The 57,671-nt window shown below is 28.8% G+C and carries 53 protein-coding genes (2 of these 53 only partly in view); 47 read left to right on the top strand and 6 right to left on the bottom strand.

Going from position 1 to position 57,671, the window contains the following annotated elements:
- The 6 genes from alaS to IC175_RS13500 form a co-directional block, all read left to right on the top strand.
- Positions 1-1,413, top strand: the 3' portion of a protein-coding gene (alaS, locus tag IC175_RS13475) for an alanine--tRNA ligase (protein ID WP_227851618.1). It extends 1,227 nt beyond the left edge of the window; 1,413 of the gene's 2,640 nt are visible here — the last part of the coding sequence; the start codon falls outside the window, past its left edge; it ends in the stop codon at positions 1,411-1,413.
- Between the two features lie 24 nt (positions 1,414-1,437).
- Positions 1,438-1,695 carry an IreB family regulatory phosphoprotein gene (locus IC175_RS13480; protein WP_003419418.1) on the top strand — a complete coding sequence of 86 codons (258 nt, stop codon included), beginning with the start codon at positions 1,438-1,440 and terminating at the stop codon, positions 1,693-1,695.
- A 9-nt stretch (positions 1,696-1,704) separates the two neighbouring features.
- Positions 1,705-3,876: a hypothetical protein gene (locus tag IC175_RS13485; RefSeq protein ID WP_227434194.1), complete on the top strand. Its 2,172-nt coding sequence runs from the start codon at positions 1,705-1,707 to the stop codon at positions 3,874-3,876.
- A 151-nt stretch (positions 3,877-4,027) separates the two neighbouring features.
- Entirely contained in the window at positions 4,028-4,453 is a 426-nt protein-coding gene (gene ruvX / locus IC175_RS13490; RefSeq protein ID WP_227434195.1) for a Holliday junction resolvase RuvX, read from the top strand.
- Positions 4,454-4,530: 77 nt separating this feature from the next.
- The gene (locus IC175_RS13495; protein WP_227851619.1) at positions 4,531-4,818 is read left to right on the top strand and encodes a DUF1292 domain-containing protein; all 288 of its coding nucleotides are present in this window, start codon (positions 4,531-4,533) and stop codon (positions 4,816-4,818) included.
- Between the two features lie 275 nt (positions 4,819-5,093).
- On the top strand, positions 5,094-5,552 hold the full coding sequence (locus IC175_RS13500; protein ID WP_227434196.1) for a Fur family transcriptional regulator: 459 nt from the start codon (positions 5,094-5,096) through the stop codon (positions 5,550-5,552).
- Positions 5,553-5,672: 120 nt separating this feature from the next.
- Here the strand turns inward: IC175_RS13500 and IC175_RS13505 are convergent, their stop codons facing one another.
- Positions 5,673-6,410 (bottom strand): metal-dependent hydrolase, encoded by a 738-nt coding sequence (locus tag IC175_RS13505; RefSeq protein WP_227434197.1) that lies wholly within the window; start codon positions 6,408-6,410, stop codon positions 5,673-5,675.
- 216 nt (positions 6,411-6,626) lie between these two features.
- On the opposite strand from IC175_RS13505, the gene IC175_RS13510 reads away from it, so the two are divergent.
- The 3 genes from IC175_RS13510 to IC175_RS13520 all read left to right on the top strand — a co-directional run bounded on the left by IC175_RS13510 (position 6,627) and on the right by IC175_RS13520 (position 9,922).
- Positions 6,627-8,303, top strand: coding sequence for a ribonuclease J (locus IC175_RS13510; RefSeq protein ID WP_227434198.1), 1,677 nt, complete (start codon positions 6,627-6,629; stop codon positions 8,301-8,303).
- Positions 8,304-8,504: 201 nt separating this feature from the next.
- On the top strand, positions 8,505-8,705 hold the full coding sequence (locus IC175_RS13515) for a CD1290 family small acid-soluble spore protein (protein ID WP_227831215.1): 201 nt from the start codon (positions 8,505-8,507) through the stop codon (positions 8,703-8,705).
- Between the two features lie 53 nt (positions 8,706-8,758).
- The gene (locus IC175_RS13520) at positions 8,759-9,922 is read left to right on the top strand and encodes a D-alanyl-D-alanine carboxypeptidase family protein (protein WP_227434200.1); all 1,164 of its coding nucleotides are present in this window, start codon (positions 8,759-8,761) and stop codon (positions 9,920-9,922) included.
- Between the two features lie 114 nt (positions 9,923-10,036).
- On the opposite strand, the gene IC175_RS13525 is transcribed toward IC175_RS13520, so the two are convergent.
- From IC175_RS13525 to IC175_RS13535, 3 genes are all read right to left on the bottom strand, one after another.
- Positions 10,037-10,459: a DUF2000 domain-containing protein gene (locus IC175_RS13525; RefSeq protein ID WP_227434201.1), complete on the bottom strand. Its 423-nt coding sequence runs from the start codon at positions 10,457-10,459 to the stop codon at positions 10,037-10,039.
- 3 nt (positions 10,460-10,462) lie between these two features.
- Entirely contained in the window at positions 10,463-11,317 is an 855-nt protein-coding gene (locus IC175_RS13530) for an AraC family transcriptional regulator (RefSeq protein WP_227831214.1), read from the bottom strand.
- A 192-nt stretch (positions 11,318-11,509) separates the two neighbouring features.
- Entirely contained in the window at positions 11,510-11,659 is a 150-nt protein-coding gene (locus IC175_RS13535) for a hypothetical protein (RefSeq protein WP_227831213.1), read from the bottom strand.
- A gap of 258 nt (positions 11,660-11,917) precedes the next feature.
- Between IC175_RS13535 and IC175_RS13540 the strand changes: the two genes are divergently transcribed.
- The 8 genes from IC175_RS13540 to IC175_RS13580 all read left to right on the top strand — a co-directional run bounded on the left by IC175_RS13540 (position 11,918) and on the right by IC175_RS13580 (position 18,402).
- Positions 11,918-12,514: a site-2 protease family protein gene (locus IC175_RS13540; protein ID WP_227434204.1), complete on the top strand. Its 597-nt coding sequence runs from the start codon at positions 11,918-11,920 to the stop codon at positions 12,512-12,514.
- Positions 12,515-12,543: 29 nt separating this feature from the next.
- Positions 12,544-13,263: a segregation/condensation protein A gene (locus IC175_RS13545; RefSeq protein ID WP_227851620.1), complete on the top strand. Its 720-nt coding sequence runs from the start codon at positions 12,544-12,546 to the stop codon at positions 13,261-13,263.
- Between the two features lies 1 nt (position 13,264).
- Positions 13,265-13,804, top strand: a complete 540-nt coding sequence (gene scpB / locus IC175_RS13550; RefSeq protein WP_227434206.1) for an SMC-Scp complex subunit ScpB — start codon at positions 13,265-13,267, stop codon at positions 13,802-13,804.
- Between the two features lie 219 nt (positions 13,805-14,023).
- Positions 14,024-14,656, top strand: coding sequence for a DUF2953 domain-containing protein (locus tag IC175_RS13555; RefSeq protein WP_227434207.1), 633 nt, complete (start codon positions 14,024-14,026; stop codon positions 14,654-14,656).
- Positions 14,610-15,038 (top strand): GerW family sporulation protein, encoded by a 429-nt coding sequence (gene ytfJ, locus IC175_RS13560; RefSeq protein WP_227434208.1) that lies wholly within the window; start codon positions 14,610-14,612, stop codon positions 15,036-15,038. Before IC175_RS13555 ends, ytfJ begins: the two co-directional genes overlap by 47 nt.
- A 260-nt stretch (positions 15,039-15,298) precedes the next feature.
- The gene (locus IC175_RS13565; protein WP_227434209.1) at positions 15,299-15,739 is read left to right on the top strand and encodes a MarR family winged helix-turn-helix transcriptional regulator; all 441 of its coding nucleotides are present in this window, start codon (positions 15,299-15,301) and stop codon (positions 15,737-15,739) included.
- Between the two features lie 15 nt (positions 15,740-15,754).
- Entirely contained in the window at positions 15,755-17,206 is a 1,452-nt protein-coding gene (locus IC175_RS13570) for a leucyl aminopeptidase (protein ID WP_227434210.1), read from the top strand.
- 1,046 nt (positions 17,207-18,252) lie between these two features.
- The gene (locus IC175_RS13580) at positions 18,253-18,402 is read left to right on the top strand and encodes a hypothetical protein (protein ID WP_227434212.1); all 150 of its coding nucleotides are present in this window, start codon (positions 18,253-18,255) and stop codon (positions 18,400-18,402) included.
- Positions 18,403-18,614: 212 nt separating this feature from the next.
- On the opposite strand, the gene IC175_RS13585 is transcribed toward IC175_RS13580, so the two are convergent.
- Positions 18,615-18,935 (bottom strand): MazG-like family protein, encoded by a 321-nt coding sequence (locus IC175_RS13585; RefSeq protein ID WP_009905401.1) that lies wholly within the window; start codon positions 18,933-18,935, stop codon positions 18,615-18,617.
- Positions 18,936-19,053: 118 nt separating this feature from the next.
- Positions 19,054-19,791, bottom strand: coding sequence for an NAD-dependent protein deacylase (locus IC175_RS13590; RefSeq protein WP_227851621.1), 738 nt, complete (start codon positions 19,789-19,791; stop codon positions 19,054-19,056).
- A 314-nt stretch (positions 19,792-20,105) separates the two neighbouring features.
- Here IC175_RS13590 and IC175_RS13595 point away from each other — a divergent pair, with 314 nt between their 5' ends.
- The 30 genes from IC175_RS13595 to IC175_RS13740 form a co-directional block, all read left to right on the top strand.
- The gene (locus IC175_RS13595) at positions 20,106-21,935 is read left to right on the top strand and encodes an SH3 domain-containing protein (RefSeq protein WP_227482247.1); all 1,830 of its coding nucleotides are present in this window, start codon (positions 20,106-20,108) and stop codon (positions 21,933-21,935) included.
- Between the two features lie 210 nt (positions 21,936-22,145).
- Complete coding sequence (locus IC175_RS13600) at positions 22,146-26,444, top strand: PolC-type DNA polymerase III (RefSeq protein WP_227834641.1); 4,299 nt, start codon at positions 22,146-22,148, stop codon at positions 26,442-26,444.
- A gap of 212 nt (positions 26,445-26,656) precedes the next feature.
- Positions 26,657-27,118, top strand: a complete 462-nt coding sequence (gene rimP / locus IC175_RS13605) for a ribosome maturation factor RimP (protein ID WP_227434216.1) — start codon at positions 26,657-26,659, stop codon at positions 27,116-27,118.
- A gap of 29 nt (positions 27,119-27,147) precedes the next feature.
- Positions 27,148-28,302: a transcription termination factor NusA gene (gene nusA, locus IC175_RS13610; protein ID WP_227434217.1), complete on the top strand. Its 1,155-nt coding sequence runs from the start codon at positions 27,148-27,150 to the stop codon at positions 28,300-28,302.
- A 6-nt stretch (positions 28,303-28,308) separates the two neighbouring features.
- Positions 28,309-28,590: an RNase P modulator RnpM gene (rnpM, locus tag IC175_RS13615; RefSeq protein WP_227434218.1), complete on the top strand. Its 282-nt coding sequence runs from the start codon at positions 28,309-28,311 to the stop codon at positions 28,588-28,590.
- Positions 28,580-28,891, top strand: coding sequence for a L7Ae/L30e/S12e/Gadd45 family ribosomal protein (locus IC175_RS13620; RefSeq protein WP_227434219.1), 312 nt, complete (start codon positions 28,580-28,582; stop codon positions 28,889-28,891). The genes rnpM and IC175_RS13620 overlap by 11 nt, the downstream gene beginning before the upstream one ends.
- A gap of 21 nt (positions 28,892-28,912) precedes the next feature.
- Positions 28,913-30,853: a translation initiation factor IF-2 gene (infB, locus tag IC175_RS13625; protein ID WP_227434220.1), complete on the top strand. Its 1,941-nt coding sequence runs from the start codon at positions 28,913-28,915 to the stop codon at positions 30,851-30,853.
- A 42-nt stretch (positions 30,854-30,895) separates the two neighbouring features.
- Positions 30,896-31,276, top strand: coding sequence for a 30S ribosome-binding factor RbfA (gene rbfA / locus IC175_RS13630; protein ID WP_227434221.1), 381 nt, complete (start codon positions 30,896-30,898; stop codon positions 31,274-31,276).
- Entirely contained in the window at positions 31,257-32,240 is a 984-nt protein-coding gene (locus tag IC175_RS13635; RefSeq protein ID WP_227482249.1) for a DHH family phosphoesterase, read from the top strand. The genes rbfA and IC175_RS13635 overlap by 20 nt, the downstream gene beginning before the upstream one ends.
- A gap of 12 nt (positions 32,241-32,252) precedes the next feature.
- The gene (truB, locus tag IC175_RS13640; protein WP_227434223.1) at positions 32,253-33,158 is read left to right on the top strand and encodes a tRNA pseudouridine(55) synthase TruB; all 906 of its coding nucleotides are present in this window, start codon (positions 32,253-32,255) and stop codon (positions 33,156-33,158) included.
- Positions 33,159-33,289: 131 nt separating this feature from the next.
- Positions 33,290-34,219 (top strand): bifunctional riboflavin kinase/FAD synthetase, encoded by a 930-nt coding sequence (locus IC175_RS13645; protein ID WP_227434224.1) that lies wholly within the window; start codon positions 33,290-33,292, stop codon positions 34,217-34,219.
- A gap of 103 nt (positions 34,220-34,322) precedes the next feature.
- Complete coding sequence (gene rpsO / locus IC175_RS13650) at positions 34,323-34,580, top strand: 30S ribosomal protein S15 (protein WP_227434225.1); 258 nt, start codon at positions 34,323-34,325, stop codon at positions 34,578-34,580.
- A 238-nt stretch (positions 34,581-34,818) separates the two neighbouring features.
- Positions 34,819-35,664 carry a DegV family protein gene (locus tag IC175_RS13655; protein WP_227434226.1) on the top strand — a complete coding sequence of 282 codons (846 nt, stop codon included), beginning with the start codon at positions 34,819-34,821 and terminating at the stop codon, positions 35,662-35,664.
- A gap of 124 nt (positions 35,665-35,788) precedes the next feature.
- Positions 35,789-37,900 (top strand): polyribonucleotide nucleotidyltransferase, encoded by a 2,112-nt coding sequence (gene pnp, locus IC175_RS13660; protein WP_227823662.1) that lies wholly within the window; start codon positions 35,789-35,791, stop codon positions 37,898-37,900.
- Positions 37,901-38,057: 157 nt separating this feature from the next.
- A complete protein-coding gene (locus tag IC175_RS13665; RefSeq protein WP_227434330.1) occupies positions 38,058-38,474 on the top strand; it encodes a MarR family transcriptional regulator in 417 nt (138 codons plus the stop codon).
- 47 nt (positions 38,475-38,521) lie between these two features.
- Positions 38,522-39,922 (top strand): MDR family MFS transporter, encoded by a 1,401-nt coding sequence (locus tag IC175_RS13670; protein WP_227482251.1) that lies wholly within the window; start codon positions 38,522-38,524, stop codon positions 39,920-39,922.
- Between the two features lie 384 nt (positions 39,923-40,306).
- The gene (locus IC175_RS13675) at positions 40,307-41,050 is read left to right on the top strand and encodes a polysaccharide deacetylase family protein (RefSeq protein ID WP_227434229.1); all 744 of its coding nucleotides are present in this window, start codon (positions 40,307-40,309) and stop codon (positions 41,048-41,050) included.
- 156 nt (positions 41,051-41,206) lie between these two features.
- Positions 41,207-42,454, top strand: coding sequence for a M16 family metallopeptidase (locus tag IC175_RS13680; protein ID WP_227851622.1), 1,248 nt, complete (start codon positions 41,207-41,209; stop codon positions 42,452-42,454).
- A 34-nt stretch (positions 42,455-42,488) separates the two neighbouring features.
- Complete coding sequence (locus IC175_RS13685) at positions 42,489-42,734, top strand: YlmC/YmxH family sporulation protein (protein ID WP_003419503.1); 246 nt, start codon at positions 42,489-42,491, stop codon at positions 42,732-42,734.
- A gap of 9 nt (positions 42,735-42,743) precedes the next feature.
- Positions 42,744-43,967 carry an aspartate kinase gene (gene dapG / locus IC175_RS13690; protein ID WP_227434231.1) on the top strand — a complete coding sequence of 408 codons (1,224 nt, stop codon included), beginning with the start codon at positions 42,744-42,746 and terminating at the stop codon, positions 43,965-43,967.
- A gap of 111 nt (positions 43,968-44,078) precedes the next feature.
- The gene (locus tag IC175_RS13695; RefSeq protein ID WP_227434232.1) at positions 44,079-44,813 is read left to right on the top strand and encodes a ClpP family protease; all 735 of its coding nucleotides are present in this window, start codon (positions 44,079-44,081) and stop codon (positions 44,811-44,813) included.
- A 122-nt stretch (positions 44,814-44,935) separates the two neighbouring features.
- Positions 44,936-47,347 (top strand): FtsK/SpoIIIE family DNA translocase, encoded by a 2,412-nt coding sequence (locus IC175_RS13700; protein WP_227851623.1) that lies wholly within the window; start codon positions 44,936-44,938, stop codon positions 47,345-47,347.
- Between the two features lie 2 nt (positions 47,348-47,349).
- Positions 47,350-48,408, top strand: coding sequence for a tRNA 2-selenouridine(34) synthase MnmH (gene mnmH, locus IC175_RS13705; RefSeq protein WP_227434234.1), 1,059 nt, complete (start codon positions 47,350-47,352; stop codon positions 48,406-48,408).
- Positions 48,402-49,736 carry a 30S ribosomal protein S12 methylthiotransferase RimO gene (gene rimO / locus IC175_RS13710; protein WP_227851624.1) on the top strand — a complete coding sequence of 445 codons (1,335 nt, stop codon included), beginning with the start codon at positions 48,402-48,404 and terminating at the stop codon, positions 49,734-49,736. The genes mnmH and rimO overlap by 7 nt, the downstream gene beginning before the upstream one ends.
- Positions 49,723-50,265: a CDP-diacylglycerol--glycerol-3-phosphate 3-phosphatidyltransferase gene (gene pgsA, locus IC175_RS13715; protein ID WP_227434236.1), complete on the top strand. Its 543-nt coding sequence runs from the start codon at positions 49,723-49,725 to the stop codon at positions 50,263-50,265. Before rimO ends, pgsA begins: the two co-directional genes overlap by 14 nt.
- Positions 50,266-50,554: 289 nt before the next feature.
- Complete coding sequence (recA, locus tag IC175_RS13720; protein ID WP_227434237.1) at positions 50,555-51,601, top strand: recombinase RecA; 1,047 nt, start codon at positions 50,555-50,557, stop codon at positions 51,599-51,601.
- Positions 51,602-51,776: 175 nt separating this feature from the next.
- Positions 51,777-53,318 carry a ribonuclease Y gene (gene rny / locus IC175_RS13725; RefSeq protein WP_227434331.1) on the top strand — a complete coding sequence of 514 codons (1,542 nt, stop codon included), beginning with the start codon at positions 51,777-51,779 and terminating at the stop codon, positions 53,316-53,318.
- 325 nt (positions 53,319-53,643) lie between these two features.
- On the top strand, positions 53,644-55,437 hold the full coding sequence (locus IC175_RS19690) for a histidine kinase (protein ID WP_227434238.1): 1,794 nt from the start codon (positions 53,644-53,646) through the stop codon (positions 55,435-55,437).
- A gap of 4 nt (positions 55,438-55,441) precedes the next feature.
- A complete protein-coding gene (locus IC175_RS13735; RefSeq protein WP_227434239.1) occupies positions 55,442-56,248 on the top strand; it encodes a response regulator in 807 nt (268 codons plus the stop codon).
- Positions 56,249-56,594: 346 nt separating this feature from the next.
- Positions 56,595-57,671, top strand: the 5' portion of a protein-coding gene (locus IC175_RS13740) for a diguanylate cyclase (protein WP_227851625.1). Its footprint extends 1,257 nt past the window's final position; the window shows 1,077 of its 2,334 coding nt (coding positions 1-1,077); the start codon lies at positions 56,595-56,597; its stop codon lies beyond the right edge, outside the window.

Consider the following 57,671-nt stretch of genomic DNA (forward strand, 5'->3'; position numbering starts at 1 on the left):
GAAGAACATTTATCTGTAGATGAAGAGTCTTTCAATGAAGAAATGGAAAAACAAAAAGAAAGAGCTAGAAATGCTAGAGGAAATATGGATGGAGAAAGTTGGAAGGAAGACCCTCTATCAAAATTAGAGTCTACTATAGATAGTATGTTTAATGGATATAGTGAATTATATGGTGAAGGGATTATTGAAGCTATAGTTAAAGAGGATGAATTAGTTCAAAATGCAAAAGAAGGTGATAAAGTATCTATAGTACTAGACAATACTACTTTCTATCCTGAAGGTGGAGGACAAGTTGGTGATTGTGGATTAATAACCAACGAAAATTTAGTAGTGGAAGTATTAAATACTAAAAAAGGTGCTAATAATAGTATAAAACATATAGGTATAATAAAATCAGGAAAAATAAGTAATGGAGATAAAGTAAAGACATTAGTAGATAGAGATGTTAGAATGTCTGCTGCAAGAAACCATAGTGCTACACATTTACTTCATAAAGCACTAAAAGAAGTATTAGGAGAGCATGTTAATCAAGCTGGTTCTTTAGTTACTCCAGATAGATTAAGATTTGATATTACTCACTTTGAAGCTATATCAAATGAAGAATTAAAAGTTATAGAAGAAAAAGTAAATAATGTTATTTTATCATCTTTAGACATAAAATGTGATATTATGAATATAAAAGAAGCAAAAGAAAAAGGAGCTACAGCACTATTTGGTGAAAAATATGGTGATGAAGTAAGAGTAGTTTCTATGGGAGATTATTCTACAGAACTTTGTGGAGGAACTCACTTGACAAATACTTCTCAGATAGGAATGTTTAAAATATTGTCTGAAGGTGGAGTAGCAGCAGGAGTAAGAAGAATAGAAGCAATAACAGGAAAAGCTGTTTATGAATACTTAAAAGAAAAAGAAGGAATTATATCTGAAGTTTGTGTAAATTTAAAATCTAAAGAAGATAATTTAATTCAAAGAATAAGTTCTTTATTAGAAGAAAATAAAAATTTATCTAAAGAATTACATGATATAAAGACTAAAATGAGTTTACAATCAGCTGATTCTATTTTTGATTCTAAGCTTGAAGTAAATGGAGTTAACTTAATAACTAATAAATTTGAAGGTATGGATATGGATACACTAAGAGAAACAGCAGATAATTTAAGAGATAAGCTTGGCTCTGGTGTAGTAGTATTGGCAAATGTAGTAGATGATAAAGTTAACTTTGTAGTTACTGCTACTAAAGATGTGTTAGATAAAGGAATACATTCAGGGAATATAGTTAGAGAAGTTGCAAAAATAGCTGGAGGAAAAGGTGGAGGAAGACCTAATATGGCACAAGCAGGAGCTAGTGACATATCTAAGGTTGACCAAGCTCTAAGCTATGCAAGTGAGGTTATTAAGACACAAGTTAAATAACATTCACTTAAGGAGGTTTTTAGTTTGGAAAAAGATTTAGACTACACTATGAAATTTGAAGGAATACCAGAAGATAGAATGAGTGTGGGAGATACGATAGATTTTGTATATAAAGCACTAGTTGAAAAAGGATATAACCCTATAAATCAAATTATAGGGTATCTCCTTTCTGGCGATTCTAGTTATATAACTAGTCATAAAAATGCAAGAGCTATAATTAAAAAATTTGAAAGAGATGAGATACTTGAAGAAGTAATCACGCACTATCTGAATAGAAAGTAGGTCAAATAAATGAGAAAAAAGATTATGTCATTGTTGGCAGTAGTTATTATGATTTTTGTATCAACTGCTAGCTACAGTTCTGCTGAAGAAAAGGGCAAAGTCATATTTATTGATATGAATAGGACCAATCTTGGAAGTATGTTGAAGGTTCCAATCTTAAAGAGTGAGCTAGAAAAGAGAGGTCATATAGCTCTTATGAATATAAGAGGGGATCAAGGTACTGATGATAGAAGGTCTTATGCTAGTATGGGTGCAGGAGTAAGAGCTGATGTAACTACTGAAGACTATATCAATTTTCAAAAAGTAGACCAAGATACTGCTAAAACTTTTGAAGTTGCAACAGGTCAAAAAGCTAAAGAGATAAATAATTTAAGTATTAATAGGTCAATAAATGAAAATCTAGAGTATGGAGAATATGGAGCAACCTTAGGTTCATTGGGAAAAACTTTATCAGAAAATGGACTAAAAACATCCGTAATTGGAAATGCTGATATAATTGAAAATAACCAATTGGTTAAAAATAGAAATTTATGTTTAGTTGCTATGGATCAATATGGAAGAATTGATTCTGGGAATATTGATGATATTAACAAAAAAGATTCTAAGATGCCGTTTGGAATAGTTACAGACTACGATAAGTTATTAGATGAAACTAAAAAGTCTTATAAAAATAGTGATGCTATATTTGTAGAGCTTGGAGATACATATAGATTAGATATGTATAGATTGAATTTAAATGATAATACTTATGCTGCAATGAAGAAAAATATTGTAAAAAATATAGATAAATACCTTAAAGAAGTATTTTCTATGGTTGGAGAAAATGATACTGTTTATGTATCAAGTGCTTTTCCAAGTGATTTAGATTATAAAAATAAGAGAAGACTTTCTCCAATAATAAAATTTAGTGGAGAAGGAAAGGGTCTATTGGAATCTGCTACAACAAGAAAAGCTGGTATTGTTGCAAACTTAGATGTTGGAGTGGACATATTAAATGAGTTTGGTCTTAAAAATGATGAAATGGTGGGTAGAAGTTATACTTTGGTTGACAAAGAAGATAATGCTAGTTACCTAAAATCACTTTATAAAAAGATAGTATCTATATCATCTATAAGGTCAAGTATCATAAATGGATTTGTAGGTGTAATATCTGCTTCTTGGGTAATTGCAATGTTTGCAATATTCTTTAGAAATTACATGCCACATAAAGAGCGTGTATTCAAAGTACTTAAGGAGTTTATAAAATTGGGTATAATAATGCCTCTGTCATTTATGTTGGCTCCTTTGATGAATTTTAAGACCCCAATTACAATATCTTTGGGAATATTTGTAACTACACTAGTGTTATACTTATTAGGTCGAAAGTTATTTAAAGACAATGATATAAAACATATGGGATTTTTTGCAACACTGACTATTTTAATAATAGTCATAGATTCTGTATTTGGAACATACTTAATGCAAAATAATATAATGAGTTATGATGCTGTTATTGGTGCCAGATACTATGGTGTAGGAAATGAGTATGAAGGTGTAACCATAGCAAGTGCAGTATTTGGTTTAGCAGTTTTATTACATTACAAGAAGGTTTCTAAGCCACTTGTTGTAATATTTTCATTAATAATACTTATAACTAGCGCATATCCTTCTATGGGGGCAAATGTTGGTGGAGCAATATCAGAATGTGTAGCATATTTGTTGTTTATAATGCTTATATATGATGCTAAACTAGATATTAAAAAAGTTGCACTATTAGCTATTTCAGCTGTGGTTGTTGTTTGTGCATTTGCAGCTCTAGATATAATCTCAGGTAGTGAATCTCACTTAGGAATGTTTGTACAAAGAATTTTCTTAAATGGACCAGGAGAGATATTGCAGACATTTGGAAGAAAAATTCAAATGAATATGCAATTAGCACAGACAAGTGTATGGGTAAATATTTTACTTGTGGGAATTGCTGTGATTGCAGTACTTATATTTAAACCATCTAGACACTTTAGAAAGATAATGAATAATTTTCCAATTTTGTTTAAAGGATTCATTGCATCTATGGTTGGTTGTATAATTACTCTTTTAGTTAATGACTCTGGTATAGTTGCTGCATCTACAGCATCTATATATATACTTATACCACTTATAATAATAAGCATAAACATGATAATATTTGAAAAAAATAACTAAAAATTTTTTAATGTATATATGCTTTGAATAAAAAGTTGCAATATGATTATTAATGTAAACCAAACAGCTTACATCAAAAATTCATATTGCAATTTTTGTAATTAATGAAATGTATATGTTTTATAAAATAAGGTAAATAAAAGGAGAAAATATGTTAGATGGAAGAATAATGGGTCTTGATGTTGGAGATAAAACTATTGGAGTTGCTGTAAGTGATTTAATGGGATTAACTGCACAAGGGATAAAAACGGTAAGAAGAGTTGGCAAGAAGAAGGATATTGAAGAATTAAAAGCTATAATAAAAGAAAAACAAGTAAATAAAATTGTGTCAGGATTACCAAAAAATATGAATGGTACTTTAGGACCACAAGGAGAAAAGGTAATTAAGTTTTGTGAATTATTAAAAGAAGAAACAGGAATTGATGTAGAGTTTTGGGATGAGAGACTTTCTACAGTAGCAGCAGAGAGATCTTTGTTAGAAGCGGATGTTAGTAGACAAAAAAGAAAAAAGGTTATAGATATGTTGGCAGCAGTAATAATTTTACAAGGATATTTAGATTTTAAAATAAATTCATAAAAGAACTATAAAATTGAATACTTATGATATATAATATAAATAATAAAAATAAAAATAAATTTGAGGTGAATGACATTATGGAAGAAAATATAATAAATTTAATTGATGAAAATGGTGTAGAAAGCCAATTTGAAATAATATTAACATTAGAAGCAGAAGGAAAAGAATATGCAATATTAATGCCTTTAGATGATGAAGAGGCTGAAGAGGCTTTTATATTTAGAATTGAAGAGGATGAAGAAGGAGATGTATTAGTATCATTAGAAAGTGATGAAGAGTATGAAACTGTTGTAGCTGAATATACTGCTAGAATGGAAGAAGAAGGTTTAAATTACGACGAAGATGAATCAAGTGGACTTAACTAGGTAAATAATTAAGTTTGTATATAAAAAATCAGGTATTTTACTGTATTTACTTTAATTAAGAATTATTAATTGTAAAAAGTATTTATAGTATATATCTGTTTTTTTATTTTTTATTAAAAAATTTATAGATTTTGGTGAATAATATATCTTTTATGGGTATATATTTATATTATGAGAAGAAATTAAATTTTTTCAAATGTCTTGACAAAAAAAGAATTATCAATTACAATATTATTTAATAAAGATTATCAATTGAAAATAGTAAGGGTGATGTTATGGCAAACACAATGGATTTATTAAAAGACAAGTTAAAAGAAACTGGTTTTAAGATTACGCCACAAAGAAGAGCAATAGTTGAGATATTGCTTCAACATGACCATTCACATTTAAGTAGTGAAGAAATCTATGATTTAGTTAGGGTTGACTGTCCTGAAATAGGGCTAGCTACTGTATACAGAACAATGCAGTTATTAGACGAAATAGGATTAATATCAAAACTAAACTTAGATGATGGGTGTATAAGATATGAGATTAGTCTACATAAAGAAGACTGTCATAATCATCATCATCTTATTTGTAAAAATTGTGGAAAGATAATGGAAGCTAAAGAAGACCTTTTAGACAATATAGAAAAAGAAATACAATCATTGTACAAATTTAAAATACTTGATCATGATGTTAAATTTTATGGATTATGTGATGAGTGTAATAAAATAAGTGATTCAGAAGAATAATTCTTCTGTAATTTAATGTTGATGGAAGAATAGTATAGAACTTTTATATTCTATGCTATTCTTCCATTTTTTATTATAAATTTAAATATATAGTATAAATATAAATAGCTTTAAAGCTTTTTATAATTTTAATATTGAAAATATAATTAATCCTATAAGTATGAAAATAAATGATTTTTCTATAAAATTACTAAATGGTCCTCCAACTGTTAAAAATCCTAAGGAAATCTTTTTTTCACTTAGTGGATAAAAAAGTGGTATTCCTTGTTTTGTAAATAAATCCCCTAAAAACATATGGCTTGCATAGCCAAGTGTTCCATAAAAAGATAAATTATTAATACTAGTGATTAATTCTATTTGTTTTAGTAAAAAATATATTATGATGGTTGCAAATATACTATGAGAAAAGCTTCTGTGCTTTAGCCAGGGAAAAATTGACAACATTAGACAAAAAATTATAAAATATATTTCAACTTCTACGATGTATAAGCATATAGCTAATAGTATAAATATTAATGATAGAAAGATTTTTCTCAGAAATGTATGGGTTAGTTTTGCCTCAATAATTATAATTGCAACAAATGTAATTATTGCACTTAAATAAAAATTATCATTTATATTTATTGAAATAAAGAAAATAATAATATTAATAGCGTATATAAAAATTCTATATATGTATTTGGATATATTGTTTTTTAGAATGAAATTTGAGACCATAGAATTAGATTTATCCAAATCGGGCAGTACTGCAAAAGTAGCTGAAACTAAAATATCTACTAGAGATATAGGAATTGTAAAAATTAAAGATGTCTGGATAGCTGTTAAAATTCCTATTGCACAATGAGTTTTACCACGCATAAATCCTCCTAAAATATCAGATATTAAATCATATAATATTTAGAGGATATCAAAATAAAATAGGTTTGTCAAAATAATACGTTAAATGTATTTTAAATATAGCTTAAAATATGATACGAATTATGGTACAATAAGAATAACTGGTAGCGAGTGCGTGATTTGATATTATTTAAGATTGTAGAACGTGTTAAAAAATTAAATAGACAGAAGGAGATGATGCAATTGTTCAAAAAGAACACCAACAAGATAAAGGTAATGGCTTTAGGTGGACTTAACGAAGTTGGAAAAAATATGACTGTTGTTGAGTATAAAGATGAAATAATTGTTATAGATGCTGGACTTAGTTTTCCAGAAGATGAAATGTTAGGAGTAGATATAGTTATACCAGACATAACTTATTTAGTCAAAAACAGGGATAAAATAAAGGGTATATTTATTACACATGGACATGAAGACCATATAGGAGCTCTTCCATATATACTAAAAAAGATAAATGTTCCTGTATATGGAGCGAGACTTAGTATAGGTCTTATACAAGTAAAATTGAAAGAACATAAGATGAATAATGTTAAGTTAAATGTCATAACTCCAAGACAAGTTATAAAGCTTGATAATATGGAAGTAGAGTTTTTGAAAAATAACCATAGTATACCAGATGCTTACTCTATTGCAGTACACACAGACCAAGGGATAATATACCATACAGGAGACTTTAAGATTGACTTAACTCCAATTGATGGTGATGTTATGGATATGCATAGAATCTGTGAGTTGAGCAAAAAAGGAGTTCTTTTAATGTTGGCAGATAGTACTAATGCAGAAAAACCAGGATTTACTATGTCTGAAAAAACTGTTGGAGTAGGTCTTGATGAGTTATTTGCAAAGGGAAATGGTAGAAGAATTATAGTTGCTACGTTTGCATCTAACATACACAGATTACAACAAATAATAAATACAGCTGAAAAGTTTAATAGGAAGGTTGCTATATCAGGTCGTTCAATGGTAAATGTAGTTGGAGTTGCCAAGGAATTAGGATATTTAGATATTTCTGACGATATGCTAATAGATTTAAATGATATATACAAGCATGAAGATGGCGAGTTAGTGATAATAACGACTGGTTCACAAGGTGAGCCTATGTCAGCTCTTGCTAGAATGGCTTTTTCAGAACACAAAAAAGTAGAAATAAAGAGTGGCGATTTAGTTATAATATCTGCTCATCCAATACCAGGAAATGAAAAATTAATATCAAGAGTAATAAACTTCTTATTTGAAAAAGGAGCAGAAGTAGTATATAGTGATATAGCGGATATACACGTTTCTGGACATGCCTGTCAAGAAGAATTAAAGCTTATACATGCATTAGTTAGACCAAAGTTTTTTATGCCAGCTCATGGTGAATATAGAATGTTAAAAAGACATGCTGAAATAGCTGAACAACTTGGAATGGACAAGGAAAATATTTTTGTCATGCAAACAGGAGATGTTTTAGAGTTAGATAAAAACTCTGCTAAAGTAGCAAATCGTATACAAACAGGAAATATACTAGTTGATGGATTAGGTGTAGGAGATGTAGGTAATATAGTCTTAAGAGATAGAAAGCATTTATCAGAAGATGGTCTTATGATAGTTGTAGTAACTATTTCTAAAGATGAAGGCAAAGTTTTAGCAGGTCCAGATATAATATCTAGAGGCTTTGTGTATGTAAGAGAGTCTGAAGATTTAATGGATGGAGCAAAGGATATAATTAAAAACGTTCTAAACGAGTGTGAAGAGAAAAATATTAAAGAATGGGCTTATTTAAAGAATAACATTAAAGAAAACCTAAAAGAGTATTTATATCAAAAAACTAAGCGAAATCCAATGATACTTCCTATAATAATGGAAGTATAGGATATAAAGTTTATAAAATTGAAAAGTAGACCTCTTGTAATTTTTAAAATGATATCAAAAGATTAAATTGATATCATCTTAAGAATTACAAGAGGTCTTTTTAATATTGAAAAATTTAGATATTACATAAAATACCAATTATAACAATCTTTTATTAGTAAAAACTACTTATATATAAATTTTATTAATAGGAGGATATTTATGGATAATATTTCAAAACAAAATGCTAGAAACGCTTTAAAACAAACTAAGATGGAAATAGCAGGAGAATATGGAATGAATTATGAAGATGCCTTTGAAATAATAGAAAATGCATCGAATAAAGGTGTTTTAGAAGATTATTTTAAAAAGCTTGAAAAGAAAAAAAATTTAGGTCAAGGTATATCTAGGCATTTAGAATAAAAAAAGTTAATTGTGAGAAAATAAGTTTAAATAAACTTTAAGAGGTGACATCTATGAAAAAATTAGCTAGTACTGCTTTGGCTATATTACTTGCATTTACTCCTTTGAGTTTTTCTTTTGCAAATAGTAAGGACAATGCTGATGCCAACCAACTAAATATATCTTCAAAATCGGCAATTTTGATGGATGTTGGTAGTGGACAAATTTTATATGAAAAGGATGCTCATAAGAAGCTTCCTCCTGCCAGTGTAACAAAGGTAATGACAATGTTACTTATTGTAGAAGCTTTGGATTCAGGTGATATTAAACTTGATGATGAAGTACAAGTGAGTGAAACTGCATCTAGTATGGGTGGTAGTCAAATATTTTTAGAACCAGGAGAAACTCAAAAGGTTGATACTTTATTAAAAGGTATAGCTGTTGCTTCTGCAAATGATGCCTGTGTAGCTATGGCTGAACACTTGGCTGGAAGTGTTGAAGGGTTTGTTGATAGGATGAATTCTAAAGCAAAGGAGCTAAATATGAATGATACTCATTTTGCAAATACAAATGGACTTCCAGTAGCAAATCACTATACATCTGCTCATGATATAGCTTTAATGTCTAGAGAATTATTAAAACATGAAATGATAAGTAAATACTTAACTACATGGATGGATAAGGTTGTAGTAGGTAAAAAACAAGTTACAGTAGGTCTTGCAAATACTAATAAGCTTATAAAGCATTATCAAGGAGCTACTGGTGTTAAAACTGGATTTACTCAAGAAGCTAAATATTGTCTATCAGCATCAGCAAAAAGAGGTAATACTCATTTAGTTGCGGCGACTTTGGGTGCAGAAACTTCTCCTGAAAGATTTAATGATGCATCTAGTCTTTTAAATTATGGATTTGCAAATTATGAAAGCGTTAAGCTGTGTAGTAAGGGAGATAATATCGCTACACTTACATTAGATAAAGCTGATGAAAATAAAGTCAAATTAGTTGCTAAAGAAGACTTAAATGCTCTTATTAAAAAAGGAAGTTCTAAAAAGTTTGAAAAGAAAATAGAAATAGTAAAAAATCCTAAAATGCCAATTAAAAAAGGTACTGTTTTAGGAAAGATAAAGATATGTAAAGATAAAAAAGTAATAGGTGAAGTAGAATTAATAAATAATAAAGATATAAATAAGGCAAGTTACCTACAAATGCTTCAAAGAATAATTGATAATATGATATAATAACTTGCGATAAGATACAGCTATAATTCACATAAAAAATGCCCGTATAGAAGTACTATATGGGTATTTTTATTTAGTATATTAAAGATTGTTATAAGCAGATGCTTACAATGATTATCTAAGTAAAGGCATACTGCCTGTAAGTTTATTTACTTGCTTTTTATTTCCATATATTCCTATACCAAAATACTGTAGTTCATCTTCTTGGACAGTGGCAATTTTTTGTGTGAATTCCTCATAAATATTACAACCTTGTGCAACATCTGAAAAATCTACAACAGTTAATCCTTCAAATTCAGGAGTGTATAATTTTTTACGTAAATTCTTTATAATTTCTTTGTTTCCTTTTAAGATAGGCACAGGTATAGCAACAATTCCTAAATGATTATTACCTGTTTTGTCAACTACATCTGGACCTACTATTTCTGGAGTATATTTACCTAGTGTAACTCCCATTACTGCTGCTGTATTTGATATAATTCCCATTGGTAAATTTTCATCTATTACCATAACACATTTTACATTTTTATTTTCCATTTTTCAATTCTCCTTTTTATCCTCTTTAAAATTATTTTTATCATTGTTTATAAATATATTTTGATACTGTTTAGGTGTAAGACCAATAAAGTTTTTAAAGAAATTTGTAAAGTGACTTTGGTCCACAAAGCCTGTTTGTATAGCAGCATCTATAGGTTCTATTCCATTTTCTAAAAGTTTCTTAGCTTTATTTACTCTTATATTTTCAAGGTATCTATAGGGTGTAATACCTTTTAATTTTGTAAAATTACGAAGTAATGAGTACTTATTCATTTTTGCTAGATAACTTAATTCATCAAGTGCTATGCGTTCAGCATAATTATTTTCTAAATAATCACAGACTATTTGAATTTCTGTATTTATTTTTTCTGAGTTAGATTGTAAAACTGGCTCTGTATATTCATTGATTATTTGTTCAATTAGGAAAAAGAATATTTCTTCTTTTTTAAAATCTAATTGTTCTTCCATAATTATATGATGTAGTTCTTGTAGCAAAGGTACTAATTCACTACGAAATATTACCTGCTGATTGAATTGAGGTAAATAATTTTTCCCTGTAATTTCTAATACAGCTTTTTGCATTATTTCTGGTTTAATATTAATACATCTATAATCAAGAACTTCATTATCTATTTGTTCACAAGTATGACTATCAAAAGGATTAAAAAGTAATAAATCTCCTGTGCTTGTGGTATACTTTTTGTTTTTGCATGATAAATATCTTTGACCTTTTTCTATAAAACCAATCACATAGTGTTCATGAAAATGGTTTGGAAAATTTTGCATAATACCTTTGAATCTATATGCTTCAATTTCTAATTCACTATCAAAACATACTGTGCGTTCTTCTTGTTTCACCTGGACAACCTCCTTTCATAATGTATAAAGTGTAACATATATTTTTTTGTAGTTCTTGTATGATATTGACTAAAAATTAAGAACAACTAAAAAAATGACAACTTAATTTTTTTAGTTGTCAAATTAAATAATATTTATATGCAATTTATTTTGCTAACCAATTAAAACTTCTGCCTTTTTCTTTACAAATAGTTAATGATTAAGTATTTTTTCAGTTACAATAACTTCGTCTAACATGTTCTCATAAGAAGCAAGTTCTTTTATAAATTTTAATAAAAGGTTTGTATCTGATTCAACTGTGTATCTAAATTTTAGTTCATTATTTTCTACAGTACTATTCATTTTGTTGTTACCTTCATTTGTAATACACCAATAAGATAACAACAATGTCAGTTTATGTCAATATAATATTGTACTACCAATAAGTGTAATTATTATATTTTTACAGCTAATATGATATAATAATAAAAGTTATAAAGTAAAAAATGAATTTTAATTTTATGCTTATACACACAATTATTATAATATAAAATAATTTTGATTATAAGTTATTTAATTGTTATAATAGTATTAAAAATTTAATTTAGGAGATGTACATTAATGTTAAGTATGAATATAGGAGAAATCGTAGCAAGTTTGGTTGGTATAGCCATGGCAATATCAATACATGAGTTTGGTCATGCATACTCGGCACATTTATTAGGTGATGACACAGCTAAGGCTTATGGAAGAATGACATTAAATCCTGTAAGACATGTCGACCCAATTGGTCTTTTGGCTATGTTTATTCTTAGAATAGGATGGGCAAAACCAGTCCCAGTAAATCCTAATAATTTTAAAAATTACAAGATAGGCAATTTGATAGTTTCACTTGCAGGTGTTTTCTGTAATGTTCTGACCGCTATAGTCTGTGTCATTATAAATAAATATGTGCACATGTATGCGATAAATACAATAGCTGAATATGTATTCTTATATAGTATGGGATTTGCAGCTTTTAATTTACTGCCTATACCTCCACTTGATGGATGGGGAGTTATATCTACACTTGTTCCATATAAATGGAATGAATATGTATATAAATTTGAAAATATGAGTTATATAATTTTGTTGATTGCTTTATTTACAGGGATATATCAAATAATATTAACACCAATATATACAGTATTACTAAGAATAGTATATTTATTTGTTTAATAAAATAAATAACTTAAAGAGGGATTAATATGAAGTATAATATACAATTACAAGTTTATGAGGGACCATTAGATTTGCTGTATGACTTGATAACTAAACACAAGATAGATATAAAAGATATATCAATTATAGATATAACTAAGCAATATCTTAATTATCTAAAAATGTTAGACAAAATGGATTTAGAGATAACTAGCGAATTTATAACTATGGCATCTAAGCTTTTAGAGATAAAATCTAAATACTTACTTTACAAACAAAAGGATGAAGAAGAAGACCCAAGAATAGAACTTATGGAGAAATTAGAAGAATACAGAAAATTTAAAATAGCATCACAAGATATAAAGGAAAATATAACTTATATTAATGAAAGATTTTATAGAACTAAAGAAGAAATAGTTATTGATGATAATGTAGATTTAGAAGATATATCAATAGAGGCAATAAAAAATATACTTCCATATATATTTAAGGTTAAAACATCACAAAGTGAAAATACTAATGATGAAAAATTGGATAAAATAGTGAGAAAAAAGATAATATCTGTGGAAGAAAAAATAGTGTATATAAGAAATGTCATAAAAGAGAAAATAGAAGTTACTTTTACAAATATCATAAAATCATATGAAAATGATGAAATAATTGCTACTTTTTTATCTATATTGGAGCTTATAAAAGAAAAAGAGATAGTGGTGGTACAAGATATATTTTTTGATGATATTTTAATTAGAAAAAGTTCGGAGTGTTAAAATGAAAAGAGAAGATATAAAGTGTATTATAGAATCTATTATGTTTGCATATGGTGACCCAATAAGTATAAAAGAATTAAATTATATAATAAATAAAGAACTTTCATCAAAAGAGATAGAGATTATGTTAAATTTACTTATTGATGAATATAGAGAAAAAAATAGAGGTATTCAAATAATCAAATTGGAAAACAAATATCAAATGTGTACAAATGAAGATTATGCAGAATATATAAAAAAAATTATTGAACCAAAGAAAAAGAAAAGTTTGAGTCAAGCTACACTAGAGACTCTTACTATAATTGCATATAAACAACCAATAACGAAGGTAGAGATAGAAGATATAAGGGGAGTAAAATGTGATAAGGTGCTACAAACTCTATTTGAAAATCAACTTATAAGAGAGGCTGGTAGACTTAATAAAATAGGAAAACCTATAATTTATAAGACAACAGATGAATTTTTAAAGTTGCTAAATATAGAAAGTCTTGAAGAGTTGCCTGCTATAGAAACTTATCAAGAAGCATTAACAAATGAATAAAATGTTATACAAAGAGAATATTAATTTTACAATAGAAATGTTAATTTTAAAATAAAAATATGGAGAACACAGTAATTTAGTTTATAGTTTTAAATTTTTTAGAAGGTTTAAAATACTCTAAGTTATTGTGTTTTTTTGTGTGAATATAAAAAAGTGGTTTTGGTAAAATAAATATGGTTAATTAAGTATAAATAGTAATTTTTTGATGATAATATAGACATGGAGATTAATGAATTACTTAATTTTAAATACTTAATAATAGCAATAATTTTTATAATAAGTATAATTGTATTGTTTTTAATGTCTCATATAAATATCTTATTAATAGCAGATATAAACAATAAAGATGTTTGCTTAAAACTTAATATAAAATACATGTTTGATTTAATAAATATAAATAGACAACTATATCCAGCTGAAAATAGTAACAATAATGATAAAAAAGAGGGGATGAAGAATAATATAGACTCTAGTATATTATTAGCTGATGACCTTTTAAGTATTTATAGACTATTAAAAAAGATAAAAATACATGAATTTTATTCAAACATTGATTTTGGAACTAAAAATGTAAGTTTGACATCTTCTGTGTATGTATTAATAAATACTCTATATGGAAATTTATTTAATATAATTGATGCAGAAAAAATATATCTAAATGTAAATCCAAATTTTACAAAAGATTACTTTTTGGGAAATGTAAGGATACATATAAGGTCAAGAATAAAAGATTTATTTCATTTTATAATAATGGTTAATAAGGTTATGAATAAAAATAAAGGAAATTATAAGGGAGGTGATAGTAATGAGAGCAACAGGTTCGATACAAAGTCTTATGGAAACAACTCTTGAAACTATTAAAGGTTCTATAGATGCAAATACTATTATAGGAGACCCTATAAAAACTGATACTACAGTAGTTGTTCCTATATCAAAAGTAACAATTGGATTTGGTATAGGTGGAGGAGAATATTCAAAAGGATATGATGAGAAAGATAAAAATATTGAAATAAAAAGTGAAAAAGCAGATACAAATTTTGCAGGAGGTAGTGCAGGAGCTATATCTGTACAACCAGTAGCATTTGTAGTAGTTGAAAGTGGAGAAACTAGAATAATGAGTTTAGATAGTAATATTAATCTAGTAGATAATATCTTGTCTATAACTCCTAGAGTATTAGAAAAAATTCAGAATATATCTCAAAATAATAAAAATACAGACAAGAATAATATGTAGTATAAGATTAGAATACTTTTGAAAATAAAATATATCCTTAAGGAAAATAGTGAGATTGATATAAGTCTCACTATTTTATAATGTAATTTAAATGTTTTTTACTTTATACCTAATAATATTTTAGTTTAAAACAATTTAAATGGATAATAAAGTTTATCTATAGTATAATTATAAAAAGAAAAGAAGTATTATATTAGAGATATATAAACATATTGGGGGGATAAGAGGGAGTCCCAATTATTAATTTTGAGGTGAATTTTATGAGTGATAAAGAGTTATCTATTTTGTTGTTGGAAAGTATGAATAACTTTCATAATTTAATAAAGATTATTAATAATGAAAGATATAAAAAAGGTAAAGTACTTACAGAAAGGCAATTTTTTGCTTTAGTAAGTATAAGAAAGCATAATAAAATGGAACTTAAAAATTTAAGTAGAGACTTACATGTATCTACTTCTAGTTTGTGTATATTGCTTAATAAGCTAGTTGAGCAAGACTATGTATATAGAGAAGAAGATAGTAGAGATAGACGAAATACTTTTTATGGAATAACTGAAAGTGGAGAAAAAATACTAGATGATGAAATATTAAAATTTATATCTATAATAAGTGATAAAATGAACTGTTTAGATGTAAAAAACAAAGATAAATTATTTGATTCTTTGGAAGACTCTAGAAATATAATTGAGCAATTATTTTAAAAAGGAGAATTTGATATGCAGATAAAATGTTCTAAAGAAATATTAAAAAGCTTGGATGATGCTATAACTGTAGTTACTGTGTTTGAAGATGAGAATGTTTCTACAATGTTTGATAAATTAAATATTGTAAGTAAAAACTTCAGTGCTAAAGAAAATAACATAGAGATTGTGACATTGCTCGAAAATGAAAATCTAATAGATATTTGTCTAGTTGGTCTTGGTAAGAAAGAATCTTTAGATAAGGAAAAACTTAGAATCATAGGGGGCAATTTATGTAAAAAAATAAAAAGTATATTGAGAAATAAAGTATGTAAAAATAATGATATTAACATAATAAATATTAATTTAGATATAGAAGAGATAGGTGCTTTTTCAGAAGGAATATTGCTTGGAAACTATAAATTTGATAAATATAAGACAAAAAGTAAAGAATTTGAAGAAAGAGAAATAGAGAATATAATTATATTCACTGAAAAAGAAGCAGATTGTCAAATAGAAAAAGCTAGAATACTATCTAATTCAACTATAATAGCTAGAAATCTAGTTAACGAACCATCAAATATAATATACCCAAAGACATTGGCAATAGAGGCAGTTAGACTTGGGGCAGAGTATGGATTTAATGTTGAGATTTATGAAGAAGAAAAAATAAAAGCATTGGGTATGGAAGCTTTTTTTGCTGTATCAAGAGGTTCAGTTAATAAACCAAGATTTATAGTAATGAGATATTTTGGAGATGAAGAGAATTCAGATATACTAGGTCTAGTGGGCAAAGGATTGACTTATGATACTGGTGGATATTCTTTAAAATCAAATGCATCTATGCTAGATATGAAAACAGACATGGCTGGAGCTGCAAGTGTAATAGGAGCTATGTGTGCCATATCTCAGAGTAAATTAAAGAAAAATGTTATAGCAGTAGTAGCTGCATGTGAAAATGCTTTATCGGGAGGTTCATATAAGCCAGGAGATATAATTAACTCTATGGCAAGAAAAACTATCGAAGTTTTAAATACAGATGCAGAAGGTAGACTTACATTAGCCGATGCAATATATTACATTATTAATAATGAAAAAGTAACAAAAGTTGTTGATGTAGCAACATTGACTGGTGCAGCTTTAACATTATTAGGTAATGTTGCAACTCCTGTAGTAACAAATAATGATGATTTTTATTGTGAATTGGAAAAAGCATCTACTTTATCTGGAGAAAGAGTTTGGAAGATGCCTCTTTATGATGAGTTTAAAAATATGGTAAAGGGAGAAGAAGCAGACCTTAAAAATACTGGAGGTAAAAATGCTGGATGCATAACAGCAGGAGCCTTTATTGGAGAATTTGTTGGCAGTACTCCATGGATACATATGGATATAGCAGGTACAAGTACATCATCAAAATCAAAGGGATATAAATCAAAAGGAGCGACAGGAGAGCCTGTTAGGACATTGTATTATTTAGCAGAGGTATAAAATTATATATTACAAAAACTATAGTTTAATGTGTAAAGCCACTTGGATATTTTTAAAACTTAAAAAATATCTAAGTGGCTTTATTTATAAATTTAAACAAATTATTTACTCTTTTTCTTTTTTTCAAGGATAAAGGTATCTATATTGGATAAAAGAGGAAGTATGTACACAATGCTAGTAGCAAAAATAAATATGAAAATGGTAGTTGTATTGTAACTTAAAAAGCTATAGTAATATTGTGAATCAGTAAATGTATTTAGTAAAAATATAAATGAAAAATAAATAAGACAAATTCCAAAATTATCTCTAAATGCATGTCTGTTAACTTTAAATTTTCTTACATCAACCATATAAATATTTGCATATATTATCAAACATTTAGAGAAGATAAATAGAAAATATATAAAGCTAGGAAATTCGTATCCTAAGTTTTTAGAAAAAATAAGTTCTCCAACAGAACAAACTAAACTCCAAGAAAAAAATATGTTAAAAAAATGATACTGTTTAAAAACTAATATAGCTATACATATGTAGATACAAATATGGCTAATTCCAATTGGTAAGGAATTCAAGGTGCTATAATTCCCTGAAGAAATAATTAAAATTTGTTCTAAAGCAACGACTATTACCATTAAGGTACAAAGTATTTTTTCAACTGTGTAACTATAGGGTAAAATATTTTTTGTTAGCTTTGGACAATGATATAGAAATAATCCGAATATAAAAAGACTTACAAACTGTTCACTAGAAAAAAGAAAAATTTTAAACATAGAGCATTCTCTCCTATAATAAATTAATATGTACCTATATAAATATATTCATCCTCTGTCAATTTAATATATAAAAAATTTAATAAAGTTAAGATTTTATATAGAAAATTTAAAGAGATAAAAGTTTTTAAATTTCGTAGTCATAGTGGCCATATTAGAATCGTGTCAAAAAATAAAAATATTTTTATTTATTAAAGTTTTTGGGAATAATAATAACAAATATTAGAACTAATTAACAGTTTTTGTAAGTATTTGACAATAGAGAGGGTGTAACAAATGGGAATAATAGAATCAGCATCAAAGTTAGCTGAGATAGTTCATTTATTAGCAATTGAAAAAGGGATAACAGATATAGAAGCATGGGATGAAGCGATAGAAGAATATAGTAAAATTTATGAAAATAAGAGAGAACAATATAGAAGTTAAAAATAAAATTTTGCTGACAAAAAACTCATTATACTGGATAAAATTTAATTGTTTATGAAAATATCAAATAATATATACAAATAAAATAAAAAATGGTATCTCAATTACAATTTAAAAAATCATTTTGAGATACCATTTAATAGCAAATTTACATAGAAATTAAACATTTCAGACTTTAAATTTATTTTAATAAATATTTAGAGATAGAATGTTTACTTATCTATGTTTTTTATGTAGCCTCTTTTTTCTAGTTTTTTTATATGTTCTTTGCGTATTTCATCAAGATTAATACCATATTGTTCTTCTAGTTTAAACATCATAGTTACACATGTTTGAGCCACGTCCATCAATTCTTTAGCAGTTTTCTTTATAATATCAACTTCATCTAAGTCATTATTTTCTCCACTTAGATTTCTGAATTTGCCTATACATTCAGCTAGTTCGCCTTGCTCTTCACCCATTTTGATAAATGTAGATTCCAGTGTTGGGTCTAAATTATTAAGTTCTGGTAAAGATATAGTTTTTAGTTTCATAAAAAGCTCCTTTCAAATTATATATTTATACTAAAATACTATAACAAAAATAATAATAAAAAGAAACTTTAAATTCAACATAAAAACTCATATATATAATAAAAATATTGAAATAAATCTATATTTGTCTTAATACAGCTTCATATAGGACTTCTCCAATAGGTCTATTAATTACAAGAGATGCAGATTTATCATAAACTGTGTTTGCCTTATTAATAAGAGCAATATATTTACCTTTGTAATAATCTATAAAACTAGCTGCTGGATATACAGCCAATGATGTACCTCCTATAATCAGTAAATCAGCATTACTTATAGCAGAAATTGTCTTAGTAATAACATCACCATCAAGAGCTTCTTCATAAAGCACTACATTAGGTTTTACTATAGAGCCACAATCATCACAATGAGGAATATTACCTCCTAGATTTAGCATAGCTTCTAAATCAAAAAATTTACCACAGTTAGTACAGTAATTTCTATGTACAGAACCATGAAGTTCTAAAACATTCTTACTTCCAGCCATTTGATGAAGTCCATCAATATTTTGAGTTATAACAGCTTTAAGTTTCCCCATTTCTTCTAGCTTTGCCAAAGCTATATGGGCATTATTAGGTCTTGCATTAGGATATATCAGTTTATCTTTGTAGAATTCAAAGAACTCTTCTGGATATTTAACAAAAAAAGTATGTGAAACTAATTGCTCAGCAGTAAATTGTTTATTGAGTTTTTGACTAAAAAGTCCAGTAGAGCTTCTGAAATCTGGTATATTAGATTCAGTTGAAACACCTGCTCCACCAAAAAATACTATATTATTATGATTAGATATTAAGTCTTTTAGGTTATTTGCATCCATAGTTTACACCTCCAAAATTATTATATATAGATTGTACTACATATTATAAAGTTTATGTTACTTTATTAGATTCTGAGTATCTTCTTAATGTTTTACAAATCAATTTAAAGAGTAGGCATAAATAAAATTATATGAGCTAAAAGAGTTTATATTTTTCAATATATAAATAGATAAATTAAAATCAGAAATGAAAATAAAGAAAGTATAAATAAAATGTATACATAATATAAATAGACAATATTTACTAAAATCATAAGTTGTCGTATAATTATATTAAAATTGTTTTAGTGTTAAAAGAAGGGCGGGGGAAGTAAGTGAAGAAAAAAGCAGCTTTAGCAACATTAGCTGTATTGCCATTAACTATGGTAAATGCACATGCTGATGGAGAAATAGGTATAGTGACTATAAATTATTTAAATGTAAGAAATGAACCAACTGCCGAAAGTAGTATATCTTTTGTTGCTAAAAAAGATGATAAAGTTTTAATAAAAGACTCTTCTAATGGATGGTATAAAATAAAAGCTGAATCTGGACAAGAAGGTTGGGCTTCATCAAAATATATAGCAAAATCTAATGGTGACTTTTTAAGAACATCTACAAATAAAGAAAAACAGGTTACCTCAAATAGTTTAAATATGAGAAATGGAGCAGGAACAAGCTATAGAGTTATAACTGTATTAAAAAAGGGACAAAAAGTAGAAGTAATATCAGAAAGCAATGGCTGGTCAAAAATCAAATATGATGGAAGACTAGGTTATGTATCGAGTTCTTATCTAGGAGATGTATCAAGTTCAACTAATAAATCAAAAACTAAGCAGGTAAATACAACTTCACTAAATGTAAGAAGTGGCCCAAATACAAGCTATGGTGTATTAGGTAAGTTACAAAAAGGAAGTAAGGTAGAAGTAATATCAGAATCTAATGGATGGTCAAAAATAAAGTATAATGGAAAAGATGGATATGTATCTAGTATGTATTTATCAGATGCAGGTCAGAGTGATACAAATAATTCTAGCCAAGATACTGATAAAAAAAATACTAATAAATTTGTAAATACAGCCTCTTTAAATGTAAGAAGTGGTCCAGGCTCTACATATAGTAAATTAGGAAAGGTCTATAAGGGAAGCAAAGTAACTGTGATGTCAGAAAGTAGTGGATGGGCTAAAATTAATTTTAACAATAAAGAAGCATTTGTTGTGGGGAATTATCTAGCTGATTCGACAGATACATCAGATGATAATACAAATAATAATAACTCAAATAACAATTCCAATAATAATGGAAATAATGATTCTACAACGTCAGGACAAGTAAATGGTATGGCAAATATAAGTGGAGCTAAGATTGATTACAAATCTTTAAACTATACACTAGCTTCTCATGTAAGTAAACAAGTTGAGAAAGCAACAGCAGGAGGGAATGTAATAGCTCCAGGTAATAGAAAAAGTACCCCAAGTCCTGAATTTAGTACATTTTCAGCACAAAGAACAAGTTCATTTGTAAATGCTAGTTCAAGTGACATAGAATATTATTTAAATCCTAAAAACTTTACAAATACTACAAAAGGTATGATGCAATTCTTAAAAATTAATAGCTATAGAAGTGGTATATCAGAGTCAAGCTTAAATTCATACCTTAATGGATTATCTTCTAGTGTATTTAAGAATCAAGGAGCCGCATTTATAAACGCTGCTAAGAAGTATAATATAGATGTAGTATATCTAGTATCTCATGCTATGTGGGAAACTGCTTATGGTAAATCTACACTTGCACAAGGTCAGACATTGACTTCTTATAAAGGCCAAGCTCTTAGCAAACCAGTTAAAGTGTATAATTTTTTTGGAATAGGAGCAATAGATAAAAGTGCCAATGTTTCAGGAGCAGAGGCAGCATATTCTAATGGATGGACTAGTATTGAAGCTACGATAGATGGTTCTGCAAAATGGATATCTCAAAACTATGTAAATAGTTCTAAGTACAATCAAAATACTATTTACAAGATGAAGTGGAATTATGATTATACATGGCACCAATATGCAACTGATGTAAATTGGGCTAATGGAATTTCTGGAATTATGGAAAATTTAATTGGCCTTTATGGTGGTGGAAGTAGTTTAGTCTTTGAGGTACCACAATATAAGTAATACATAAGTAAAAAATATAGACTATGGGTAGTTTTTCATTTTGTTTAAATTATCTGTAGTCTTTTTGTATATAATTTACAAGATATAAATCTTAATATTAGCAAAATTTTTATGCTATAATATTAATTCTAAGTAAATATAAGTGAGTAATAGATAGAAATAGAGAAAAAGTGGTAATAATATATATAATGTTAGGAAAGGAGGATATAAATGGAAAGTGTTAAGGAATATTTAGATAAATTAGAAATTAATAACAGCGGTCTTGGAAAGCAACTTAAAGAAGTTTACATAAGTAGAGTAGTTTATTTTAAAGAAAATAAAATTGTTTATTTTTACCTGACATCTAAAGATATTGTTTCACATGAACTTTTAGATAAATTTAGAGAAGAATTGATGTATAAGCTTGATTATTTTAAAGATATAAAGATGAAAATAAGATTTACTGGGTTTGAAAGAAAATCTAACAAAGATGTTATAAAAAAATATTGGAATAATATCTTGTATATATTAAAGTACCTGTGTCCATCCATTGCAGGATGGTATAAGCAAGTTGAATTTCTTTGTTTAGATGAAGAATTAAAAATAAAACTCCCAAAGGGTATATTTTATGAGAGATTAATAAAAAAAAATGTAGTTCATGTACTTAAAACTGTTCTTAGTGAAGAATTGGGATTGGATTTAGATATAACTATTGAAAAAGCTGTTGATGAAAAGGTAAATGTAGAAAGACTTATAAGAATAAATGATAGAGAAATGGAAGAAAAAATTAGAGCATTGGAAATTGGACAAATTAATAAGTGTGAAGAAAATGAAGAAGAAGGCTATGTTATTAAATCAGAAGTTGACGAAAATTTAGTCTATGGAGATAATGCAAATGCTATGATTGAAAATATATCTGGCTTAAATGCCTCTTCTGGAACAGTTGCAGTTGTTGGAGATATATTTGATGTTGAGACTAAAGAACTTAAAAATGGAAAAATACTTATGATAGCATCAATTACAGATTATACTAGTTCAATAAGTTGTAAGCTATTTTTAACAGATACCAATAAAGATGGAGTACTTGAAAATGTTAAAAAAGGAGCTTATTTAAAACTTAAAGGTGACATAGTTTATGATACATATCAAAGAGAAATTAGTATGATGATTAGTGGAATTAGACAAGAAGCTAGACCAGAGAGAAAAGATACTTCAGAAGAAAAAAGGGTGGAGCTTCATGCACATACTCAGATGTCTTCTATGGATGCTATTTGTTCTGTTAAAAAACTTGTAGAACGTGCAGCAAAATGGGGACATCCAGCGGTTGCTATAACAGACCATGGTGTTGTACAGGGATTCCCAGATGCTATGAATGCTGGTAAGGCAAACAACATAAAAATACTTTATGGAGTAGAAGGGTATTTAGTTGAAGATGATTCTCTTATTATAGAAGATGCAAATGATAAAGAACTTTCTCAGACGTTTGTTGTATTTGATATAGAGACTACTGGATTTTCTAATACAAATGATAAAATAACTGAAATTGGTGCTGTAAAAATAGAAAATTTTAAAATTGTAGATAGATTTAGTGAATTAATAAATCCTGAAAAAGATATTTCGTATAAGATACAAGAATTAACAGGAATAACTAATGAATTGATTAAAGATAAGCCAACTATTGAAGAAGTTCTTCCAAGATTTATGGAGTTTGTTGGAGATAGTGTACTAGTTGCACATAATGCGGAGTTTGATACTGGATTTATATCACAAAAGTGTAGAGAACAGGGGATAATGTATAATCACAAAAAAGTAGATACACTTATGTTAGCCAGAGTAATGCTTCCCAAGTTAAAAAGACATAGATTAAATGTTGTTGCTAAAGAGCTTGGCATACCTCTTTTAAACCACCATAGAGCAGTTGATGATGCGGAAGCAACTGCACTTATATTTAATAAATTTTTACAGATGCTTACAGAAAAAGGTGCCAAAACTTTAAGTGATGTGAATAATATTCTTGGAAAAATCGATTATACAAAGCTTAGTACAAATCATATAACTTTGATAGCAAAAAATTCTATAGGTATAAAAAACTTATATAAAATAATTTCAGATGCACATGTAAATCATTTTTTTAGAGCCCCAAGAATCCTTAGAAGTATTTTAAATGAGTATAAGGAAGGTCTCATAATTGGTTCCGCTTGTGAAGCAGGGGTTGTTTTTCAAGCTGTAAAGAAAAATGTATCTGATGAAGAAATGAAAAAAATAATAGATTTATATGATTATATAGAAGTAATGCCTATAGATAACAATAGGTTTATGATTGATAAAGGAGAAGTAAAGGATGAAGAAGAGCTGAGAGAATTAAATAGAAAATTAATTGATACAGCTAAGAGGTTTAATAAAATTCCAGTAGCTACTGGAGATGTGCATTTTTTAGATAAACATGAGGCTGTTTTAAGAAAAGTTCTAAAGTATTCTCAAGGATTTAAGGTAGATGAAGAAGAGACTTATTTACATTTTAGGACAACAGATGAAATGTTGGAGGAGTTTAGTTATCTTGGAGAAGAATTAGCATATGAAGTTGTAGTTGAAAATAGTAATTTGATTGCTGATATGGTTGAAAATATAAAACCTATACCAGATGATACATATCCACCAATTATAGAAGGTTCAGATGTAGAATTAAGGGAAATGTGCTATGAAAAAGCTAAACGGATTTATGGAGAGCCAATACCAGAAATAGTTCAAAAAAGATTGGATAGAGAATTAAATTCAATAATAAGTAATGGATATGCAGTTATGTATATTATAGCTCAAAAACTAGTTGCAAAATCTCTTTCAGATGGGTATTTAGTTGGTTCAAGAGGTTCTGTTGGTTCATCATTTGCAGCTACTATGAGTGATATAACAGAAGTTAATCCTCTACCAGCTCACTATATTTGTGAAAATGAAGATTGTAAATATTCCTTTTTTTATGAAATAGGTGAATGGGGGTCAGGTGTTGACTTGCCAGATAAGGATTGTCCAAAATGTGGAAGAAAACTTGCTAAAAATGGTCATGACATTCCGTTTGAGGTTTTCTTAGGTTTTGAAGGAGATAAAGAACCAGATATAGACCTAAATTTCTCAGGAAATTATCAGCCAACAATCCACAAATACACCGAAGAATTATTTGGAGAGGGATATGTATATAGAGCAGGAACTATAGGTACAGTAGCAGAAAAAACAGCTTTTGGATATGCAAGAAAATATGTAGAAGAAAATAATATAAGTGTACCAAATGCGGAGGTACTTAGACTTTCAAATGGGTGTACTGGCGTAAAAAGAACCTCAGGACAGCATCCTGGTGGAGTTATGGTTATACCAGACTATAAAGATGTATATGATTTTACACCTATACAATATCCAGCAAATGATACTTCTTGTGGCGTTATAACTACTCACTTTGATTATCATTCAATAAGTGGTAGGATACTTAAACTTGATATACTTGGACACGACGGTCCTACTATCATAAGAATGCTTGAAGATATTACTGGAATAAATATAACTGAAATTCCTCTAGATGATGAAGAGACTATGTCTTTATTTACATCTACAGAAGCGTTAGGAGTTACACCAGAAGAGATAAATTGTCCTATAGGATGTCTTGCTGTACCTGAATTTGGAACTAAGTTTGTACGACAAATGCTCCTTGATACAAAACCTACTACGTTTGCAGAGCTCGTACGTATATCTGGTCTTTCTCATGGTACAGATGTTTGGGTAAATAACGCACAAGATTTAGTTAGAGAAGATATAGTGGGATTAAAAGATGTTATATCTACACGAGATGACATAATGAACTACTTAATATTTAAAGGCTTACCTCCTAAGATGAGTTTTACAATAATGGAGAGTGTAAGAAAAGGGAAAGGTTTAAAACCAGAACATATTGAAGAAATGAAGAAAAATAATGTTCCAGAATGGTATATAGGTTCGTGTAAAAAGATTAAATATATGTTCCCTAAAGCACATGCTGTTGCTTATGTTATGACCTCATTTAGAATTGCATATTGTAAAGTACATTACCCAGAAGCCTTTTATGCAACTTACTTTACTACAAAGGTGGAAGATTTTGATGCAGATTTAATTGTTAAAGGTTTGGATACTATAAAATCAAAAATAAATGAGATTGAAGCATTGGGAAATGATGCAACTACAAAGGAAAAAGGTATGTTGACCGTATTAGAAGTTGCACTTGAAATGTATGCAAGGGGGATAAGGCTGTTACCAGTTGATATATATAAATCGGATGCAAGTGACTTTATAGTTGTTGGAGAAAAAACATTACTTCCACCAATGGCAGCAATACAAGGTCTTGGAGGAAATGCAGCTTTAAATATTCAAAATGAAAGAAAAAATGGTGAGTTTATATCAAAAGAAGATTTAAGAAAGAGAGCAAAAGTATCAAAAACAGTAATAGAAACACTTACTAATCATGGCTCACTTGAAAATATGAGTGATGAAAACCAATTGTCACTGTTTTAGGTTAGTTCAAAAAGTTGCAAATAAAAGAATTTTATGATATCATAGTATAGAAAATAGTATACTTTGCAGAAACTAAGAGTGAGACAGCTGTTCTCACTCTTTTATTTTAAATATATTATTAAGAACTAGTTTAAATTTATTAAATACATTTAATTTAAAAATTATTTAATAAATTTAAAATAGTCATTTACAATTGAATAGGAGGTAATTTAATGAAAAAAGATTTAGAAGTAGCAATTGAAGAAATTGTAACTAAAATAACGGATGAACATGGATTTGAAATGGTTGATGTTGAATATGTAAAAGAAGCGGGAGAATACTACTTAAGAGTATACATAGATAAAGAAGAAGGAATATCTTTAAACGAATGTGAATTAGTTAGTAGAGAACTAAGCCCAATATTAGACGAAAAAGACCCTATAAAAGAGAATTATTTCTTAGAAGTATCTTCTCCAGGGCTTGATAAAGCACTAAAAAAAGACAGAGATTTTGCTAGATACCAAGGTAGAGATGTAGATTTAAAATTATATAAACCATTAAATGGATGTAAACAATTTGAAGGTGAACTTGTAGGATTAACAGAAGATAATAATATAAAAATCATTATAAATGGTGAGGAAATGGAATTTAATAGAAAAGATGTTGCTATTGTTAGATTAGCAATAAAGTTTTAGTGGTATATTAAATAGGGAGGAAATAAAAAATGAATCATGAATTTATGGAAGCACTAAATGAATTAGTAGTTGATAGAGGTATAGATAAAGAAATACTTATAGATACTATAGAGCAAGCTCTTTTAACTGCATACAAAAAAAACTTTGGTTCAGCACAAAATGTTAGAGTTGAGTTTGATAGAGACAAAGGCGATATAAAGGTGTTTTCTCAAAGAGTAGTTGTCGATGAATCAGACTTGTATGATACTTTCTTAGAAATAGAGTTAGCAGATGCTAGAGAAATAAACCCTAATTATGAACTGGGTGATATTATAGAGCATGAAGTTACACCTAAAAACTTTGGGAGAATTGCAGCTCAGACAGCAAAACAAGTAGTTGTTCAAAGAATAAGAGAAGCTGAGAGAGAAATAGTGTATAATGAATTTATAGAAAAAGAAAATGAAATAGTTACAGGAGAGGTTGCTAGAGCAAATAAAAATATTGTTTATGTAAATCTTGGAAGAATAGAAGGGATAATGACTCAAAGTGAACAAATCCCATTTGAAAATTATAAAGCAGGTCAAAAAATAAAATTCTATATACTTGAAGTTAAAAAGACTAACAAAGGACCTCAAATAGTTGTATCAAGAAGTCATCCAGGTCTAGTAAAGAGATTATTTGAAGAAGAAGTTCCTGAAATATATGAGGGTATAGTTCAAATAAAATCAGTAGCAAGAGAAGCTGGGTCAAGAACTAAAATGGCAGTAAGATCTATAGATGAAAAAATAGACCCAATTGGAGCTTGTGTAGGTCCAAAAGGACTTAGAGTAAAAAATATAGTGGATGAACTTGGTGATGAAAAAATAGATATAATAAAATATAGTGAAAATCCAGCAGAGTTTATATCAGCAGCACTTAGCCCATCAAAAGTTGTTAAAGTAGATATAAATGAAGATGAAAAATCTGCCTTAGTTATTGTTCCAGATTATCAGCTATCACTTGCTATAGGTAAAGAAGGCCAAAATGCAAGACTTGCAGCAAAATTGACAAACTGGAAGATAGATATTAAGAGCGAATCTCAAGCAGAACAAGAAATGATAAATCTTGAAAATTCCAAAGAAATAGAAGATGAGGGTATTAAAGCTGAATTTATCAATCAAGATGAGTTAGATATCTCAGATGATAATTTCAAAGAAGAAGAGTAAGGAGGGATGGCTTTGAAAAAAGTAAAAAAAGTGCCTCAAAGAAAATGCATAGCGTGTCAAGATAGAGACTCTAAAAAAGAGCTTATAAGAATAGTTAAAAATAAAGAAGGAAAAATATTTTTAGACCCAACAGGAAGAGCTAATGGAAGAGGAGCATATGTGTGCAAAAGCTCTGAATGTCTAAAAAAAGCTATAAAAAGCAAAGCATTAAATAAAGCTTTTAAAATTGATGTTCCTGATGAAGTCTATGATAATCTACTTATGGAGTTAGAAGAATATGAAAAATAATAAAGAAAAGATACACTCGTTCTTAGGACTCGCAACTCGTGCAGGTAAAATAGTGTCTGGTGATGATTCAACTTTGCTTGACTTAAAAAAAGGAAAAGTAAAATTAATTTTAATTGCAGAAGATGCATCAAATAACACAAAAAAACTTTTTAAAGATAAATCAACTTTTAGAAATATTCCATATCTATTTTTTTCAACAAAAGATGAAATAGGATTTGCAATAGGAAAATCTCCAAGAGCAGTCGTAGGAATAAAAGATGAAAATTTTGCTAAAAAGATAATTGAACTAATAGAAATTTAAAATAAAATAGGGGGTGATCTTGTGTCAAAAACAAGAGTATACCAAATAGCAGAAAAATTAAATATATCAAATGAAGAGCTTATAAATAAGTTAGCTGAATTAGATATTAATGTAACTGACAAAGATTCAGTATTAGAAGGTGAAGCGTTAGAATTAGCACTTGAAGTGTTAAGTGAAGATTCATCTCAAGAAAATGGAAATATTATAGAAATAGATGGACAGTTGACAGTACAAGTATTGGCAACTAAATTAGATAAATCTCCATCAGAAATAATTATGAAGCTTATGAAAATGGGAACTATGGCAACAATAAATCAAGAGATAAATTTTGAGATTGCTGCTTTAGCTGCCAAAGACTATGGATTTGAATTAACAGTAGCAGAAAGTGATGATACAGAAGCTTTAGAAATAGAAGCTTTAATGGAAATTGAAGAAGATAATGAAGAGGATTTAAAACCTAGACCACCAGTTGTTACAGTTATGGGACATGTTGACCATGGTAAAACATCTTTACTAGATGCAATAAGAAAAACTGATGTAATTTCAGGTGAAGCTGGAGGAATAACTCAGCATATAGGTGCTTCAGAAGTTAAAATTAATGGACAAAAAATAGTCTTTTTAGATACACCAGGGCATGAGGCTTTCACATCAATGAGAGCAAGAGGAGCACAAGTTACAGATATAGCAATATTAGTTGTTGCAGCAGATGATGGTATAATGCCTCAAACAGTAGAAGCAATAAACCATGTTAAAGCAGCAGGAGTACCTTTAATAGTTGCTATAAATAAAATAGATAAACCAGGTGCAAACCCAGATAAAGTTAAACAAGAATTAGCAGACCAGGGATTATTAGTTGAAGACTGGGGTGGAGAAGTAATAGCAGTTCCAGTATCAGCTAAGAAAAAAGAAGGAATAGATACACTTTTAGAAATGGTATTGTTGGTTGCTGAAATAGAAGAATTAAGAGCCAATCCAAATAAAAGAGCAGTAGGAACTGTTATAGAAGCTGAACTTGATAAGGGAAGAGGTCCAGTTGCAACAGTACTTGTTCAGGGTGGTACTCTAACAGTAGGTGATCCAATTGTTGCAGGTGTTGCATGTGGTAAAGTTAGAGCAATGATAAATGCAAAAGGAAAAAGAGTAAAAACAGCAGGTCCATCTACAGCAGTGGAAATATTAGGGCTATCAGAAGTTCCACAAGGTGGAGACCAATTTGTTGAGGTTCCAACAGATAAAATTGCTAGAAGTGTAGCAGCAAGAAGACAACAATTATTTAGAGATGAGATGTTAAAATCAACTCAAAGATTATCACTAGATGCTTTATTTAGTCAAATGAGTGAAGGTGCTATAAAAGACCTTAACATAGTTATAAAAGCAGATGTACAAGGTTCAGTACAAGCAGTTAAACAATCTTTAGAAAAATTATCAAATGAAGAAGTACAGGTTAAAGTAATACATGGAGGTGTTGGAGCTGTAACAGAATCAGATATATTACTTGCAGCAGCCTCTAATGCAATAATAATAGGATTCAATGTAAGACCAGTTCCAGGTGCAGAATCTCTAGGAGAAAAGGAAAATGTTGATATAAGAACATATACTATAATATACAAAGCTATAGAAGATATACAAGCTGCTATGACTGGTATGTTAGACCCTGAATATGTTGATGAAGAAACAGGAAAAGCTGAAATAAGAGAAATATATAAAATATCTGGTATTGGAACAGTAGCTGGATGTTATGTAACTAATGGTAAAATATTTAGAAACTGTAAAATAAGATTAGTTAGAGATAGTATAATAATACATGAAGGTGAACTGGCAGCACTTAAGAGATTTAAAGATGATGTAAAAGAAGTTAATTCTGGATACGAATGTGGTATGAGTTTTGTAAATTATAATGACATAAAAGAAGGCGACATAGTAGAAGCTTATATAACTAAAGAAGTAGAAAGAAAATTATAAATTCGTATCAAAGAAAATCAGTTAGTAAAGAAGGTCGATGGTATGGCATCATATAATAGAACAAGAAGAATTGCAGAAGAAATAAGAAAAGTAGTAAGCACTATGCTTATAAATGGAGTAAAAGACCCTAGAATAACATCTTTGGTAAGTGTAACTGATGTAGAAGTTACAAATGACCTAAGATATGCTTATGTATATGTAAGTATTCTAGGTGGAGATGAAGAATCCACATTAGCAGGACTTAAGAGTGCTGGAGGGTATATAAGAAGAGAAGTAGGAAAAAATATAAAGCTTAGATATATTCCTGAGATAATATTTAAACTTGATGATTCAATAGAAAAAGGAATGTATATGGATAGCCTTATAAAGAGAGTAAATGAAAAAAATACTCAAAAAAATGAGGATGAAAATTATGATGAATAATATTGATAGTATTATAAATTATATATATGAAGGTGACTATTTTATAGTTACCTCTCATATTAGTCCAGATGGAGATAATATTGGTTCCACACTTTCAATGTATTATACACTAAAAAATTTAGGGAAAAATGTATATTATGTACTTGATGATGAAGCTCCATTGAATTTAAAGTTTTTAGTTGAAGGTATAGAAATTTATAAGTCTCATGAATTTGATATAAATAAGTATTCTCTAATTGCACTTGACTGTGGAGATAAGATGAGAATATGTGTAAGTGATGAAATCAAAAATAATGCATCAAAAGTAATCTGTATTGACCATCATGCAAGTAATGATTCATATGGAGACTTAAACTATGTAGATATTGATGCATCTTCTACTTGTGAACTAGTGTATAATTTATTGGTTAGATTTCAAGAAATAAAAGACATTAAGATTATAAATAAAGACATAGCAACATGTTTATACACAGGTCTTGTAACTGATACCGGAAATTTTTCCTATTCAAATGTGCATGCAAGTAGTTTTGAAATGGCAAAGGATTTACTTATTTTGGGTGCAGAAAAAAATACTATAATACAAAATATATATCAAAGTAATTCTTCTGATTATTACAAATTATTAGGTGAAGCTTTGAAATCTTTGGAGATATTTGATTCAAAGGTATCTAGTATAATTTTAACTCAGGATATGATGAATAGGAATAACATGAGTTTCAATGATGTTGATGGTATAACAACATATACTAGAGATATAAAGGATATTGAAGTTGGAATTTTATTTAAAGAAAAAAAACAAGATGAAATTAAAGTGAGTTTTAGGTCAAAAAATTATGTTGATGTAAGTGAAATAGCTAAGGTATTTGGTGGCGGTGGTCACATAAGAGCTGCTGGATGCACTATCAAAGATAGTATTGATAATGCTAAAAAAATGGTATTAGAGGCAGTGTTAAAATCAATTTAAGGTGACAATAAAATGAATAAGATTATAAATATATTGAAGCCTACAGGTATGACGTCTCATGATGTTGTAAGTAGGGTAAGAAAGATTTTAAATATGAAAAAAGTTGGGCATACAGGTACTCTTGACCCAGATGCATCAGGTGTTTTACCAATATGTATAGGAAAAGCTACAAAAGTATGTGAACTTATTTTAAACAAAGATAAATCGTATATATGTGAACTTACTTTAGGTATAAGTACAGATACCTATGATTCATCTGGCGAAATTATAAAAAAAGTTGATGATTTTAAGTTAAGTAATGAAGATATAGAAAGAGCTTTTGATACGCAAAAAGGTGAAATAGATCAACTTCCTCCAATTTACTCAGCTTTAAAAGTAAATGGAAAGAGAATGTGTGATTTAGTAAGAAGTGGTAGAGGCTCTGAGATTACTTTAAAAACTAGAAGAATAAACATAAAAGATATAAAAATCCTTAGTATAAAAGGTAATAAAGTAATGTTTTATGTTGAATGTTCTAAAGGGACTTATGTGAGAAGCATTTGCCATGATATAGGAGAATATCTAGGGTGTGGAGGACATATGTCGTTTTTAAATAGAACATCTTCTGGCAAATTTAACTTGGAAAATTCGATAACGCTGGAAGAATTAGAATTATTTTATGCAAATGAAACTCTGGATAAACATTTATATGATATAGATTATGTATTGGATTCGTTTAATTATATTGTATTAAACCCTAATGCTATAAAATATTATAGTAATGGTGGTTCAATAGATGATAAGAGATTTTTAAAGAACAATCTCAGTAAAGATGATGAATTTGTAAGAGTATACAGTAAAGATAACTTCTTAGGATTAGGAAAATTATCAAAACATAATAATACAATAAGTGTTAAAAGTGATAAGATGTTTGTATAATCAATGTATTTGAAAAAACACCAAAAGAGATAGTACTATAATAACTTCTATAGTCTATCTCTTTTACTTATGCTATAATAGTTTGTGAATAAGTTAAGAGTAAATTATAATTTTAGCGGGGAAAATTTATTATGGTGATTATAAAATCTATAGCAGAAATAGCAAACATAAAAGAAAGTGTCATTACCATAGGGAATTTTGATGGCATACACAAAGGACATCAAGTTCTTATAAAAAAAGCAGTTGAATATGCAAAAAAAGAAAATATACAGAGTATTGTATTTACATTTGCAAATCATCCTGTAAACTACTTTAGACCAAACTCAACAAAAAATATTATAAGCAATGAGGACAAAATAAGATTATTGGAAGAATTGGGAATAGATATAGTTGTAATCATACCATTTGATGAGTATATGACCAAAATACCTGCAAAGGATTTTGTAGAGGAGATACTAGTAAAAAAATTAAAAGCTAAAAAAATAGTAATTGGACATGACTTTACGTTTGCCAGAGCGAAGGAAGGTAATGTCAATCTATTAAAAAGCTTAGAAGATGAATTTGGTTTTGAGGTGGAAGTAATAAAACCAATCAAAATAAATGATGTAAGAGTGAGTAGTACTTATATTAGAAGTTTAGTATCCCAAGGTGATATGACTAATGTCAAAGAGTATTTAGGTCGTAATTACAAGTTGGAAGGCTGTGTTATACATTCTAAACACCTTGGAAGAACTATTGGATTCCCAACAGCAAATATTGACCTTAAGAATAATATGCTCATTCCAAAGAGAGGTATCTATGCTTCTATTGTACATATTGGAGATGAGGTTTATTTTGGTGCTACAAATGTAGGTTACAACCCAACGGTTAATGGAAAATCTTTGTCTATTGAAACAAATATTTTAGAATTTGACAGAGATATTTATGGTGAAAATATAATTGTTGAATTTTTGGAAAGAATAAGGGATGAGAGAAAATTTAATTCAATAGATGACTTAAAAAATCAATTGTCTAATGACATAAACTATGTATATGAAAACTATGTTTGCAAAAACAGGTAATGTATGATAAAATGATTAAGGAAAATAACCATTACTCAGCTTTTGAATACTCCAATCAATGCTTAGTAATAGGCGTTTCTAAAAAAATACGGAGGTAATCTAAATGATAAACAAAACAGAAATAATCAAAGAATATGGAAGAGTTGAAGGAGATACTGGTTCTCCAGAAGTACAAATAGCTTTATTAACAGCTAGAATAAATGATCTAAATGGACATTTAAAAACTCATAAGAAAGACCACCATTCAAGAAGAGGACTATTAAAAATGGTTGGTAGAAGAAGAAACTTATTAGCTTACTTAAAAGAAAAAGATCTTGAAGGATATAGAGCATTAATAGCTAAATTAGGATTAAGAAAGTAATTTCATTCTTTATAAAAAAGCAGGTATAGTGTATACCTGCTTTTTTATAGTTAATTTATTATAGAGTAAAATAGTTAATAATAAAAGTAATTTATACATTATAAAAAATTATAAAATGAATAATATTGGGTAAGAATATAAGGTAATATATAAATACATAAGCAATTAAAAAGGAAAGACAAGATAAATATAGAAACTTTATACTATAATATTTAGTTAGAATAAGGAGGAAATTATTTTGAAAATAAAGTTAGTATGTGATAGTTTGTGCGATATTCCAGATGAAATATCAAAGAAAGATTATATAGAAATAGTTCCACTTACAGTTATTTTTAATGATAGAGAATACATAGAAGGAGTGGATATAGATAAAGAAGAGTTTTACAAGAAAGTAAAAGAAATAAAACAAATACCTAAGACTTCACAAGCTACATATATGGAGTTTAAAGAAGTATTTGATAAGTTTATAGAAGAGGGATATCATATAATCTGTTTAACAGGTGCATCAAATGCCTCAGGAACTTTTCAAAGTGCTGTAATAGCTAAGAATGATATGAATGAAAAAGAAAAAATACATATATTTGATACTCGAAACTTATCACTTGGTAGTGGGCAATATGTTATAAAAGCCTGTGAACTTGTTGAAGAAGGTTTGGGGTTTGAAGAAATAATAAATGAGTTAGAAAACATTCGTAGCAGTATAAGATTACTTTTTGCTCCATATACCCTTGATTTCTTAAAACAAAGTGGAAGGGTTCCAGTAGCAACTGCTTTAATAGGAAATATGTTGAATATAAAACCTATATTTTTCTTTGATAATGGGGAAGCTAAGTTGGTAAACAAGGTCAGAGGAGTAAAAAATATAGCAAGTAAACTAGTAGATATAATTTTAGAAATGAATGAAGGGTCTTTAGAAGGGAAAATAGTAACAATAGGGTGTGGAGATAATCTACATGATTGTGAAATATTAAAAGAAGAAGTAAATAAAAGAATAAAAGCAAGAAGAGTCTTGTTTACTAGAGGTGGAGTTTCTATTTGCTCTCATACAGGGCCAGATATATTAGCTATAAGTTGTTCTAATTAGCAGGAATATAAGCTTCTTGCATATATAGGCAAAGATAATTTTTATATTGTTAATTTATAGTATTTTTGATAATATAGTAAATAGAGTGATATACGTGTTTTTAATAAGAGGAGGACAAGCATTAATGTTTGAACATAAAATATTTAAAATGGATTTCGCAGGGAGAGAACTTTCTGTAGAAATAGGAAAAATTTGTGAAATGACTAACGGTAGCTGTATAGTTAGATACAGCGACAGTATGGTAATGGTAAATACAACTAAGTCAGCTAAGCCTAGAGACGGAATAGACTTTTTCCCTTTAAGTGTAGATTATGAAGAAAAATTATACTCTGTAGGTAAAATACCTGGAGGTTTTTTAAAGAGAGAAGGTAAGCCTTCAGAAAAAGCGATACTTACATCAAGATTGATAGATAGACCAATAAGACCATTATTTCCAAAAGGATTTAGAAATGATGTTCAGGTAGTTGCAACAGTTTTATCAGTAGATCAAGATTGCACACCAGATATAGTAGCAATGATAGGTTCATCTATAGCACTTTCTATATCAGATATACCATTTAATGGTCCAACAGGTTCAGTATGTGTTGGTCTTGTAGATGGTGCATTTGTTGTAAATCCAAATGCAGAGCAAAGAGAGAAAAGTTCAATGCATCTAGTTGTTTCAGGTACAAAAGAAGCAATAATGATGGTTGAAGCTGGAGCAGATGAAGTTCCAGATGATATAATGCTTGATGCTATTTTATTCGCTCATCAAGAAATAAAAAAAGTGGTTGAATTTATAGATGGTATAGTTGCAGAAGTTGGAAAAGAAAAAATTGTTGTTGAATTATACCATGCAGGAGAAGAAATAACTCAATTGGTTCGTGAATTTGCAACTGCTAAGATGAAGGACGCAGTTCAAACTTTTGAAAAACTAGAAAGAATGGAAAAGATGGATAGAGTTAAAGAAGAAACTCTAGCTCATTTTGAAGAAACTATTGAAAATTTTGAAGAACTTATTGGTGATATAGAGGAAGTATTACAAGATATAATAAAAGAAGAAGTAAGAAAACTTATAGTGCATGAAAATGTAAGACCAGATAATAGAAAATTAGAAGAAATCAGACCTATATGGTGTGAAACTGGTATGATACCTAGAGCTCATGGTTCAGCTATATTTACTAGAGGACAAACTCAAGTACTTAATGTAGCTACTTTAGGTGCTTTAGGAGATGTTCAAAAGTTAGATGGATTAGATGAAGAAGAAAACAAGAGATATATGCATCACTACAATTTCCCATCATATAGTGTTGGAGAAGCTAGACCATCAAGAGGTCCAGGTAGAAGAGAAATAGGGCATGGTGCTTTAGCTGAGAGAGCTTTACTACCAGTGATACCATCTCAAGAAGACTTCCCTTATGCTATTAGATTAGTTTCTGAAGTATTGAGTTCAAATGGTTCTACATCTCAAGCGAGTGTATGTGGCTCAACATTATCTCTGCTTGATGCAGGTGTACCTATAAGAGACATGGTTGCAGGTATAGCAATGGGACTTATAAAGCATGATGGTAAAGTAGCAGTGCTTTCAGATATACAAGGTATGGAAGACCACTTAGGAGACATGGACTTTAAAGTGGCTGGAACAGAGCATGGTATAACTGCGATACAAATGGATATAAAAATAGATGGTATAGATAAAGAAGTTCTACAACGTGCTTTAAAACAAGCTAAGGAAGGTAGAATCCATATACTAGGAGAAATGAGAAAAACTATATCTCAACCAAAACCAGAGCTTTCACCATATGCACCTAAGATTGTTAAAATGCAAATAAATCCTGACAAAATAAAAGATGTAATAGGACCTGGTGGAAAAATAATAACTAAGATAATAGATGAAACTGGAGTTAAGATAGATATTGAACAAACTGGAGAAGTATTCATATCAGGTATTGAAATTGATATGATTAATAGAGCTCAAGAACTTATAAATAATATAGTTATTGAACCAGAAGTAGGAAAAACTTATAAAGGTAAAGTAAGTAGAATAATGAATTTTGGAGCATTTATTGAAATACTTCCAGGAAAAGAAGGATTACTTCATATATCTCATATAGCTCATGAAAGAGTTGCTAAGGTTGAAGATGTGTTAAATATAGGAGATGAAGTTGAAGTTAAAGTTACAGAAATAGATGAAAAAGGAAGAGTTAACTTATCTAGAAAAGTTCTTTTACCAAAACCAGAGCATAAAAATAAATAATATATTAAATAATTAAAGGCAAAATCCTAGGGTTTTGCTTTTTTTTATTGCTAATATGATAATGACTATTAAATATCGTGTTAATATTGATTTTATTTACAACATATGGTAAATTACTAATAGTATTAGCAATTAAGGAGGTGATAATGTGGACTATATGAAATTAGCACTTGAACTTGGAAAGGTTAAGACGTTGATGGTAAAAATACCACATAAAGATAAAATTGCAGATATACAAAGTGGTGAAAAATTTGTATTGGGTTATTTATCTAAAAATAATAAAAAAGTAAATCCAAAAGAAATAAGTAGTACTATGAATGTTAGTACTGCTAGAATGTCTGCTATTCTTAATCAATTAGAATCAAAGGAAATGATTGAACGCTGTGTTGACCCACAAAATGGTAGACAGACACTAGTTCAATTAATGCCTAAGGGAATACAACAGCAGAAAATAAATGAAAAAGAATTTTTAGAGTATACAGTTGAATTTTTAAAAGCACTAGGTCCAGAAGATGCTATTGCTTACATACGTATTCAAAAAAAGATTATAAAGTTTTTTGAAGATAAAAAATAGAGATATTTCTTAAGTGTTGCTAATAAAAACAGAAAGAAGGTAAAGACATGAGTTTAAATAAGCAATCTAGAAATATGATTTTTGCTGTACTATTGATTGGTTCTATAGTTGGCTCATTACTTCAGACATCTCTTACTACTGCATTGCCAGTTATGATGGGGGATTTAAATATATCAGCCACAACAGCTCAATGGCTTACTAGTGCATATACGCTTGCTATGGGAATTATGGTTCCTGCCACTGCATTTTTGATTAGGAGATTTCCAACAAAACCACTTTTCATTAGTGCTATGAGTCTTTTTGCTGTAGGATTGTTGCTTTCTGCTAGTGCATCTTCATTTACACCCCTTTTGTTTGGGCGTATATTGCAAGCAATGGGGAATGGAGTGTTGCTATCCATGACACAAGTAATAATTTTAACAATTTATCCTGCAGAGCAAATGGGCTCTATAATGGGTATATATGGTTTGGCTGCTGGTGCTGCTCCAATATTTGCTCCAACTCTAGCAGGAATTGTCATTGATATTTTTAATTGGCAAGCTATTTTTTGGTTTTCTTTAGTTATAAGTATTATTGATATTATTATAGCATCTAGAGTGTTACAAAATGTAATAGAGACAAAAAAACAATCATTTGATACGTTTTCTATGATTTTATGTGCAGTAGGATTTAGTGGTCTTTTACTTGGGCTTGGGAATATTGGGACAACTGAGTTTTTTAGTATAAATATTGCTTTACCATTATTTGTAGGGATAGTATCAATTATAGTATTTTCTTTACGTCAGATTCACTCAAAAGAGCCATTTCTAGAACTTCGTATTCTTAAAAATAAAAGTTATAGACTTGCTGTAATTATAAGTATGCTTTTATATGTTGTAATGATGGCAGGTTCCACTTTAATTCCAATATATATCCAGACAGTAAGAGGATTTTCAGCAACTAAGTGTGGTCTCATTATGATGCCAGGTTCTCTTGTAATGGCACTTATAAGTCCTTTTGCAGGTAGATTTTATGATAGGTTTGGAATACGAAAGCTAGTTGTATGTGGAAGTATATTCTTGGCAATAAGTTGTCTTGGTGTATCTTTTGTAGGAGAAGATACTTCAGTATTGTATATCTCTGCTTTTTATATTATACGTCTGATAGCTATTGGATTAATTATGATGCCTATTGTTACCTGGGGAATGAGTGTGCTTGGTGAAAAAAATATTGCTCACGGAACAGCATTACTTACTTCATTGCGTACAATAGCTGGTGCTATTGGCTCAGCAGTTTTTGTTGCAGTAATGACAACTGCTACAGTAACATCACGAGGTATGACAAATGCTACAGCAAATGTATTTGGAATGGATGTTGCATTTATTTGTATTTCAATTGTTGCAGTAGTTCAGCTTTTAGTGGCTTTCTTTTTTATAGAAAGAAAAAGTTTAAAGAAATCAACAAACTAAAGCTGATTTGTAGATTTTAAAAGCACAATTACATAAACATGTTCTAGTTATTATAATAAATTTTCAAGTATGAAATTAAACTTTTGAATATGAAATTAAAAGCCTATGTTACTTTTGCTAACAGAGGCTTTTTATATAAAATGTATTATGTCCTCTTATATTAAAGGTAATGGAAGGAAGTACTATAGGAAATTCTAAAATAATAGGAAAAATAAATAGCTAATTTAAAATTTTTTTAATAATAGAGGTTTAGTTAAGAGATTTTTAAGATAATTTTTTATTGATATACAGAGAAAGGTTTATGTTATATTTAGTGCATAAATAGAGCTTTCCTTTAATAGTATTAAATAAGAAACAATTTGTACATAATTAGGGGGAGTTTTAATGATAATGATGGTACTTAATAAGAGTAAGCTCAAAAAAATTATAATACTAATTTTAGTGATATTATTAGGATTGTCAGGAGGGGTAATGGTATTAAAATTGTTTAACAATAAGCCCGTTTTCAACTTATTTAATGGAGTAGATTTACCATATGAGAGAGGCACAAAAGATAAAAGTGGCTACGTTGCATTAACATGCAACGTAGACCTTGGATGGGAAACAGAGTACATAGAATCTATTTTGGAAACTCTCAAAAAAGAGAATGTAAAAATTACTTTTAATGTAACTGGGAAGTGGGCAGAAAAAAACAAAGATGAACTATTGAAGATAAAGAAACAAGGACATGAAATAGGAAATCATGGATACAAACACTTAGATTATTCGACACTATCATATGAAGATAACTATAAACAAATAGAAACCTCTAAAAAGATAATTGAAGAAATTATAAATGAAAAGACTAAGTTTTTTCAAGCTCCAGCAGGTTCTTTTGGAGCAGAAACAGTGAAGGCAGCTAAAGAATTAGGATATACTTCAATTAAATGGGATGCTGATACTATAGACTGGAAATATAAAGATCAACCAGAAGTAATTATAGATAGAATGAAGAAAAAAGATATTAAAGATAGTAGTATAATCTTAATGCATCCAACTGATGCAACGACAAAATGTATTGATGATATTATAGCAATTGTAAGAGAAAAAGGATTAAAACCAGGTAAACTTAGTGATGTATTTAAGTAGACAAAGTATAAAAATTTGATTAAGATTGTATAAGTTGTAGTTGAATTAATTAAAAGACTGACTTATAATGTAATACATATAAAAATAAATAGAATTAGAACATAGTGTTTTCAATAATCCAATGTAAAATAAAGAATAAATTTTTAGGAGAATGTAATGTATAAGACAAAAATACTGGAAAATGGGCTTACAATAATTGGTGAAGAAATACCATATCTAAAGTCAATAACATTAGGTATTTGGATAAATGCAGGGTCTAGAATAGAAGAAGAAGAGGTAAGTGGAACTTCTCATTTTATAGAACATATGATGTTTAAAGGAACCAAAAATAGAACCTCAAAAGAGATTGCTAGCACAATTGACAATTTAGGTGGGCAAATCAATGCATTTACAAGTAAAGAATGTACATGTTATTATGTAAAATTAATAGATGAGCATATAGATACAGGAATAGATGTATTAAGTGATATGATACTAAATTCTAGATTTGATAAAAATGATATAGATAAGGAAAGACTTATAATACTGGAGGAACTTAAGATGTATGAAGATTCTCCAGACGATTTATCTTATGATTTATTAGTCGAAAATATATATGCTAATGATGGTTTAGGGATGAATATAATTGGGACAAAAGATTCTCTATACAATATAACTAAGGAATCTATGTTAGAGTACTTAAACAAATATTATATTCCAAATAATGCAGTCATTTCTATAGTTGGAAACTTTGACTTTGATGATATGGTAGATAAACTTAAATCTAAATTTGGAAACTGGAAAAAGAGAAATTTAAATATAGACGTAACTGAGGCTACGTTTAATCCTTGTTTTATATCAAAAAATAAAGATACTGAACAGGTAAATTTGGCTATGTGTTTAAAAGGTATTCCATTTGAAAATGATGATGAAGTTTATTCAATGGCAGTGGTAAACAATATTTTTGGTGGAAGTATAAGCTCAAGACTTTTTCAGAAGATAAGGGAGGAAAAAGGGTTAGTATATTCAATATATTCGTCACAAACACTATACAGAAAATGTGGTGAATTGGGTATATTTGCAAGTATGAGTACAGAAAATTTACAAGATGTTTATAATTTAATAAAAGAAGAAATTGAAAATATAAGAAAAAATTATCTTACAGAAAAAGAAATATTTGAAAGTAAGGAGCAACTAAAAGGTAATTATATATTGGATTTAGAAAGTACTAGCAGTAGAATGATGTCTACTGGTAAATCTATGTTATTGAGTAAAAAAGTTAAAACTACAGATGAAATACTTGAATGTATAAATAATGTTGATGTTAATTCAGTAAAAAAAGTTGTTGATAAGGTATTCAATATAGAAAATATTGGTACATGTATAGTGGGAAGAGATGTAGAAGATATTCTGCACTTGGATTAATATCTTAAAAAGTAAATCTCTGGAGGTATAAAATATGAATTTATCTGAAATAGCAGGTAAGGAAATAGTTAACTTAGTCACAGGAGAAAGATTAGGAGTTATTGGAGAGTGTGACCTTATACTAGATGAAACTACAGGCGGGATATTGGCGCTTTTAATTCCAAAAGAAAAAGGCTTTTTTGCCAGAAGAAAAGATAAGTCATTTTTAGAAGTTCCATGGAGAAATGTAAAAAAAATAGGCAATGATATGATAATTATAGAATATGAGGGATATATTTAGGAGGAAAAAATGAGTATTTTAGTGCAAAAGTTTGGTGGGACATCAGTAGAATCATATGAAAAAATGAATGAAGTATGTAAAATAGTAAAAGCATACAGAGATAATGATGAAGAGTTACAATTAGTATTAGTAGTTTCAGCAATGGGTAGAAAGGGAGCTCCATATGCCACAGATACACTTATAAATCTATGTAATTCAGTAAATGACGAACCAAATAAAAGAGAACTTGATTTAATAATGTCTTGTGGTGAAATAATATCAGGGACAGTTCTTGCTAATTTATTAAATGCAAAAGGTATAGAATCTGTTTTCTTTACTGGTCAACAAGCAGGTATAATTACAAGTGATGAGTATTCTAATGCAAAAATAAAATATATAAACCCTAAAAAGGTAAAAAGAGCATTAGATGATGGTAAAGTTGTTGTTATAGCTGGATTTCAAGGTGTAACAGATGATGGTGAAGTAACGACTCTTGGAAGAGGTGGAAGTGATACATCAGCAGTTGCTATTGGTAAATCTTTAGAATGTGAGACAGTTGAAATTTACACTGATGTAGATGGTATAATGACTGCAGACCCTAGAGTAGAACCAAATGCTAAAGTATTGAGTTTTATAGATTATGAAGAAGTATTTCAAATGGCAGATAAAGGAGCTAAGGTAATACATCCAAGAGCAGTACAGTTGGCTAAAAGTGGAAATATAACTCTAGCAATAAAAAATACAATGAATCCAACTTTTGAAGGTACAAAAATAGGTTCTTTATGTAAGCATTTAGAACAAAATATAGAATATGAACAAGAAAAAGACCTTAAAGTTGCTGTTGCAAATAAAGATAGTGTTGCTCAAGTTAAGATTAAATCAGCAGAAGAAGTGTTTACAGAAGTATTAAATGAAATAGAAAAGAAACTTATAAATATAGATATGATAAATTTCTTTATATCAGAAAAAGCCTTTGTTATTGAAGATGCTGATATAAAAGAATTAAAAGAAATACTAGATAAATTTGAATTAGATTATGAAGTAAATAGAGATTGTGCTAAAGTAACATTGATATGTTCAAGAATAGCTGATGAAATGTCTGGTATCATGTCAAAAGTAGTTAGAGGGTTATCAAAAGCAGGAGTATCTCTTTTACAAACATCAGATTCAAATATGACTATATCTTGTTTAGTTAGTGAAGAAGATATGCATACAGCAGTACATGCAATACACCAACAATTTTATGTAAAATAAGAATCGTAATACAATTACTTTTATTCAAAATTTAATAATTTTGCTTATATCTTAATATATTTGATTTATTTGGTAAAACTAAGTTAAATATATTTTGATAGGAGTTTTTTTATGAAAGATTATAAAGATGATAATGAAACATTTGATAAAGATAATTGTAGAAGAGATTCTAGCTGTGAGGAAAGAGAATGTATAAAACAATTTGGCACTAGTGAGATGCCTCCTCAGCCTCCTAAAGATACCCAATGTATAACTATAATTGGAGAAATTGAAGGTCATTTTATAGGAAATCCTCAGAAAAAAGCTACGAAGTATGAACATATAATTCCAATGCTTTATTCAATTGAAGAAAGTAATGATGTTAAAGGAGTACTAGTTGTTTTAAATACTGTTGGAGGAGATATTGAGGCAGGTCTAGCTATTGCAGAACTTTTAAATAGTACATCCAAAAAAGTAGTTACTCTTGTATTAGGGGGAAGTCATAGTATAGGTGTTCCTCTTGCTACTGCTGGTGATTACTCATTTATAGCTCCAACTGCAACAATGATTATACATCCTGTAAGAACAACTGGACTTGTAATAGGTATAAATGAAACTTTCGAGTATTTTAAAAAGATGCAAGAGAGAATAATTCAATTTATCATAAGAACATCTAATATCGAAAGAGATATACTTGATAAACTTATGCATGAGAAAGATGAGCTTATAAGTGATGTGGGTAGTGTTCTAATAGGAAAAGAAGCTGTAGATTATGGGCTTATAGATGAAGTTGGTGGATTAAAAGATGCTATTAAAAAATTAAAAGAGCTTATAAAAGAGTCAGAGGAAGAAAAAAATAATGATTAAAATTTGTTTAAATAATAAAATTTATGATATAATGATGTAATAAAGTAGGAGTGTTAGTGTTAAGGCATTAGCACTTTTTGCTATGAAGGGGTAAAACTTGCTAAAAATAAGGAGTGATATTAATGGCCACGAAAAAGAAGAAAAAAAAGAAGGTAAATACCTTAAGCTTTAATGCAGAATATCATAATTTGATAACCATATTTATAGGTGTATTTTTATTATATAGTTTAAATTCTAATTCTATGGGATGGATACCTGTGATAATGCAAAATCTCTTTAAAGGATTATTTGGAGGACTTTCCATAGCAATACCATTTATAGTAATTATAACAGGACTTCTAGGATTTTTTGATGGAAATGAATATATATATAGACTGAGAAAGACTAAATTATACTACATAATTATTTTATTTATTTTTGTATTTTATGGATTGTTAAATGCAGGAACTCTTCCTGTAGATAGCCCACTAAAAGGTAATATGTTTGATGATGTTATGAAATTGGGTGTAAGTGGACAAGGTAGTGGTTTAATAGCAACAACCATTGCGTATTATATGAGTAAAATATTTGGTATAGCAGGTGGATGGCTAATAAGTATATTTGCTCTTATACTTTCTATAATGTTTATATTTAATATTTCTATAAAAGACTTGGTATCAAATGCAAAGTCAAAATCTAAAACATCAAAAGACAGTAATTTAACTTTTAAAGATAAAATTTCAAATATGAAAAAATCTGCAATAGATATGATAACTGATGAAGTGGATGATACTACTGTAAACAAGAAGCCTGGATTTTTTAAAGGGCTAATGTCAAAAGGTCGTGACAATGAAGATGAAGAAGATGAATATTTAGAAGAAGAAAATGGTGATGGTGTAGACGATAAAACTATTAAAATAGTTGGTTTTAACAAGGCAGAAGATGAATATTTAGAAATATTAGAAGGAACTCAAAGTATGCCAGAACTAGATGTTTTAAAAGAGTTACAGAAAGCTACAAATGAAAATTCAGTTGTAGAGACTAAACCAGAAAAGAAAGTTGATATAAGCAAATCTAATTTAGCTGTAGAAAAAACTCAACCAATAAGCATTGTATCAGAGTCAAATAATGAAGACTATTCAAATTATAAAAAACCTGGTGTTGAACTTTTAAATAAAGTAAATAAAAAATCTGATGAAAATGGCAAAAAGAAGGTTTTAAAAAATGCCTCTCTTTTAGAAAAGACACTTTCAGATTTTGGAGTGGAAGCAAAGATTAATCAAGTTACAGTTGGTCCGACTATAACAAGATATGAGATACAACCAAGTCCAGGGGTTAAAGTAAGTAAAATTGTAAACTTAACTGATGATATAGCTTTGAGTTTAGCAGCTAAAAGTATAAGAATTGAAGCACCAATCCCTGGGAAAAGTGCAATTGGAATAGAGGTTCCAAATGAGGAAGCTCAAATGGTTGGAGTAAGAGAAGTTCTAGAAAGTGAAGAGTTTAATAATTTTGATTCACCTCTTGCAATGGGACTTGGAAAAGATGTAGCAGGTAAAATTATAATTGGAGATATAGGTAAGATGCCACATTTACTTATAGCTGGTTCTACAGGTTCAGGAAAGAGTGTCTGTGTAAACACTTTGATAAGTAGTATATTATATAAGGCAAACCCTGATGAAGTAAAATTACTTTTAATAGACCCAAAGGTAGTTGAACTTGCAAATTATAATGGAATACCACATCTTCTGATACCTGTAGTTACAGACCCTAAAAAAGCTGCTAATGCTTTAAACTGGGCAGTGACAGAAATGAATAGAAGATATAAATTATTTGCAGATGCTCAAGTAAAAGATGTAACAAGTTATAATGAAAAATCAGAGGAAAAATTACCTAAAATAGTAATAATAATAGATGAGTTAGCAGATTTAATGATGGCAAGCGCAAATGATGTAGAGGATTATATTTGTAGACTAGCTCAGATGGCCAGAGCTGCTGGAATGCACTTGATTGTAGCTACACAAAGACCATCTGTTGATGTCATAACGGGTGTTATAAAAGCTAATATACCATCTAGAATAGCATTTGCAGTGTCATCTCAAACTGATTCAAGAACAATACTTGATATGGGTGGAGCAGAGAAACTTTTAGGTAAAGGTGATATGCTATTTTACCCACTTGGAGCGGCAAAACCAGTTAGACTTCAAGGTGCATTTATATCAGAAAGTGAGTCAGAAAGAGTAATTGATTTTGTAAAAGACCAAGTTAAGGATGGAATAAAGTATGAGGAAGATATAATTGAAACTATATCTAAAGTTAACACATCAAAATCTAGTGATGAGGATGAATTTTTAAGTGAGGCAATAGAATTTGTTGTAGATAGTGGTCAAGCATCTGCTTCTATGTTGCAAAGAAGATTTAAAATAGGATTTAATAGAGCGGCTAGACTTATTGACTCTATGGAAGAAAGAGGTATAATTGGAGCTAGCGAGGGAAGCAAACCGAGAAAGGTACTAATAAGCAAACAAGATTTGCAGAATTTAGAAGGTGAATAGAATTGTCAGTTATAGAAATAGAAAAAGCACTTAAGCTAGAAAAAGTAGTTTTTGTAGATGTAAGAACAGAAGGGGAATATGAAGAAGACCATATATTAAATGCTTTTAATATGCCTCTTTTTAAAAACAATGAGCATAATGAAGTCGGAACTATTTATAAGATGCAGGGAAAACATGAAGCAATACAAAAAGGATTTGATTATGTATCATATAAGCTAAAGGATATATATTTACAGGCAGCAGAGCTTGCAGCAAATTATGATAATATCGTCATATATTGTGCAAGAGGCGGAATGAGAAGTGGAAGTATAGTAAATGTATTGTCATCATTAGGTGTAAATGTTTATCAACTTGAAGGTGGATATAAGGCTTACAGAAACTTTGTATTGGATTACTTAAGAAATATAATGAATACAAAGAACTTTATATCTGTGCATGGATTAACTGGTTCAGGAAAGACTGATTTATTGCATTTATTGAAGAAAAAAGAAATAGATGTATTAGATTTAGAAGGTATAGCTAAAAATAGTGGTTCAACCTTTGGTTTTATAACATTTGATGAGAAGCCACCATCTCAAAAGAACTTTGAAACTAATTTATTTGAAAGTATATTTTTCTCAAAGAAGGATTATATATTTGTTGAAAGTGAAAGTAAGCGAGTTGGAAGTGTCATAGTTCCTAATGAAATCTTCGATGCAATGATACGAGATGGGTATCATATACTACTGGAATGTGATATTGATAATAGAGTCAATAGGCTTTGTAGAGATTATATTTATGGTAAAGGTGAAGATAATATATTGGTTTTAAAAGAGTGTATAAATAAATTCAGAAAAAGATTGGGTCATAAAGAAGTAGATGGATATATTGATTTATTAGAATCAGGTAAATATGAAGAGCTTGTAAAAAAATATCTTATAGAATATTACGACCCACTTTATATGCATTCAGTGGAAAAATATAAGTACAATAAAATTGTAAATTTTGATGACACACAAAAAGCCCTAGAAGATGTTATAGGCTTATATGAGAGCATATTGGAAGGAGAGAAAAAATGTTAAAGATAGCATTAGAATCATTAGGATGCTCAAAAAATTTGGTGGATGCAGAAATAATGATGGGAATTTTAAATAAAAAGGGTTATAAATTAATAGGAGATTTTGAAGAAGCTGATGTAATTATAGTAAATACTTGTGGGTTTATAGAGTCAGCTAAGCAGGAATCAATTGATACGATAATAGAATTTGCAGAATTAAAACAGACTGGTAATCTAAAGCTATTGATAGTAACAGGATGTCTAGCTCAAAGATACTCTGAGGAATTAAAAACTGAAATTCCAGAAATAGATGCAATAGTTGGTACAGGAAGCTACCAAAATATAGATGACATACTTAAAGATTTGAGTGAGAAACATCAAATTGTAAGTCTTGATGATATAGAGTTTGTATTTAATGAGGACTTACCAAGATATCTATCTACACCTAGCTATATGGCATACTTAAAAATTGGAGAGGGATGTTCCAATAATTGTACTTATTGTATAATACCTAAGCTTAGAGGTAAATATAGAAGTAGAAAATTTGAAGATATAATTAAAGAAGCGAATAAATTGGCTGAATCTGGAGTAAAAGAACTCGTAGTTATAGCTCAAGATACTACAAAGTATGGTTTTGATTTATATGGTAAAGAAAGATTACCAGAACTTTTAGAAGAGCTTGCAAAGATAAATGGGTTTAAATGGATAAGAGTCATGTACTCATATCCAGAATCAATAACAGAAGAACTGATTAAAGTTATAAAAGAACATGATAATATATGTAGCTATTTTGATATGCCAATACAACATGCAAGTAACAGTATTTTAAAGTTAATGAATAGAAAAACTAGTAAAGAGGATATATTAAATAAAATTAAACTTATAAGAAAGAATATACCAGATGCTATACTTAGAACTACGATAATAGTAGGTTTTCCTGGTGAAACAGAAGAAGATTTTAAACAGCTTGTAGATTTTGTCAAAGAAGTTAAATTTGATAGGCTAGGTGCATTTGCATATTCAAGAGAAGAAGATACACCAGCAGATAAATTACCAAATCATATAGATGAAGAAGTAAAAATACAAAGAAGAGATACTTTAATGATGATTCAACAAAAAATATCTGAAGAACTTAATGATAAAAAAATAGGAAAAACATATGAAGTCCTTATAGAAGAGCAAATAGAAAATAATGTATATACAGGAAGAACACAGGGTGATGCAGAAGAAATTGATAGTATAGTATATGTAAAAAGTGTATATAATCTTGAAGTAGGAGAATTCGTAAGTGTTCAAATAAATGATGCAATGGAATACGATTTAATGGGAGATGTTGTATATGAACTTGCCTAACAAATTAACTTTGTTTAGAATATTTTTAATTCCAGTATTTGTTTTAATAATGTTATTTAATGTACCGAACAAGTTTTTATTAGCTTGTATTATTTTTATAGTAGCTTCAATTACTGATGCACTAGATGGAAAGATAGCTAGAAAGTATAACTTAGTTACTGATTTTGGGAAGTTTATGGACCCATTAGCAGATAAGTTATTAGTAATCTCAGCACTTACATGTATGATAGAAGATGGTCTTGTAAGTAGTTGGATGGTAATTATAATAGTAGCTAGAGAACTTACAGTTAGCATATTGAGGGCTATAGCAGCTGCTGATGGAAAAGTAATAGCAGCTGGTGGCAGTGGAAAGCTTAAAACGATAACTCAAATGATATCAGTAGTAATTTTATTGTTAGGGGCTCAGTTTGAAAATGAATTAATACTAAATATAGGTGGAATTCTTATACTTATAGCAACACTGCTTACTTTATATTCTGGATGGGAATACCTATATAAAAATAAAGAACTTTTCATGTCTTCTAAATAGAATCTTATCATTTAATAATCATAAATTGATTGATTAATAAATAAAAAATAGCAACTTAAAATTTTAAAAATGTAAAAAAGGGTATACTATAATAGTATATCTCTTTTCTTTTTTAGGAATATTTTCTTTTGTGTATATAATTATTGATAATGGTTTATAAATAAAATGTAGCAAATAAAAATATAATCATTAGGAGCGTTTTTAAATTGACTAGGTTTGATTTATGTTATATAATTAATATATAACAAGAGAACAAATGTTTGTAGATAAATGAAGGGATGGTATAGAGATGAGTGTAGATCAAGAAAAATTAAAAGCGTTGAATGAAGCTTTAGGTAAAATTGAAAAAGATTTTGGTAAAGGTTCAGTAATGAAATTGGGAGAAGCAACGTCTATGTCTATAGATGTTATATCAACAGGAGCAATTGGTTTAGATATAGCTATTGGTATAGGAGGTCTACCTAGAGGGAGAATAGTTGAAATATATGGTCCTGAATCTTCTGGTAAGACGACTGTTGCACTTAGTTGTGTAGCATCAGCTCAAAAAAATGGAGGAATAGCTGCATTTATAGATGCTGAACATGCGCTTGACCCAGTATATGCAAAAGCATTGGGTGTGGATGTTGATAATCTAATCATATCTCAACCAGATACAGGAGAGCAAGCCTTAGAAATAGCAGAGGCATTAATAAGAAGTGGTGCAATTGATATAATAGTAATAGATTCAGTTGCAGCATTGGTTCCAAAAGCAGAAATAGACGGAGATATGGGTGATTCTCATGTAGGTTTACAAGCTAGACTTATGTCTCAAGCACTTAGAAAATTAACTGGTTCGATTAAAAAATCAAATTGTGTTGCTATATTTATAAACCAATTAAGAGAGAAAGTAGGAATAATGTTTGGAAATCCAGAAACGACTACTGGAGGACGTGCATTAAAGTTCTATTCATCTGTTAGATTGGATGTTAGAAAAATAGACACAATAAAACAAGGTGACAAGGTTATAGGAAGCAGAACAAGAGTTAAGGTTGTTAAAAACAAAGTAGCACCACCATTTAAACAATCTGAATTTGATATAATGTATGGAGAAGGTATATCAAAAATTGGAGATCTTTTAGATATAGCTGCTGACATAGATATAGTTAAAAAATCAGGCTCATGGTATAGTTACAATGACACTAAACTTGGACAAGGAAGAGAAAACGTAAAAAAATTCCTAGAGGATAATATGGATTTAACTAATGAAATAGATGAAAAAGTTAGAACATTTTACAATTTAAATGAGGTTAGTGAAGAAGCCGGTACTTTGGTATCAGAAGAAGTTGTTGAAAAATAAGTGAAAATATAAAAAAATAACTATTAAATAAGGACATACCACGCTCCCTATTAGCTTGACACAATGTTGAAAAAATTATAAAATTAAGTGAGGATAAAATATCTAAATTTAATTTTAATTATTAGGAATATTTTTTAATCATAGTGATGACATTTTGGGATTATTAACGAAGGAGGTGGATGTCATAGATAGTGTAGTAATGATTGTAATAGGTGCAGCTGTTGGTATTATAGCTGGATATTTTGTTAGAAAAAATATATCTGAAGCAAAAATTGGACAAGCTGAAAACTTGGCCAAAGAAATAATAGATAAAGCACACCACGACTCAGAAACAGTACAGAAAGAAAAGTTATTAGAAGCTAAAGAAGAGATCCATAAATGGAGAACAGAAGCTGAAAGAGAAAACAAAGAAAGAAGAACAGAAGTACAAAAGTATGAAAAAAGAGTAGTACAAAAAGAAGAAGTCTTAGATAGAAAATTACAAAATTTAGAATCTAAAGAAGTAAATTTAAGTGAAAAATTAAAGACAGTTGAAAAGAAAGAAGAAGAAGTTGAAGTAATAAAAACTCAACAATTGGAAAAATTAGAAAGCATATCAGGAATTACATCTGATAAGGCTAAAGAAATTATTTTAACAAATGCTGAGAGAGATGTAAGACGTGAAATGTCTATAATGATAAAAGAGATAGAAGGTCAAGCTAAAGAAGAAGCTGATAAGAAATCAAGAGAAATTATAGGATATGCAATTCAAAAATGTGCAGCAGATCACGTAGCTGAAACTACTGTTACAGTAGTAAGCTTACCTAATGATGAAATGAAGGGTAGAATAATAGGTAGAGAAGGTAGAAATATAAGGACTCTAGAAACTTTAACAGGGATAGACCTTATAATAGATGACACTCCAGAAGCAGTAATTTTATCAGGATTTGATCCAATAAGAAGAGAAATTGCAAGAATTGCTCTAGAGAAGTTAATAGCAGATGGAAGAATACATCCAGCTAGAATTGAAGAAATGGTTGAAAAAGCGAGAAAAGAAGTTGACAATATTATAAAAGAATATGGTGAACAAGCTGCATTTGAAACTAGTGTACATGGAATTCATCCAGAATTAATAAGATTATTAGGTAGACTTAATTATAGAACTAGTTATGGACAAAATGTTCTTAAACATTCTATAGAAGTTGCTCATATAGCTGGTATAATGGCTGCTGAGATAGGTGCAGATATTAGATTAGCTAAGAGAGCTGGTTTGTTACATGATATAGGTAAGGCTGTAGACCATGAAATGGAAGGTACACATGTTGAAATAGGTATGGATTTACTTAGACGTTATAAGGAATCTAAAGAAGTTATACATGCTATGAGTACACATCATGGAGATTATGAACCTCAAACAGTAGAAGCTGTATTAGTTACAGCAGCAGATGCAATATCAGCTGCTAGACCTGGTGCTAGAAGAGAGACTTTAGAAGCTTATATTAAGAGACTTGAAAAACTAGAAGAAATAGCTAATTCATACGAAGGTGTAGAAAAATCATTTGCTATACAAGCTGGTAGAGAAATTAGAATAATGGTAAAACCAGAAGCTATAAATGATGAAGAAATACACTTATTAGCTAGAGATATGACTAAGAAAATAGAGGATGAACTTGAATATCCTGGACAAATAAAAGTAAGTATAATAAGAGAAACAAGAGCTATAGAATATGCAAAATAAAATATAAATATCTAAATGATAATAAAAATATTTTTAAAAATTTAGATTTGCCACAGGATTTAATAATTTATCCTGTGGCTTTTTAATTTTCAAGGTATAAAATGATATAATTTGAAATAATTATAAGGCTGATAAATATTAATTATAAAGAATTAATAAAATTAATCCTTATATACACATTGTTTGTATAATTATTTAAGTTTGTTTGATATAATGAAGTGATAAAATAATCTATTATATCTAAATAAATATTTTTAGGTTATATAATTTTTTTATATATTCAAATATATAAAAGATATACATATATTTTATGGAGGAAACTATTGTGGAAAAGAAAACATCTAGATGGTATATGTATTATTTACCAGTATTACTAACTTTATCAGTAATACTGTTGTTTGTTTGTGCTTTTAAATCAGATAAACATTCAAATCCTCGAAGCAATCTTATTCCAGTTTCATTTATTGGAGAATTTAGAACATCTAATTCTGAAAATCTTCAGCCGTTTATCAATGTTGACTCATTGAATGATATAAGAAAAGAGTCTATTTATTTGCGTGGACATTTTAGCAGAAATATTCCAGCTGGAGAGACACTTTTGCTACATATCAGCCATCTAAAAGTTGATATTCGTGTATCTAATAAAGAGGTATTTTCCATACAAGAAGGTAGAGAAAATGCACTAACAAAGTCTACAGGTCATCTTTGGACAGGTTTTAAATCTGATGGAATATCGGTTGACGATTTAGTTGAGATAAATATACAACGAGTGTACCCTAGTGGGCGAGCATTACAATTAGTATGTTTTTTTGATGAAATGCAGATTGGCTCCAAGGGCGATTTAATTGTTAGTATACTCCACGAAAACAGGATTGGTCTTATATTTACTATGTTAACAATATCTTTTGGCTTATTTGGTCTAATTGCAAGTATCATTTTGTTTTTTTTGAAAAGTGAGCTAACACGTCAGATTTTTTTGTTATCATGTTTTGCTATATTTGGAGGAATTTGGTGTTTAGCAGATTTTAATATACTTACTCTTATTATCCAATCTCCAACTCTTGTCAGTATTTTGGAATTACTGTCGCAGTTTTTACTTCCAACTTTTTGTATACTTTATTTGTCTACTTACTTAACTGAGTGGAGATTGAACGTTATAAATTTATGTGTGTATTTAATTATGACTATCATACTACTTTGTGTTATTCTCCAAATACTTCATATTTATGATTTGCATGAGTTTCTGATTTTACAAAATAGCATCTGTATTCTAATTGTATTACTTGGTATGGGGTTCTTGGTTATTGAAATTATTATATACAGAGAATCTGATGCTAAGATTGCTTTGTTTGCTTATCTACCAGCAACTATAGGTGGTATTGCAGAAATAGCAAATTATTATACTATATACATTAGAAGTCTACCATTTTTTTGTACAGGTTTTCTAACCACTATTGTATTACAGATTGGGCATATGATGCTATCTATCAAGAGAAAGGAAAAGTTTCAACAGAGATTAGAGGGAGAATTGATGGAAAATCGTATTTCTATAATGCTTAGTCAAATACAGCCTCATTTTTTATATAATGCACTTAACACTATCCAATATTTGTGTAAACATGATTCTAACATGGCAGTTCATGCAGTAGAAAAATTTTCTTCTTATCTTCGTGGAAATATGGATTCTCTTACACAAAAAAAGCTAATTCCATTTGAAAAAGAATTAGCTCATTTAAAAAATTATTTGTACATAGAGTTATTACGCTTTGGAGAGCGTATAAAAATACATTATGAGCTTACAATTACTGATTTTTTTATTCCTGTTCTCACTATACAACCAATTGTTGAAAATGCGATACGACATGGTGTTACAAAACAAAAAGAAGGGGGAACAATTATAGTATCAACATTCAAGGATGAAAATAACATTTATATTGTTATAAAAGATGATGGAGTAGGTTTCCAACCCTTTGAAAGAGTTAATGATGGAAAAAGCCATGTTGGTATTCAAAATGTAAAAAGACGATTAGAGACACAATGTAATGGAATTCTAAATATAGAAAGTGGTATAGGAAAAGGTACAATAGCAACAATAATCATTCCTATTAGAAAGGGGTAAAATTATGAATATAATTGTCGTAGATGATGAGCAAATTGCTCTTAAAAATTTGAATGAAAAATTAACATATATTTCTGGTATTGAAAAAGTTACTCTTTTTGATGAACCTAAGTTGGCGCTAGAGTATTTAAAAAGAAATTTTGTAGATATTGCATTTCTTGACATTGAGATGTACGGTATGAATGGACTAGAGTTTGCATGTCTAGCAAAAGAAATTTTACCAAACATAAATATTATTTTTGTAACTGGTTATTCAGAATATGCGTTAGATGCATTTTCAATGCATGCCAGTGGATATCTTCTAAAGCCTGTTACAATAGAAGGAATTCAGAAAGAAATAGAAAATTTACGTTCTCCTGTTGTTTTGAACCATAAGAGCCATATATTTATTCATACATTTGGTAACTTTGAGGTATTTGTAGATGAAAAGCCATTAACTTTTACTAGAGCAAAATCAAAAGAATTACTAGCTTATTTAGTAGATAGGAAAGGAGCAAGTGTGACTATTGCTGAAATTGCAGCAGTACTTTGGGAAGACAAAGAATACAATCGTTCTTTGCAAAATCAAACGCAAACTGTTATATCACATCTGATGAAAACCATAAAGGATGCAAAAATTGAATATATAGTTATTAAAAAATGGAATAGCCTTGCAGTAGATATTACAAAATTTGATTGTGATTATTATAATATGTTAAGGTGGGATATGATGGCAATTAACACATATGCTGGAGAATACATGACAAATTACAGTTGGGCAGAATTAACTACAGGTATGCTGTATCAAAAAACTTTTAATTATAATTGTTAAAGATAGATAATATGTTTTTATACAGCAGAAGTTCTTAAGTTTTTTGTTTTGTTGATGTGCTTTGGATGTGCATTATCGATTATATTAATATATTATAGGAATATTAAAAATATATAATAATAAATAAAAATTATATAATAGATTTATATTATTAAAAATGATTTAGATGAGCAATTTATATGTTTTTACATGTAATATCTATGCATTAATGTTGATTTATGAAATTTAATATTTGAAATAAAATTAAGTTTTTGAGATAGTTTGCTGATTAAAATTAATTATATTGTAAGCACTAAAAAGTTGAGAATACAATGAGCCAAAGTGATGATGAAAGAGAGGATACATGATGAAAAAAAATACACTTTTACATACAAATGTTATTGTTTGCGTTATTATTACTATTGGTTTTATAGCTACATCTGTGATTGGGTACCAATCTAATACTAATATTTTTAAAAATGATATTGAACACGTATCTACATTGGCTGCTGAAGGTATTTATTATCAGATAGATAAACTTCTTTCACAACCTATAAATGTATCACTTACCATGGCCAATGATAGTCTATTAAAAAATTTTTTAACTAGTGAGAAAGAATATATAAATGATAGGAACTTTGTTTATAAATTACAGGATTACTTAAATACATACAGAAATAAATATTCCTATGATTCTGTTTTTTTAGTTTCAACCAAGACAAATAATTATTATCATTTTAATGGACTTGATAGAACACTTAGTGCTGACAACTCAGAGAATCAGTGGTATTATGATTTTTTAAAACAGGATGAAGAATATTCATTAAATGTTGATAATGATGAGGCGAGTAATAATAGTATTACTGTATTTGTAAATTGTAAGATAAAAGATGATAATGGATCAACTATGGGAATTATTGGGGTTGGATTAAAAGTTGACTCATTACAAATGTTACTTAAAGAATATGATGAAAAGTTTGATGTTGTAGCACGTCTAATTGATGATAAAGGATTTGTTCAATTATCATCTGAGGAAACAGGATATGAACATGTTAATTTATTTGAAGACGAAAGTAGTAATTTATCTGCTTCAAAAGATTTAATCTTGAGCAATAAAAAAGAACAGAATAGTTTTTGGAATTCATCAGAAAAATTAAAAAGTTATGTTGTATATCAGTATATCCCAAGCTTAAAATGGCATCTTGTTTTGGAAAATGATTTGACTTCAATGAGTAGACAACTTCAAATACAGTTTTTAAAAGGGATTGCAATTATAATTTTAATTATAATGTTTGTACTTTTTACAATTACACGTGTGCTTAAGAAATACAAGCAACAAATAATTAATCTCAGCTCTTCTCAGAAACTAGAGTATCAAAAGTTATTGAGTAAATCTACTGAAGATCTCTATGAAAATATTTTTGAGATTGATGTTACTAATAAC

This window comes from Clostridioides sp. ES-S-0123-01, from assembly GCF_020658415.1.
Taxonomy (GTDB): Bacteria; Bacillota; Clostridia; order Peptostreptococcales; family Peptostreptococcaceae; genus Clostridioides.

Excerpts from the sequence above, each read along its gene's own strand:
- IC175_RS13485 (WP_227434194.1), top strand. The coding sequence starts at position 1,705 with ATGAGAAAAAAGATTATGTCATTGTTGGCAGTAGTTATTATGATTTTT.
- ruvX (WP_227434195.1), top strand. The coding sequence starts at position 4,028 with ATGTTAGATGGAAGAATAATGGGTCTTGATGTTGGAGATAAAACTATT.
- IC175_RS13495 (WP_227851619.1), top strand. The coding sequence starts at position 4,531 with ATGGAAGAAAATATAATAAATTTAATTGATGAAAATGGTGTAGAAAGC.
- IC175_RS13500 (WP_227434196.1), top strand. The coding sequence starts at position 5,094 with ATGGCAAACACAATGGATTTATTAAAAGACAAGTTAAAAGAAACTGGT.
- IC175_RS13505 (WP_227434197.1), bottom strand. The coding sequence starts at position 6,410 with ATGCGTGGTAAAACTCATTGTGCAATAGGAATTTTAACAGCTATCCAG.
- IC175_RS13510 (WP_227434198.1), top strand. The coding sequence starts at position 6,627 with ATGCAATTGTTCAAAAAGAACACCAACAAGATAAAGGTAATGGCTTTA.
- IC175_RS13515 (WP_227831215.1), top strand. The coding sequence starts at position 8,505 with ATGGATAATATTTCAAAACAAAATGCTAGAAACGCTTTAAAACAAACT.
- IC175_RS13520 (WP_227434200.1), top strand. The coding sequence starts at position 8,759 with ATGAAAAAATTAGCTAGTACTGCTTTGGCTATATTACTTGCATTTACT.
- IC175_RS13525 (WP_227434201.1), bottom strand. The coding sequence starts at position 10,459 with ATGGAAAATAAAAATGTAAAATGTGTTATGGTAATAGATGAAAATTTA.
- IC175_RS13535 (WP_227831213.1), bottom strand. The coding sequence starts at position 11,659 with ATGAATAGTACTGTAGAAAATAATGAACTAAAATTTAGATACACAGTT.
- IC175_RS13540 (WP_227434204.1), top strand. The coding sequence starts at position 11,918 with ATGTTAAGTATGAATATAGGAGAAATCGTAGCAAGTTTGGTTGGTATA.
- IC175_RS13545 (WP_227851620.1), top strand. The coding sequence starts at position 12,544 with ATGAAGTATAATATACAATTACAAGTTTATGAGGGACCATTAGATTTG.
- scpB (WP_227434206.1), top strand. The coding sequence starts at position 13,265 with ATGAAAAGAGAAGATATAAAGTGTATTATAGAATCTATTATGTTTGCA.
- IC175_RS13555 (WP_227434207.1), top strand. The coding sequence starts at position 14,024 with ATGGAGATTAATGAATTACTTAATTTTAAATACTTAATAATAGCAATA.
- ytfJ (WP_227434208.1), top strand. The coding sequence starts at position 14,610 with ATGAGAGCAACAGGTTCGATACAAAGTCTTATGGAAACAACTCTTGAA.
- IC175_RS13565 (WP_227434209.1), top strand. The coding sequence starts at position 15,299 with ATGAGTGATAAAGAGTTATCTATTTTGTTGTTGGAAAGTATGAATAAC.
- IC175_RS13570 (WP_227434210.1), top strand. The coding sequence starts at position 15,755 with ATGCAGATAAAATGTTCTAAAGAAATATTAAAAAGCTTGGATGATGCT.
- IC175_RS13580 (WP_227434212.1), top strand. The coding sequence starts at position 18,253 with ATGGGAATAATAGAATCAGCATCAAAGTTAGCTGAGATAGTTCATTTA.
- IC175_RS13585 (WP_009905401.1), bottom strand. The coding sequence starts at position 18,935 with ATGAAACTAAAAACTATATCTTTACCAGAACTTAATAATTTAGACCCA.
- IC175_RS13590 (WP_227851621.1), bottom strand. The coding sequence starts at position 19,791 with ATGGATGCAAATAACCTAAAAGACTTAATATCTAATCATAATAATATA.
- IC175_RS13600 (WP_227834641.1), top strand. The coding sequence starts at position 22,146 with ATGGAAAGTGTTAAGGAATATTTAGATAAATTAGAAATTAATAACAGC.
- rimP (WP_227434216.1), top strand. The coding sequence starts at position 26,657 with ATGAAAAAAGATTTAGAAGTAGCAATTGAAGAAATTGTAACTAAAATA.
- nusA (WP_227434217.1), top strand. The coding sequence starts at position 27,148 with ATGAATCATGAATTTATGGAAGCACTAAATGAATTAGTAGTTGATAGA.
- rnpM (WP_227434218.1), top strand. The coding sequence starts at position 28,309 with ATGGCTTTGAAAAAAGTAAAAAAAGTGCCTCAAAGAAAATGCATAGCG.
- IC175_RS13620 (WP_227434219.1), top strand. The coding sequence starts at position 28,580 with ATGAAAAATAATAAAGAAAAGATACACTCGTTCTTAGGACTCGCAACT.
- rbfA (WP_227434221.1), top strand. The coding sequence starts at position 30,896 with ATGGCATCATATAATAGAACAAGAAGAATTGCAGAAGAAATAAGAAAA.
- IC175_RS13635 (WP_227482249.1), top strand. The coding sequence starts at position 31,257 with ATGAAAATTATGATGAATAATATTGATAGTATTATAAATTATATATAT.
- truB (WP_227434223.1), top strand. The coding sequence starts at position 32,253 with ATGAATAAGATTATAAATATATTGAAGCCTACAGGTATGACGTCTCAT.
- IC175_RS13645 (WP_227434224.1), top strand. The coding sequence starts at position 33,290 with ATGGTGATTATAAAATCTATAGCAGAAATAGCAAACATAAAAGAAAGT.
- rpsO (WP_227434225.1), top strand. The coding sequence starts at position 34,323 with ATGATAAACAAAACAGAAATAATCAAAGAATATGGAAGAGTTGAAGGA.
- pnp (WP_227823662.1), top strand. The coding sequence starts at position 35,789 with ATGTTTGAACATAAAATATTTAAAATGGATTTCGCAGGGAGAGAACTT.
- IC175_RS13665 (WP_227434330.1), top strand. The coding sequence starts at position 38,058 with ATGAAATTAGCACTTGAACTTGGAAAGGTTAAGACGTTGATGGTAAAA.
- IC175_RS13670 (WP_227482251.1), top strand. The coding sequence starts at position 38,522 with ATGAGTTTAAATAAGCAATCTAGAAATATGATTTTTGCTGTACTATTG.
- IC175_RS13675 (WP_227434229.1), top strand. The coding sequence starts at position 40,307 with ATGATAATGATGGTACTTAATAAGAGTAAGCTCAAAAAAATTATAATA.
- IC175_RS13680 (WP_227851622.1), top strand. The coding sequence starts at position 41,207 with ATGTATAAGACAAAAATACTGGAAAATGGGCTTACAATAATTGGTGAA.
- IC175_RS13685 (WP_003419503.1), top strand. The coding sequence starts at position 42,489 with ATGAATTTATCTGAAATAGCAGGTAAGGAAATAGTTAACTTAGTCACA.
- dapG (WP_227434231.1), top strand. The coding sequence starts at position 42,744 with ATGAGTATTTTAGTGCAAAAGTTTGGTGGGACATCAGTAGAATCATAT.
- IC175_RS13695 (WP_227434232.1), top strand. The coding sequence starts at position 44,079 with ATGAAAGATTATAAAGATGATAATGAAACATTTGATAAAGATAATTGT.
- IC175_RS13700 (WP_227851623.1), top strand. The coding sequence starts at position 44,936 with ATGGCCACGAAAAAGAAGAAAAAAAAGAAGGTAAATACCTTAAGCTTT.
- rimO (WP_227851624.1), top strand. The coding sequence starts at position 48,402 with ATGTTAAAGATAGCATTAGAATCATTAGGATGCTCAAAAAATTTGGTG.
- pgsA (WP_227434236.1), top strand. The coding sequence starts at position 49,723 with ATGAACTTGCCTAACAAATTAACTTTGTTTAGAATATTTTTAATTCCA.
- recA (WP_227434237.1), top strand. The coding sequence starts at position 50,555 with ATGAGTGTAGATCAAGAAAAATTAAAAGCGTTGAATGAAGCTTTAGGT.
- IC175_RS13735 (WP_227434239.1), top strand. The coding sequence starts at position 55,442 with ATGAATATAATTGTCGTAGATGATGAGCAAATTGCTCTTAAAAATTTG.